This window comes from Brevibacillus nitrificans (assembly GCF_003710965.1).
Taxonomy (GTDB): Bacteria; Bacillota; Bacilli; order Brevibacillales; family Brevibacillaceae; genus Brevibacillus; species Brevibacillus centrosporus.
The window spans coordinates 56,989-114,659 of sequence record NZ_RHHU01000003.1 but is presented as its reverse complement, the minus strand read 5'-3'; the positions used below and the strand labels follow the sequence as shown (position 1 = coordinate 114,659).

Sequence of the window (57,671 nt, the reverse complement as noted above, 5' to 3'; positions counted from 1 at the left end):
TTTCAAATGCTTGTAAAATTCATTCGGTACTGCCATATCGATCAGCAGCACCTCAAAGGACTCCGCATCCAGAGGGTTTGCCTGATGGTAGGCTTCGATCATCCCCCGCATCCAGGTCGTATCCCAGACGCCCATATCATCCATCGTGCTCGTGATCAGCTTTCGCAAATCACGAAATGGCAAATCATACGACACGCCATCCAAGTCGATAACCCACAGACCGCCCGGACCATTCTGTCCGTTTGACCAACCGTAGTCCTGGTGAACCAATCCCCAGTACGGCTCACCCATTGACGCCATCCTTGGATATGCGGACGCCTTTAGCCTTTCCAGCGACTCAATCGCTTGCCGTTCGTACTGATCGACCACAGCCAGTATGGACGCGCTAGCCACGGTATCTCGATACGCTTTGGCCATTTCCCTCATCCAACCGATTTTCTTGGCGATCTTCTGATAGTAATTTGGCCACCGATACAAACGGGAGGAGTTTTTCGCGCCAAACGGAGGGACATACCCTTTCGAATGCCGATGAAATTCTCCTAATCCGTAGCACAGCTCCTGCGCACCTACCAGGTCTACTTTCGTCGCGGGCGTCAGCGCGATCCAATCCGTGACGATCCAAAGCTTGCCGCCCATTTCCACGAAAAGTTTTCCGTCCTTTGCCGGGATTAAAGCGGGGACCCTCGCACCCTGCTGAACAACGTACTCCTGCAAGCCTACACTAAACAAGCTGCGCTCGGGGGTGCGATGTAAAAGCTTTAAGCTGCGCGGTCCCTTATTGGTCTCTATGCGCCAGATGGCCCCACCTTTGTCTGGTTTTGAAGTGATCAGAGTTCTGGAACTGACGGTCATATCGTATTGTTTCATGACCAGCTCCGCTATCGCATCTATCTCCGGAGGCACTTGCATATCCCAGTCCACAGGAGTCGGTTCTGAACCTGACCGGGTATCCCACGGTACAATCAGATACTGTTCCATTCCATTCCCCCCGCAGTCCATTTGGAAATCCACACGAATTCTTAATAAACTATTCGCTCGTCTTTAAACCGGAAACGGACAAATATCCATGGAAGAAAGCCAATTAAGAAGACTCGTATCCCTGTGTTCGCGGGGGATCATCCTGCTCGCGGGATTCGCAAGCAAAAAAAGCCTTGTCCTGCAGAAACAGCGGGACAAGACTTCCATTTTAGGGTCAGCCTAGCATCAGAATTTCTTTTATATCTTCTTCTGTCAGCCTAGACAATGACTCTTGCCCAGGCTGGATCACTTCTTCAATCAGATTTTTCTTTTTCTGCTGAAGCTCGTACATTTTTTCTTCGACTGTATCTTCGGCTACCAACCGGATCACTTGAACGACGTTTTTTTGTCCGATACGATGGGCGCGGTCTGCGGCTTGCTCCTCGACAGCCGGATTCCACCACAGATCGTACAGGATCACTGTATCCGCCCCTGTCAGATTCAGCCCCGTTCCGCCAGCCTTGAGCGATAACAGGAAGAGGTTTCCCTCTCCTTCATTGAAACGGTTGCACAGCTCGACTCTCTCAGCAGCAGGTGTATTCCCATCCAGGTAGAAAAAAGGTACTCCCGCGTATCCGAGCTCTCGTCCAATCAAGCCAAGCATTTGGGTAAATTGCGAGAAGACGAGGACGCGCCTTCCTGCTTGGCGGCACTCCTCCAGAATATCCAGCAGCTGTTCAAACTTGGCCGAGCTTCCCTCGTAGTCTTCCACAAACAATGCGGGATGGCAGCACAGCTGTCGTAGCCTCGTCAAGCCTGCCAGAATCTTGATCTTGTTTTTGTCGAAGGTCTCTTTGTCCAGATGCTTCAACGTTTCTTCGCGCAGCTTTGCCAGGTAGGCAACGTACAGCTTTTTCTGCTCTGGGTGCAGCGCTGTGCTTTGCAGGGTCTCGATCTTTTCAGGCAGCTCCTGCAAAACATCTGTTTTCACACGGCGCAGCAGAAATGGCCGAATCCGTTTCGCGATCTGCTGTCTGGATAGCTCGTTGAAGCCTTTTCTAGCAGGGAACAGCCCGGGGAATACAGCGTCGCTGATCGACCACAATTCGTCCAAACCATTTTCGATTGGCGTACCCGTAAGTGCGAAACGATGACGTGCCTGGATTCCTTTCACAGCGTGCGCTGTCTGCGTTGTGTGGTTCTTGAATGCCTGTGCTTCATCCAGAATGAGCGTATGGAACGATTTCTCCGCATAGCTGGCAAAATCTCTGCGCAAAAGAGGATACGAGGTAATCACCACGTCTGCCTCCTCGTATGCACGCAGGATTTGATTGCGTTCGCTTTTGGTTCCGTCCGCAAGCACCACTCGGATTTCGGGGGCAAACTTCTTCAGCTCATTGCGCCAGTTGTAGATAAGCGATGCCGGCGAAACAATCAGCGCAGGCTGCTTCTGTTCTCTGATTTCCGAGAGTACGGACACGAGAAAGGCAATGCTTTGAACCGTTTTCCCTAACCCCATATCATCTGCCAAGATTCCCCCAAACTGATAGTGGGCAAGCGTCTTGAGCCATTGATACCCGTAAATCTGATAGTCGCGCAGGATTGCTTCCAGGCTGCTCGGCACCGGATAGTCCAGATTGTCGGGATTGCGCATGTTCTCCAAAAGTCTTCGGAATGCTTTTTCCATATGGATCGCTGACCTGTTTTTGCTGTCGGAATCCAGCAGCGTCAGACCGCGCACGACAGGCAGACGCAGCTGCATTTGCTGTATGTCCGCCCCCTTAATGCCCATTTCCTCCATAAATCCACGAATATCCTGATATTCGCTACTGGCAAGCGGCACAAGCGAACCACCCGGCAATCGGTAATACTTCCGCTTTTCTTCCAATGCATGCAGCAGTCCCCGTATCTCAGCCTCAGGGATTCCGGCGATATCAAACTTGCATTCCAGCCAATTTGTCCTCTCGTCTACGCCCACCCTGACCTTTGGTGGTGTAGAGCCTGCGTGGAGCCTGATTTTGACTGCTGAAGTCGCATACACTTTTAGCAGCTTTTCTAGCTGGGGAACCATTTGGTACAGGAAATCGAACTCGGCTTCCTCATCCTCCAGGTAGTAGCCCGATTCCGTTTTGGTAAAACCGCTTTGATCCATCAGCTCGATGATCTGTCGTTCCCGCTCCATATCCCGGACGACGATCAGATCCGACCCGCGGCTGCTTCCCGTCTCTTCCAAAGGATTCAGCACAATGTCTCCATACTGGAACTCCAGACCCGCCAGCAGCCGATCCCTGATCCGATCCAGGTACAGCTTGGCCTGTAGCTGAGTGCGGACCAATCGAGAGGAAACGGTAGGTGCGATCATGACGTTCCCCACTTTTTTCAGCTCGGGGACGACTTGCACCATGAAGGCCTCCATTTGCTCCTGGCCAATTTGGATCGTGCCCTTACGCGAGGTGATGAGCAGCTTTTTCAATTCAAACAGGCGATGGCACATGTCGCTTGAGAGGCTGTACAGCTTCCCCCCGGCAATGGCCAAGCCGTAGGAGTCCATGATGGTTACCTGCTCCAGCCCTTCTATCTCCATCTGGTAAAGAGCAGACTGCCCCTCGGCAAATGCAAAGCGCAGGGGAAGCCCCTCGGCAGCACTGACGATCCCCTCGTACGTTCCGTTATTCCAATCCAATACTGCCAGGGGAGCCATCATGAGTGCCTTTTGCAGCTTTTCCCACATCAAAGGAGGGACCAGCAGCACCCGCGTCTCCTGCTCACGAGAATACCCTGACGAGCGGTGCGACGTTTCCCGATACAGCTGTTCGTTCCGATAAATCTGGTTCAGCTGTTGGAGAACGGCCGCGTCTTCTTTTTGAAAGCAGTGCTGGCTGGGTTCATAGGTAAAATGCGAAGAGAACTCATACGGCATGCCCTGCTCGACACGGTCCAGGAACTCTTTTATTTTCTTTACGATGTATCTTCGTTTTACACCTACCCGAAGCTCGATGCCAAACATGTATTTTTGATAACCAAAGGGCACTACTCGGCAGACAAACTCGACCTCGAGCGGCTGCCTGACATCAAAGCGCATTCGGCTAGGCTTGATGGATGTGTCGGTGAACAAGCCGAGCACCTGCGAGGTTAACTGTTTTTCCACTGCCGAATAAGCTCCCGACTCCGCAGCGTCCGTTCGCCCGGATCGGTAATCGCTCGACTGCTCGATTACCGGCGTTCTGCCATCCAGCTGCATCTCCAGAATCTCCAGCAAAACGGCCGCAACGTGCTGGCAATCCAGATTGTACGAATCCAGAGAAGGGCACGTACAGCTTGCCTCAATCGTATCCTTTTCAAAGGCAACGGTTACCTTTTCCCCCCCATTTCCTTTTACGATTGCCTCGTAGCTTGGTTTTTCTGGGTGGTAGCCGGTAAAAGTCACCTTTCCTGTCCGGTGGTAGGCTTTTCCTTTTTCGTAGGAAAGATTGCCGCATTGAGACTGTATAAATCGATGGGTCAGCTGAAAGCTCATTGCCAAAATCCTCTCTTCCCCAGCGAATCGTTTCGCCATCTTTCTGTCGTACTCATGATACCAGATTGTCCTTGCCCAATGGAAAAAGAAAAAAGATGCGCCTCTTGACGCACCTCATTTCGACTCGGTTTGAGCTTGCAGCTCTTACTGATCCTCGTCTTCCGAACCATCCTCGTCGTCTTCTTCATCTTCGCCATCTTCAATAATAGGCTCGTTATCGCCAACAAAAGTCCATTTCCGTTTGGTACCATCTCTGTATTCGATCTTTACTTCCACTTCTTCAATCCCATCTTCTGCGCCGACTACTTCATCTTTCAAATACTTCAACCACTTCAGCCCCATGACTGACACCTCCTGGTTCTGGATGATTTCACATTTGACTCGTCAGCGAATTACACGTTGACTTAGATACTATATGAAGCAAGATCCCATCTTGTATGAGCAGTTGTCCCTCTTTTCTATCTGTTTTGCACCCATTTCCTCAGCGGATTGCCGTCTGTGGCCTTTACATAATTGATAGGAGAGTGGACAAACTTTCATGGAAGCCTGTCAATACGCTCGCCCAAGGAAGGATGTGGATCACGGTTATGGACATGCTGGATGCAACGCGACCAGAGCGAAGGAAGTGGATGACTCCATGGACCTTCATTTGCTTGAGCCTTCTGCTGATGATCATGCCCATTCAAACGGCTCTTGCCAGCTCGGATCATCCGTATCATTTTGGGTTCAAGAAGAGTAAAAACGGGCAGCTGCCATCGATCAACGAAGAAGGGTTTAAGGGAATTGTCGATCGTCACGGGGCTGTCTTTTTAGGAGATACGAGCAAAAAGGAATTGTATCTGACCTTCGACAACGGGTATGAGAATGGGTACACCGCCTCTATATTGGATACCCTCCTTGCTCGTAAGGTCCCTGCGATTTTCTTTGTGACCGGACACTACGTGAAGGACCAGCCGGACTTGCTAAAACGGATGGCTGCGGAAGGCCATCTCATCGGGAATCATTCGTGGAGCCATCCGGATATGACGACGATCCCGAACGCGAAAGTAAAGGAAGAGCTCACAAAAGTAAAAGATGCTGTTGCCCAAGTCGCAGGCCAAAAGGAGATGCGCTATCTGCGTCCCCCACGAGGCATTTTCAGTGATCGGACGCTGGCCGTCTCCAAAGAGCTCGGCTATACCAATGTATTCTGGTCCGTTGCCTATCGCGATTGGGACACCAAGGTGATTCGCGGCTGGAAATTCGCCTACGACAACGTAATGGCCCAGCTCCATCCCGGGGCGGTTATCCTTCTGCACTCGGTCTCCAAGGACAATGCCGATGCCTTGGGGGCAATCATCGATGAGGCACGAAAGCAAGGATATGAATTCAAATCCCTGGATCAACTTCCCCCTCGCTAAACAAAAGAAAAAACTCCCGCCAACCAGCACTCGGCTGATCGCGGGAGTTCTTGTTTTTTATCGGTCCTAGTCTCGGTCGAGCAAGGATGCGCCTGCGATTCCAGGGTGAGTCATTTCGAACGGATCGAGGATCAGATCCAGTTCTTCTTCGGTCAACACATTGTGCTGGAGGCACAGATCGCGGACGGATTTTCCTGTCAAAATCGCTTCACGCGCGATGCGGGCAGCCGTTTCATAGCCCAGATGCGGGTTAACTGCCGTGATGACGCCTACGCTTTTCTCTACGTATTCTTTCATCCGCTCGCGGTTTGCTTCGATACCAGACAGGCAGTGCTGCGTAAACACACGGAACGCATTGTCCATGATGCTGATCGATTGCAGCAGGTTGAACACCAATACCGGTTCCATGACGTTTAGCTCCAGCTGACCCGCTTCGGAAGCCAGGCAAATGGTATGGTCGTTCCCGATGACTTGGAATGCCACTTGGTTGATCACTTCAGCCATTACCGGATTGACTTTACCTGGCATGATCGAGGAACCAGGCTGACGTGCTGGCAAGGAAATTTCTCCGAGACCTGCACGTGGACCAGATGCCATCAGACGAAGATCGTTCGCCATTTTGGACATGTTCATCATGCACACTTTCAAGGCAGCCGAAACTTCTGTGTACGCATCCGTGTTTTGGGTTGCATCTACCAGATGCTCGGCACCCGTCAGCGGGAAGCCCGTGATTTCAGCCAGCTGCTTCACAACTGTCGTGATGTATTTTGGATCTGCATTCAGCCCTGTCCCTACTGCCGTTGCCCCCATATTCACTTCGTACAGGTGCTGACGGGATTGCTTGATGCGTTTCATATCGCGCTCAAGCACACGACGGTAGGCTTCGAATTCTTGTCCCAAACGGATCGGTACGGCATCCTGCAAATGCGTGCGGCCCATTTTGATGACGTCATCAAACTCCGTTGCTTTTTGACCAAAAACATCGTGCATTTCTTCCATTGTCACCAACAGCTTTTCCAACAGATCCAGCGTTGCGATGTGGATCGCGGTCGGGAATGCGTCATTGGTGGACTGGGACATATTTACATGAGTGTTCGGACTGAGATGGAAGTAATCTCCCTTTTTCTCTCCCAGAATTTCCAACCCTCTGTTTGCGATGACTTCATTGGCATTCATGTTGATGGAAGTTCCCGCACCACCCTGAATCGGGTCTACGATGAACTGGTCATGCCATTTTCCTTCGATGATTTCCTGCGCAGCTGCGACGATCGCATTTCCCAATTTCGGGTTCAAACGAGATACTTCCATGTTGGCAATCGCTGCTGCTTTTTTTACCATAGCCATCGCGTTGATCAAGGAAGAGTGCAGGCGGTAACCGGTAATCGGAAAGTTTTCCGTTGCACGCATAGTTTGTACACCATAATAGGCATGTACAGGGATTTCTTTTTCTCCGAGAAAATCTTTCTCGATTCGATGCGTTTGTTCAGCCATTCTTTTTCGACCAGCTTTCTGCGGATAGTGGATATTGCTTCCTCACCATTCTAACATAGAAATCCCGTTGTGGACGTTTTCCTTGGAACACTCACGCTTGTTTTCACGTCTTAGTATGTGAGAAGTCTCACTATAATCTCGACAGAAGAGAGGGATTTCATGAAAAAGGTTTGGATCCTCCTGTTGACCTTCTTTCTCCTGCAGGGGTGCACGGGTGAAGGACGGGGAGAACCTGCGACTCCGTCTGCTCCTGAAAAGCCGCCAGTGACCGTACCGTCTGAAACGCCTGCGCAGCCTGAGAATCCACCTGCACCAAAGGAAGAGGCGCCGAAAACAGAGCCGACACCTTCTGCTTATGCCAACGAGATATTCCAAGAAGTTACGGTCAAAAAAACCGGAACCGATACGTTTGAAGTCAAAGGGAAAGCCCGCGTCTTTGAGGGTGTCGTCAGCTATGTAGTCGAGGATGGACACAATGAGCTTACCGAAGGCTCTATTCAAACCTCTGCGGGGGCTCCGGAATGGGGAGCGTTTTCCCACACGATTCAGGTGAAAAAAGCAGAGCCGAACACAACTCTTACCCTGATCCTGTTTGAAACAAGCATGAAGGACGGAAGCCGGCGCATGGAGCTGATTCTTCCCCTCCCGGAAAAATAGAATCCGATAGCCAAAACCCCCTGACTCCTTCTCAGTAAGGGAACGTCAGGGGGTTGGTTTTATGCGCTTATCTTTTCATCGATCGCTTGCATGCTTTTCTTTTTGGCGATCTGGTTTGCGATCAACGTAATGATCAAGGAGCAAACAAGTCCACTTGCCATCGCTACGATAAAGCCCATCATGTTGTTGGAAAGTAATGGCGCCATCACGGACGGTACATACGCCGTCCCACGTACATCAAACACACCCACCATCATTCCGGCGATCCCGGAGGACACGATGGCTCCCGCGAAGACCAGCTTGTTCGAGAACATAAACGGATATGCCGCTTCGACGAATGTACCAAAGCCCATGTTAATCAGGAAGCCAGGGGTTGCGACGGTCGCCTCACTCTTGTCTCGCGGCAAAAGGATGTTGGCCAGTGTAATTCCAGCCGAAACCATGACCAATCCCACCATGTCTACTGCGCCCAGAAAGCTGTTCCCGGTCTTCTCCATTTCCAAAAGTACGATGGGGAGAATCGCAGCGTGGTACACTCCCCCGATGATGGCTGGCCAAATCAGCAAGCCTGCAATAAGCCCTGCCAGAATCGGGCTGTACGCGACAGCTCCCTCGATCAATACTTTGACCCACTCCCCTGCCTGCAGGGCGATAGGAGCCAGCAAGTAGTACACAATCAATCCTGCGATCAAACCGGATACGCCACCCGCGATAATATTGACCGTCGTGGTCGGAAATTTCCATTCTACGCATTTGCGGAACAGCACATTCACGAGAAGACCTGCGCCAATCCCGCCGATCATGCCACCGATAATGCCGCCATCCATCGACAGGATCCCTGCCAGTACACCGGCTACGACGGATACCTCCTCCATGTCCGACACTTGTTTGGCTGCTACCGCTGCAATGACGACAGGCAAAGCCTTGATCAATACATCGAAAACGCCGCTCAGCATGTCCAGCCCGGGTATTTTACTTACCGCCAAGACCAAAGCCAGCGCGATAAACCCTGGGAGAGATGACATCATGATCCCGCGTATGTTGATTCGTTTCCATGGGCTGGCCGAAATGCTTCCCGAGCCGGTATCACCGATCAACGGGCGATACGATATTCCCCAATGCTTGGAAAAAGCCGTAAGGAAGCTGATCGCACGCGTCCGGTTCGTCGTTCCTGTCGTGCCGGAAGTGAGGATTACCTGGGCTCCTTTTGCACTGATCAGTGCCATGGAGGTCCCACCCGTCCCCACGATCGGAATATGCTTCTCTACCGCAGCTTGAACGGTCAGCTGATTGGCTCCATTCGGATCCGCGCTCATGCTGATAAGCCCATCCAGTTGACCGCTGCGCAAGGCATCCGCGATAGATTCGTCTGACTCCCTCGCATACTGGTTGCATTCTTCCAATGTTCCGGTAAAGCGGACAACGGGCGTACTCGATAAAGCATCCCAGCTATAAACGGCTGCAGGTGTATCCTTGCCTGCTCCATCCATGGAAGACTGGGCTGCAATGAACTGTATAGCCGCTATCTCTACGCCAGCTGAGTCTGCCTGTATACGTATCTCGGACAGAAGCTTTTTCGGATCTGCTCCTCCCAAATTGTAAAGATTCCCTCCACTACTCCCAATAATTGCAATCCGTTTCATCTTGTTTTTAGTCCCCTCGTTTTCACTTTGGTAAAGCGTTGCTCTGGTAGATAATTATAGCTTTACTTTAGTGAAGCGAAAAGGGAATTTCAATACTTTCTGTCTTTTTATCGAGGGAACGAACCGAACTGGGAATGCATGGTATAATGAAGGGCATTGTTTTCTTGTTTATTGTCAGAAAAGTCATAACCCCCTTCGCAAAGGAAGAGGGCTATGGCAGGCAAGTCAGTTATATGGTGCGGGACGCTTTGGTGCCCGAAGTCATGTTGTTACTTTTGCTCGTCTTGTTCTTCTTTGAAGCATTCCATGCACAGAGCACCGTTGTTCTCGATTTCATACTCTGTCAAGCGAGCCTGGCAAGATTTGCATTGTTTTTCAGTTAATACCAAGTTCACAATTATATCCCCTCTCATTGATGTACGTTGGTCCATTTTTATTATAACCGATGCTTTATATGGTTTTGTGTTAAAATTTCGTGAATTCTTTCAATTAACTTTTTATTCCATTCGGAGGAAGCCATGACCTCATCTTTTCTTTCAGCCGAGATCACCACGGAGCCTTTTCAGTTATTTTCGGCCAGTCACGTGAGCTGTGTCCTACTCGTCTTCGCCGCTGCTGCTCTTCTTTATCAGCTCCGCCGCCGTATTCAGCCTCCAAGGATAGATGCTTTTTGCCGGCTCGCTCTCGCCAGCTTGCTCGTCTTAACCGAAATTGGGTTTCAGCTTTGGCTCGTTTGGACCCATACGTGGACGCGATCAGAAGCTCTTCCCTTGCAGCTGTGCAGCGTCATGCTGATTTTTTCCGTATTCATGCTTGTTTCCAACAGCTACCGCTTGTACGAGATCACGTTTTTTGCCGGCTTGATTGGCGCAGGTCAGGCGCTGATTACCCCGGAGCTTTTTTACCCATTTCCCCACTTTCGCTTCTTTCACTTTTTCCTCGCACACGCCTGCATTGTGCTCGCGTGCCTGTACATGACCTGGGTAAAGAACTACCGTCCTACGGTTTGGTCCATCGGGAAAAGCATGGTCATGCTGAATTCGCTGCTCTTGATTGCGCTTATCGTGAATCGGTTTACAGGTGGAAATTATTTGTTCGTCGCTCACAAGCCTTTTCAGCCAACGCTTATGGATTATCTCGGTCCTTATCCTTGGTATATCCTATCGCTTGAAGGAGTCGCACTCGGTTTGTTCTTCTTGCTGTATCTGCCATTTTGGATTCAAAAACGCCGGGCAGCGCGGCAGTCACTGGGTGCCTAGCATCGGAACCTTCCCTCATCTGGGCGAATATCATGCCCATATCCATCGATCTTTGGAGGGATCTGACTTGTATCCGATGTACCCGTATTACAGCTATAAGACTTCGTGCGAGGAGCAGCCTCTTTCATTTCCAGCCCAGCATCAGGACCGCCAGCCTGGAATGGAATATCTGATGGTGCCCCGACCCATTTTTGATAATCCTGCCTACATGGGGAGCGGGAAGCTAAAGAACAAAGTGGCCATCATCACCGGCGGAGACAGTGGGATCGGGCGTGCTGTGGCTGTTGCCTTTGCAAAAGAAGGTGCCGATCTTGCAATCGCCTATCTCGACGAACACATAGATGCGGAAGAGACAAAAAAGGTCGTGGAAGGTTACGGCAGCCGATGCCTGCTCTTGCCAGGAGATTTGCGCGAGGAGGCCTGGTGCCAGGAGGTCGTGCAAAGAACGGTCATCACGTATGGCAAAGTCGACATCCTCGTCCTCAGTCAGGGCGTGCAATTTCCTCAATCCTCCATTTTAGGGATCAGTAAGGAGCAGCTCGAGGATACGTTTCGCACCAACATTTATCCCCATTTTTTCCTGACCAAGGAGGCCCTTCCCTTTCTGCAGCCAGGCAGCTCGATCATCAGCACAGCATCTGTGACAGCCTATGCCGGTCAGCCACTACTGGTTGACTATTCTGCAACCAAAGGTGCCATTGTTTCCTTTACCCGCTCCCTCTCTCTACAAGTGGTGGGGCTCGGAATCCGCGTAAACGCAGTTGCACCCGGGACGGTCTGGACGCCCCTACAGGTTTCCAGTTATTCCGCCGAGTACATCACCACCTTGGGGACGAATGCCCCTATGCGCCGAGCAGGTCAGCCGTTTGAACTGGCTCCGACCTATGTGTATCTCGCCTCTGACGATTCCGGCTTTGTGACCGGCCAGGTCCTGCATGTGAATGGCGGAGTCATGACAGAAACTTAAAGGAGATTCCTGGTGCAGCTGTCCATCCAACCTCACCGAAGCGACTAGCCCCTTACCTACTATACGGTAAGGGGCATTGCTTGGTTTCATTCAAACTGCCACATGCCCCTTTATCCACTCCGTTACGGTTGTCAAGAACCGTCGTGACGCTGGTGACATTTGCTCCAAGGAAGGAACGGCCATTCCAAGCGTCCGAAAGTGCTCCCCCTGAAGTGGAATCGCCCGAATATTTGAGGGCAGCCGAAACAGAATCATCTCCGGGAGAATGCTGATGCCGAGGCCGTTTTGCACCATGGCGATAATGGCGTGGTCGTCGCCTAGCTCGTACTTTACTTGCGGCGTAAACGCATACTGTTTAAAAATACGTTGGATATCGTTGTCACAGCCTGGTTTCGGCATGATAAAGATCTCCTGCTGCAAATCGTATATGGAGAGAGTCTCTTGCCCGGCCAGCGGGTGGTCCTCGTGCAGGAGAACATACATGCGATCCCGATGCAAAGTGATCGTTTCCAGTCCTTCTAAAGTAGGAACCGAAACGAATCCAAAATCGATAGCCCCTGTCAGAGCCCAATGTTCGATGTCATCATAGTAGCCTTCATGGAGCTTGATTTCAATCTCCGGGTATTGATCCTGAAACTGCTTGAGGATTCCCGGCAGCCACTGCGTAGAGACACTGGTAAAGGTGCCTATGCGCACGGTTCCTACTTCGATGCCATTGATCGCGGAAACCTCCTGCATCATCTGCTCGTTCCATTTCAGGATTTCTCTCATGTATTTGAGCAGCCGCTCCCCGTTGCTCGTCAAGCTGACTCCTGCTCTTCCTCGCGTCAAAATCGAGAAGCCGTACTCCCTCTCCAGACTGGCGATTGCGTGGCTGATCGCAGACTGTGTCAGCCCTAGGACTTCCCCTGCTTTCGTCAGACTTCCCGACTCCATCACGGTGACGACGACTTCAAACTTGCCAAGGCTCATCTCGTGGCCCCCTTTCTATCAATTCTTCTCATGCAAACAATGATAAACATTCATTTTCTTTATTTATACGATACACGTATACTTGAATCCATACCATATCCGGTTCAGCCACAATCGCTGTCCGGGTTCTAGGGGGACGTTTCACCATGAAGCCTCAAGTAAAGGCTGATCTCGCCATGCTGCTCGTTACTCTTTTTTGGGGTTCCTCTTACTTGTTTATGCAAATGGGCCTGACCGACCTGCAGACGTTTAACCTGATTGGCCTGCGGTTTGGGATCGCCTTTGTGATCGCCGCACTGTTTTTTCATAAACGGCTGCGAAAAACGACCCGAAAAACCATTTTCCACGCCTTCATTATGGGGGCGATCCTGTTCGGTGTCTTTGCAACCGTAACCGAGGGAGTGAAAACGACGACCGCTTCGCAAGCAGGCTTCCTGGTCAGTCTCACGGTCATTCTCGTTCCGTTGCTCTCCATCTTGCTGAAGAACAGGCCAGAGACCCGTGTATTTTTCGGTGCGGGTATTGCCTTGATCGGGATCGGTCTTTTGACACTAACCAAGGAGCTGCACATCACCCAAGGAGATGCCTTGTGCATGGCGACCGCCGTTTTCTACGCGACACATATCATCCTTACAGGCAGATTGGCGCCCCAAACGGATGCGATCCTGCTTGGCATTTATCAGCTAGGGTTTGCTGGACTTTTTGGATTTCTTCTGTCTTACCTCGTGGAAACACCAAAGCTTCCTTCTACCCCGAAAGCTTGGCTCGCCGTTCTAGCCCTCAGCATCCTGTGCAGTGCCATCGGATTCGTCGTGCAGACCGTCGCGCAAAAATACACGTCCCCGACCCATACCGGACTGATTTTTTCGTTAGAACCCGTCTTCGCGGCTCTCTTCGCCTTCCTGATATCGGGTGAAACGCTCACGGTCAGAGGCTATATCGGCGCAGCCCTTGTGCTTATCAGCGTGCTTATTGCGGAATTCGACCTCAAGCGATGGCTGGCTGGCAAAAGAAGCACGCTGCCCAAGCAAGACCTCCCGCTGTAACGGGGGGTCTTTCCTTTCTTCCTCTTTCCTCCCGAATCCTCCTCTTCTCCCTCATAAACTTACAAACACAGGGCATACTTTTGATGGTTTCTACGCTCATTTCTCGCGCATGACGGAGGTAATTCCTTTGAGCCCATACGTTCTTCCCTTTCAAGCTATCGATAAAGATTCCCTCTCGCTCGTCGGTGGAAAAGGCGCCAACCTCGGTGAACTGACGAAAGCGGGCTTTCCTGTACCCGGAGGCTTTTGTATTACGACAGCAGCTTTTCAAACGCTGATGGAAACAAGCAATGACCTGCAATCGTATCTGGCTTCTCTCGATGAACTGGAGCCCGCTGATCTGGAGGGGGTCCGTAGAATTGGAAAAGAGCTTCGTCTACATATCGAATCCCTCGTCATCCCTGAAGAAATTTTGTCTGCTGTTTTGACGCAATGGACCAGTCTAGGAACCATGCATGCCTATGCCGTACGTTCCAGCGCGACCGCAGAAGACCTGCCTACCGCCTCCTTCGCGGGACAGCAGGAAACCTTCCTCAACGTAAAAGGTGAGCTTCAGCTTATCTCGGCCATTCGTGGCTGCTGGGCTTCTCTTTTTTCGGATCGCGCCATTGTTTATCGGATGAACAATGGGTTTGATCATCGCGAGGTTCTCTTGTCGATCGTCGTGCAGCAGATGGTTTTCCCTGATGTGTCAGGCATCATGTTTACCGCCGATCCAGTCAGTGGGCATCGCGATGTGATCACCATCGAGGCAAGCCTTGGCTTGGGAGAAGCTCTCGTCTCCGGCCTGGTATCTCCAGACCGTTATCAGCTGAAAGCTAACGAGATCATCGACAGGCATATTGCCGCGAAGAAAGTGGCGATTTACGGATTGGCTCAAGGCGGAACGGTCAAGTCCGACATCCCGTTTTCCGAACAAATGAAGCAAGCTTTGCCTGATGATCGCATAGGGGAGCTGGCGGATCTGGGCAGAAAAATTGAGAGTCACTACGGAACCGAACAAGACATCGAGTGGGCATTTGCCGAAGGAAAGCTCTATATTCTCCAAGCTCGGCCGATTACCTCTCTCTTTCCCATCCCCGATACGTCGGATAATCAGTTTCACGTCTTTCTGTCGTTTGGCCACCAGCAAATGATGACAGAAGCGATGTCTCCCATGGCGATCTCCCTCTGGAAACAGCTCATGCCTGCTGGAGAAGGCATTGGAGGGGGAAAGCGTCGCCGTACGTTTGTGGAGGCAGGGGGCCGGCTCTTTATCGATCCGACAGAGATGCTGCAGTATGATTTCGCGCAAAAGTTTTTCCCCAAGATGATGGGATCCATGGATGAACTGATGAGCATGGCGTTGTCAGACGTTTTAAAGCGCGATCATTTTCACAAGACCATTTCCATGGAGCCGATGAAGAAGCAGTTGTTTCAGGCTGCTGGCCCTCTCGTTACGATTCTGTTGAAAGACTTCATGAGAGAAGACAGCGAGCATGTATACAGCAATATTTTGGAGTTCATGCGCAAACGTTTACGCGGGACTCGCGAACAGCTAGCCTCCGTTCACGGTGCTGAAAAAATCAAGGCGCTTGAAGAGAATGCAAGTCATCTCATGATGGATCTGTTTGCCCATGATATTCATTACTTCGTTACAGGCATGCTGGCGTTTCAGCTGATTCAGCTGTTTTCTGCCTGGTGGCTGGATCCACCGGAAGATTTGCAGCCTCTGCAAAAGTCGCTGCCTCATAACGTTACCGCGGAAATGGGGCTGCGCTTAGGCGATTTGGCTGATGCTGCACGCCCTTATCCCAAGCTGATTGCGTATTTGCAGCAGGCCAAGAAGCAAGACTTTTACCAAGGTCTGGAGCAGGTCGAGGGTGGAGACGTCTTTCGCCAGGAGCTGGATAAATTTCTGGACAACTTCGGTGCCCGCTGCCCAGGAGAAATCGATCTGGCAAAACCGCGTTGGCGAGAAGATCCCTCCATGCTGCTGTCTTCCATCTTGGGACATTTGCGGACCGTCGAGCACGGCGAGCACCGTGAACGGTTTAAACAAGGAGCTGTCAAAGCCGAAGAAACCATCAAGCGTATTCTCGAACGCGTCAAGGAAACACCTGATGGCGACTTCAAGCACTCCTTTTTCAAGCGGCTGCTTACGCTGTATCGCAACATCGGCGGCTTGCGGGAAAATCACAAGTTTGTCATCGTCCTCCATTTTGATCTCTACAAAAAAGCCATACGGGAAGAAGCAAAAGGCCTCGTAGAGAAAGAGACGCTTGCGGATGAAAAGGATGTCTTTTTCTTGAGCCTAGGCGAGCTGAAAGAGGTGTTGGACCATACCTTTTCAGGTGATCTCCCTGCTTTGATTCAGTCGCGCAAGCAGGCCTATGAGCATTATCAAAAGCTCACCCCTCCCCGGGTCATGACGAGCGAGGGAGAAATCATCGTCGGCAAGAGGGATCTTTCCTCGTTCCCGGAAGGTGCCCTCGCCGGTACACCTGTTTCTCCGGGGGTCGTGGAGGGATACGCGAAAATCGTCTTGAAACCGGAAAGCGCGTCTCTGCAGCCGGGCGAAATCCTGATCGCTCCTTTCACAGACCCGGGCTGGACGCCGTTGTTCCATCAAGCAAAAGGTCTCGTGATGGAGGTCGGCGGAATGATGACACATGGTGCTGTCGTAGCCCGGGAATATGGAATCCCGGCGGTCGCGGGAATCGATGGGGCGACTCGGGAGATCAAGGATGGACAATGGATTCGTTTAGATGGAACGCAGGGCTACGTGCTTGTAACCGAAGAACCGAAACAGCAAGACCAAGGATTGCAACAACAGGTAACCCCAACACCCACACCATGACAAAAAGGAAAAAGAGCGGGTAACCGATGCCAAAGCGCTTGGCATTCTGTTACCCGCTTTCTCTTTCATGCTTCCTAGCTAAAATCGGTCATAGGCTTCGACTGGCCTGCTAAACTGCCCTCCCCGTCTATCGAGAGTAGCAAACCTGTCCCCCAATGACCGTCATTTCAATTTTGGTCTCCAAGAGCGCATCAGGGTCCATCGAGAACAGATCATGGGAGTACACCGTCATATCGGCAAACTTTCCGCGCGTCAGTGTACCTTTCAGGTGGTCTTCACCCGTGACCGTGGCGCTTCCGAGGGTAAACAGATGGATGGCTTCCTGCATGGTCAGCTTTTCATGCGGGAGATAGCCACCATGAGTATCTCCTGGCGCTTTTCGTGTGACAGCTGCATGAATACCAAGCAGCGGGTCGATTGGTTCTACCGGCGTGTCGGATCCAGCCGCGCAAATGATTCCTTTTTCCATCATCGTTTTCCAGATGTACGAATATTGCATGCGCTCCTCGCCTACCCGATCGATGACCCAAGGGAAGTCACCCGCCAAAAAGCGTGGCTGAATATCGGCAATGCGGTGAGGGAGTGCGAGACGATCCAGCAAATCCGGACGCAGGATTTGTGTATGGATGAGGCGATCCCGATAGGCGACAGGAGAGAATTGATCCAGACTGTCTAAAACCATTTCCAATGCCTTGTCTCCAATTGTATGGACAGCGATTGGCATTTCGAGCTCACGGGCTTGACGTACCAGCTCTGTCAAAGCCTCCTGCTCATGTACCGGATAGCCGCTAGTCGTTGCATCATCCGCATACGGTGCCGACAAATACGCGGTTCGACGCCCCAGTGCACCATCTGCAAAGATTTTGACAGCCCCAATATTCACATGATGATTCCCGTAGCCTGCCCGCATCTGCGTTTCCCGAAGCTCAGGGAGACTGGTGTAATAAACGAGCAGGTTGCAGCGCAGCGCAAGATTTTCCCCATTGATCAGCTCATCGTACAGACGATAGGTCTGAATGAGGCCCCCCAAATCCCGGCAGTCTTCCGTATGAGCACCTGTCAATCCATGCGCAAGCGCATAACTTACAGAACCGCGCAAAGCATTCTTCAAGGTTTCATAGCTCGGTTTTGGGATGTGCGGAGTAATCAGGTTGGACGCTGTCTCGAGCAGCATACCTGTCGGCTTCCCCGTAGCCGGATCATGCACGATCACGCCACCTGCCGGAACAGCCATGTCGGGATGGTAGTTGCTCAGCTCCAGCGCTTTGCTGTTCACGAGATTGGCATGTCCACAAATGCGCGACAAAAGAAGCGGACAGTGTGGCGCTACCAGATCCAGCTCCTCGATCGTAGGAATTCCCCCGCCACCGACGAACAGGTTTTCATCCCAGCCAAAGCCTTGTATCCATTCATTCGGAGCGGTTTGCTCCGCTTTTTGTTTAATCAGGAAGAGCATCTCATCCTTGGACGTCGCTTTGCTCAGATCGAGCTGTTGAAAGGTCAACCCCAGCCAGCCCAGATGAAGATGGCTATCGATCAGTCCCGGTGTTGCGGTTTTGCCCTGAAGATCGACAATCTGTACATCGCTTTGACCCCATTGGAGTGTCATATCCGCATGCGTGCCCAAATCATGCACAATCCCATCTTTGACGACAATCGCTTCTACGAACAGGTGCTGCGGATCCCCCGTATAAATGCGTCCATTGGTAAAAATTGTGGTGGCCATGTCATTGCTCCTTTGTTTTAGCTTTTCACCTTCTCCTTATTTGGGTAACGAGTTGCCCTTTTCCTTCCTGTTGTCAAAGATTTTTGTTTTTTCTGTTTCATGAAAACAACGGCAAGGAATGGAAAATGCCGGATTACCGTCTATTCCCTGTCTCAATCGGGCAGGTTATGAACGAAGACCATTCCACTTTCATCCGACGGGAGGGGCAGACAAATGCACCAAAAGACGAAATCCGGCTTCCCCGCCACCCTTCAAAAGCTGTGGCATTCGAATCAGGAGGAATCTTCTGCGCATGGGAACGGACAGCTCGACAACCAATCCAAGCTCCTGCTATTCGTCAACGTTCTCTTCATCACCGCAGGCGCTTTATCCGGGACGTTCGTCAACGTCTACTTATGGAAAGTGAAAAGCCAGTTCGCCCCCATCGCGTGGTTTACGTTTTGCACGCACCTAGCTGGAGCCCTTACCTTTTGGCTGGCTGGCGCTTGGGTGAAGCGTTTTAACAAAATGAATGCACTCCGGCTGGGGATGGCGATGTCCGCCCTCTTCTATCTGCTGGTGCTCGTCCTGGGAACGAACGTCGTATCGTATGCGGCCGCCCTGGGACTCGTCCAAGGCATGGCGGTCGGCTTTTTCTGGCTCGCTTTCAATGTCGTGTATTTTGAGATTACAGGACCAGACAATCGGGACCTTTTCAACGGCTGGGCTGGACTGCTCGCTTCTGGCGGCGGCATGATTGCTCCCTGGATCTCCGGCTATCTGATCTCGCGTATGACAAGCACCAAAGGATATGCGCTGATCTTTACCCTCTCGTTGATCCTGTTCGTCGTGGGCGTTATCATCAGCTTTTTCCTGAAAAAGCGGCAGTCCGAGGGAGATTACTCCTGGAGCTTTGCTTTTCACAGTCTGCGACAGGATGCCAACTGGCGCTGGGCTTTTGGCGCTTTGGCCGGTCAAGGACTGCGAGAAGGCGTTTTTGGCTTTATCATCGGTCTCATGGTCTACATCGCGACGAAGAGTGAAATGACGTTGGGCAATTACTGGCTGATTACCTCGGCAGTCGGTCTGGTCAGCTACTATGCAGTGGGCAAATGGTTCAAGCCGCGGAACCGCCAGTGGGTCATGCTTTGCGGAGCACTCGTGATGAGCGGCATCGTCACGCTGTTTTTCTGGCAGGTCAGCTACGTGACCCTGCTCATTTTTGGGGTAGCCGTGGGTTTGGCGTATCCGCTTTTTTCCGTTCCGATGATCTCCACGGTTTTTGATCTGATCGGCTCCAATGAAGAGAGCGCCAAGAACCGCGTGGAGTTTGTCGTGCTGAGGGAATTTGGATTGGATGCCGGACGTATGGTGGGGATTCTGGTCTTTCTCGTGGTGACGTCCTTTAGTACTTCACCCATTACGCTAAACTGGCTGGTTTTCATGATTGGCTTGGGTCCTTTGATTGCTTGGTATTGTATGAGGAAGGTATTTGCGCGGGTAAACGTGGATGCGAGTGGCGGGAAAAGGGATGGGAAGTGAAGGGAGTAGTGGGAGCAAAGAGCAGAGGTGGACACGTCGTGGCGTGTCCCTCTCTTTTGGCTGGTCCTCTGCGATTTTCTATTCCGTAGGCTTTATGCTGTTGTCATGTGATTTTCGTGCAAGCTGTATGACAAGGGAGATAATGGCAAAAAAAGGAGCTATAAGAGCTCTTCCGGGTTGTCGGCTTCAAGTATCGCTTCTAAGACGTATTACTAGCAGGGAGGCATATTGTGCTCCCCAAGATAGCTCTACGGCTTTGCTAACCATGGACCTATCGTAATGATTCAAACTCCAAATCAGAAGCAACGATAACTCCGTTACATACTTGCATGAAAAAGGTAATTTGTGGAGATGATACGGTATGTCCATTAAACTAAGCAATCGAGGGAACCAACCATGTTTCAGCGTTATAGGAAGAAAGTCAGGATCAGTCAGGCGAGACAAAGTCAATCGCCAGACAAGTCCTCACTGAATAAAGACCTACAACAGAATTTGAGACAGATACAGCAACAATTTGGGTTTACCGACGACCTGTTAATGCGGCAATTTGCTCTCGGAAACCGTCAGCAACTTAGAGCGGCCTTGGTGTTTTTGGATGGCTTGAGCGATCAAAAAATATTGGATCGAGACGTTATTGAACCCTTGATGAAAGCTGAATTAGAAGAACTGAACGATATTGCTGAGGACATCTTGTCCTCTGTACTGCATATTACCCTCGCAAAGCTCGAGCGTTCCTTTGATACTGTTCTTGATGAATTGTCGAAAGGAAAGGCCGTTTTACTCATACATACCATAGACACATGCATCGTTGTGGAAGCGAAAGCTGTGGAACAACGAAGTGTAGAAGAACCAGTAACCGAGGCAGTGGTTCGTGGCCCCCGTGAAGGATTCACGGAAAGTATCACCACTAATCTAGCATTGATTCGAAAGAGATGCACCAACGTGAATCTTCAGGTTGAAAACTATCGGTTTGGCACGCAAACAGGAACACGCGTATGCATGATATACATACGTCACATTGTTAAAGAAGAATTGTTGGTGGAAGTAAGAAAACGGTTATCCGTAATCAAAACGGACGCTATCTTAGATTCCGGCTACATCGAGCAGTGGATTGAAGATGAACCCTTTTCCATTTTTCCTACCGTCGCAAACAGTGAAAAACCGGATATTGTTTTGAGTAAACTGCTTGAGGGACGTATAGCTATATTGGTCGATGGCACTCCCGTAGCACTCTCGGTTCCTGCCACCTTTCAAGACTTTTTTCAGAATGCGGAAGATTATTATTCCCGTCCATTCTACGCTAGCTTAATTCGACTATTGCGTTATGCAGCCTTTTTTATCTCAGCCTTTCTCCCTTCACTCTATATTTCTTTTGAAAACTTCCAAAAGGAACTGATCCCTACTCCCTTATTGTTCAGCTTTGTTAATTCTAGAGAAGGTGTTCCCTTTCCCTTAGCTTTCGAATTGTTGGTCATGGTCGTAGTTTATGAGTGGCTTCGCGAAGCAGGTTTGCGTATGCCCCGCCCAATAGGACAAGCGGTCAGTATCGTCGGAGCTTTGGTTATGGGCGAGGCAGCAGTGAGTGCGGGTCTGATCGGCGCTCCGACTGTCATTATCATCGCATTATCTGCTATTACTTCATTCATTGTACCTTCACTTACGGATGTTGTTGTGATGTTTCGCTTTCTATCCATTTTTGCTTCCGCTCTGTTTGGCTTATATGGGAATTTCCTAATATTCTATGCCATCTGTGTCTATTTGGCAGATCTCCGCTCTTTTGGGATTCCTTACTTAGCTCCTTTGGCTCCAGTCTCATGGAAGGATTGGAAAGACTTCCTCATTCGCTTACCACTATGGATGATGCGAAAGCGACCAGATGCTTTGGAAACGGCAAGTGACAGGAGGATCCCCTCGAGAAGTTACCCTGCTTCAATCAATAAGAACAGGGAGAAATTATGAAAAAGTACTTATTACCGATCTACTTGCTCTCCATGGTCCTTAGCGGATGCTGGAATAACGTGGAGCTAAATGAAACCAGGTTTGTAACAGCACTTGGCATTGACATTGATGAGCAAGGCCGCTTTGTACTCACCGTTAACGTGTTGAAGCCTTCCGCAGGAACAAACAAGAAATCCGGCTCTACTTCAGGGAGTTTCAGTATTGTGCAGTCAACTGGCTATACGATGTTTGACGCAGTCAGAAACAGTATCCCCTACTCAGGTTATAAGTTGAGTTATCACCATATTCGCTATATTGCACTTGGTAGTGGAATAGGAAAAAAGGATCTGATCAATGTCCTAGATTTGTTCATGCGTGATCAGGAAGTTCGCAGGAGAACTTGGGTTTTATATGTAGATGGCCGCGCTGAATCCTTGTTGCGAGCTAAAGGAACTACTCATGACATACAACCCATTGAAATGGACAGAGAGATGGAAGCGGGAAGCTCCATCGGGAAGTACCCTGCCGTACAGCTTATCGATGTCATGCGTATGCTTGGGAATAAGGAGAAAGTTGGTTACCTCCCGATCAGCACGGTAATACATTCAAAAAAGGAAAGCCATGAAGCTGGTGCTGTTATCTTTAAAGACGGAAAGGTGATCACGTCCTTGGACGAATCGCAAACGAGAGGGCTTTTATGGGTAAAGGAACAGATAAAAAGTGGGATTGCAGTGGTACCTCTAGAGAAAGAAGGACAATATGCTTCCATTGAACTTCTTAGTTCGAAAGTGAAAATTAAGTCGAGGATTATATCTGATCAGGTTTACTTAGATGTGATAGTATCCCCTACTGGTAATATAGGCAGCTTAGACAGCCCTTTTCCCGTCGATAAGAAAACCTATCTGTTGCTGCAAAATCATACAGATCAAGTAATCAAGAGGGAGATAGAAGATGCTGTAAAAATCGGACAAAAATATAAAGCTGACATTTTTGGATTCAATGAATATGTTCATCGTAGCTCTCCTGAGCAATGGAAAAAATGGAAAGACAGATGGCCAGAGATATTTTCAAGAGCTAATGTCACTGTCTCTGTCGAAAGCCACCTCCTGATGAACGGTTTGTTACTTGATCAACTAGGAGAGAAGTGATTGGTGTGGGAACGAAAGTTATTTCTCGCTTACAGTGGGTATCCATCCAATGTATGAGTCTGCCCATTATTGGTCATGTTCTACTTATTCACCCCATTATTAAAGCGGGTGGCAAAGACGGATGGATTTCGGCTTTAGTCAGCATACCAGTTGGTCTCCTATTTGCAGGTACTATAAACTTACTGAAAAGTTACTCTATCGACACCACATTGATAAAAGCGGCATATGAAACAGCAGGTAAAGTTCTCGCCATTTTCCTTTCTGGCATTCTTATTGGTTACTTTCTATTTTTATCCGTTGCGACCTTACGAGGTTTTGAGGAATTCATGAAAGTTTCCTTTATGCCGGATACGCCTCTTTGGGCATTTGGAGCCAGCTTGATGTTGCTGGTCTGGTTCAGTTTGCATCGGAACATTGAAGCGACAGCGCGAGTCGCAGTTATTCTATTCTTACTTATCCTGATCACCGGCAGTATCGTCGGATTAAATCTGCATCAGGAAAAAGAGTACACCCGCATTCTACCTATCTTGGAGAATGGATGGGATCCTGTTGTGAATGCTACCGTATATTTCATTTCGATGTGGAGTGAACTAATCTTGATAAGTATGCTGCAAACAAAATGGTTGGGAGCTAGACATGATTTTAGCGGACACTCCTTCGTTGTTATCTTTAATGCGCTGCTAGCTGCCCTCATGGTGTTTGGCATCATTTCCGTTTTTGGACTACCTCTCTCAGAAACATTGGACTGGCCAGTGCAAAATGAAGTTCGCATGCTTAAATTTGGATTCATTGATCGTGGAGACATCTACGGCTTGTTTACGATGTCTGCCGGCTGCTACATTCGTGTCACTGTATTTCTGTTTGCCGTTTGCGAAATCTTTTCATTTTGGTCCTCGTCCTACAAGCTGGTTACACTTCCTGTTTGCTTATTGGTTTTGTTGTTATCCATCTACGCCTTTCATAATCATAGTCAATTCACCCAAATCATTACTTCTTTTTATCAATATGGGTATTTAATTATGGGCGTGCCATTACTAGCACTGGTCATTTTCATCATTACAAAAAGAAAAACACAGGTTAGGAATTAGTTCACCTTGCGTTCTATTTCGTTCTTACACAAACTAAATTTTCCCTACTAAATGGCAAACAAGATAGCGGATGTTTTCCTTTTGGATCTTTTGCATTTCATTTTCCTGCCGCAACCTCCCCCTCCTATTGGTATAATTATCTAGGAAATAAACACCACAGAGAAAATACCAAGGAGAAACCGTCATGCAGAAAAAAATGATTCTGTTCCTTCTCGCCGTCTTGTTTGCGATCGGCTCCTATTTCTTCGAGCAGAAGAGCCCGCAGACGCAGACGAGCAGCACTGAAGCGGACTACGTGCTGGAGTTCCCGAGCAGCAAATACCCGCAGACCGCCGAGCATATCCGTTCTGCCATCGCGAAAGGACATTCCGCCGTGTGTACCATCGACCGAAAAGGGGCAGATGAAAACAGGGAGCAATCCCTCAAAGGGGTTCCCACCAAACCTCGCTACGACCGAGATGAGTGGCCGATGGCGATGTGCCAGGAAGGTGGCAGTGGTGCAGATATTGCCTACATCTCTCCCTCCGACAATCGCGGTGCTGGCTCCTGGATTGCCAATCAGGTAGAGGACTACCCCGATGGGACTCGCGTAAAAATTGTCATCAAATAAAAAATCAAACCCGCCTCGGATTGATCCTTGGCGGGTTTGTCAAAAGCTATAGCAACATGTCTGTTCCTGTTCCTCACGTCGATCCACAGTGAGTCTCCTTTTAGGCTCCGGCATCCTCGATCCCCCGGAATATGACCTCTACTCCCTCTAGAATCATCGACTCCAGCGATTGTCCTTGTTCGTCGCGTGACCAAGCAATGTACGACTCCAGGTAGTACGACCAAAGCATCCGCGCTACAACGCGGGTGGGTATGTCCTGTCGCAGCTCACCGCCTCGTTTTCCTCGCTCCAGCGTCTGGTGAAAGAGCTCAATCATTGGCGACTCATCCTTGAGCATTTCCCCGGAGCACAGATATTCATTCAACGCGATGATCGCCAAAGCCCGATCCGTCTCAATCGATTGACAGAGGACGATCATCAAATACCGGATCTGCTCGCGGATCGCCAATTGCCCTACCTGCTCATCTACCGCTGCCAATTCGATTTTGTCCCTGCGCTGCTTGATCATTTCCTCGATCAGCTCGTACTTCTTGGGGAAATGTTTAAAAAAAGTCGCTTTAGCGACATCTGCTTTTGCGGCAATTTCTTCGACAGTTGTCGCCTGGTACCCTTTTTCTCGAAACAGATGGATGGCTGAGTCGAAAATGCTCTTTCGCGTCGCCAGTCTCTTTCGCTCTTGTCTCCCCACTACTTCCACTGATCGATCACTCGCTTTCCACCTCAATCCAGTTCGAACTGAAGTCTATTTTTGCCCTAAAGTCTCCTGATAGATTCTTCAGTCTTTTAGTATACGGGAAGTAGTCCCGATGCGCTACTAAAAAGGAAATATTCCGCCGATTCCAAGTGTCGCGCCAGCGTGCTTTTCCCGCACAAAAAAGCCCTCCTCCATGGAGAAGAGCTTGTGATGACGCTATTTTAATGACCCAAGTAAGCTTTTTTAATTCGATCCTGGGACCGTAAATTTTCTGCTGTATCGTGGAAACTGATTTCGCCATTTTCCAGGACATACCCCCGGTCTGCTACGGATAACGCCTTCGTTGCGTTCTGCTCGATCAGCAAAATTGTAATACCTTGCTGCTTGATCTTTTGAATGGTATCAAAAATGTCTTTGACGACAATCGGCGCAAGGCCCATAGAGGGTTCGTCCAGAATTAACAGCTTCGGCTTGGACATGATGGCGCGCCCGATAGCCAGCATTTGCTGTTCTCCGCCACTCATGGTTCCTGCCAATTGCGCCTTCCTCTCCAGCAAACGGGGGAAAAGCTGATAGATCGCTTCGATATCTTTCTGCAGTTCTAGCGGAGATGCTTTTCTCGTGTAAGCGCCCATCATGAGATTTTGCACGACCGTTAATTTCGGGAAGACCCTGCGCCCTTCTGGTACCATAACGATTCCTTCTCGCACGATTTGGTGAGTGGGAAGCCCGCTCATGTTTTTTCCTCGATAGTGTATCGTCCCCTTGGAAGGAATCGTTCCACAGATGGCGTTTACCGTGGTGGTTTTTCCTGCGCCATTGGAGCCTATCAAGGTAACGACCTCGCCTTCCTCCACCTGCAGGCTCAGTTTGCGGACGGCATGAATGCTTCCGTAGGAAACACTCAAATTTTCAATGTGCAGCAAGCAGGCCCACCTCCGCTTCCTCATCTTTTCCGATATAGGCTTCGATCACAGCCGGATTGGCGATAATCGCATCGGGCTTATCATCTGCTATCTTTTCTCCATGATCCAAAACCGCTATACGATCACACAGTCCGACCACCATTCCGACGTTATGCTCGATCAGAATGACCGTCGTCCCGTTTTTAGTACGAATCGCAGAAATAAGCTCCCCCATCTCCTCGATTTCGTGTGCGTTCATTCCCGCGATCGGCTCATCGAGGAGCAGCAGCTTCGGATTGGATACCAAAGCACGGGCGATCTCTACTCGGCGCTGGTTCCCATAGGACAAGCTCCCTGCCTGCTCCCCTTCATATCCCTTCAACCCGACCAGCTCGAGGATTTGCATGCTTTTCTCGGTGACCATCTCCTCTTCTTTTTTCGCTTGGGTAAGTCCCAATAGCGCTGACCAAAGTCCTGAACGCGTTTGCCCAAACATGCCCACCTTGACGTTTTCCAGCACGCTTTCTTCCTTTAACAGCCGAATGTTTTGAAAGGTCCGTGAGATACCCTGTTTGGCAATGCGGAACGGCTTCTGCGTATGAATCGGCTTTCCCTCAAAGAGAATGGCTCCTTCATTGGGCTTGTAAATTCCGGTTAATATATTGAAAAAGGTAGATTTCCCCGCACCATTGGGGCCAATCAGCCCGACGATTTCTCCCTTGTTCACTTCCAGACTGACACCTTGTACCGCTGTCAATCCCCCGAACCGCTTGGTTACCTTTTGTACGCTAAGCAACCCTCTCACCTTCCTTTTTCACGGATGCTCGACTGGAGGGAAACAACTGAACCTTTTTACCCAGATTTCCAAATATCCCTTTGGGGCGATAGCGCATCACAAAGATCATCAGCAGACCGTATATCATCATCTTGTAAACATCCAGGTTTTTCATGTCCATAAAATCAAACTCAAATATCCGAAAAATCTCAGGCACCAAGTACAGGAACGTGACACCAAAAAGCGTTCCGCGAATACTGCCCAGTCCTCCCAAAACGATCATGCTCAGAAGCGTTAATGAAATCGTCGTGCCAAACGAGTCTGCACTCACGAAGGAAACTTTATGTGCAAACAATGCCCCACCCGCTCCTGCGTACGCTCCCCCGATGGCAAACACCAGCACCTTGTAATAAAACGTGTTGATTCCCATCGCCTGGGCAACCGTCTCGTCTTCGCGAATGACCATCCATGCTCGCCCGATTCGCGATGCCACCATTTTTTTGACCCCGTATATTCCCAGGAGCATGACGAGAAACACCAGCAAAAGATAGCCCCCATTCGTAAGCTCCATGCCGAACAGCGAGGGCGCTGGAATCGAGCCAATCCCGTATGCTCCACCCGTGATTTCCGCATTTTTGAAAAAGGATTGCGCGATCAACCCAAGACCTAATGTCGTAATGGCAAGAAAGTCTTCCCGAATACGCAAGCTGGGCAAACCAAGCAGGGCACTGATCACAAACGTAATGACGATCGCCAGAAAAATGGAAAGCCAGACGTTCATGCCACCCTTCACGCTCAAGATCGCAGAGGTATAGGCACCGATCCCGTAAAAGGCAGCATGGCCCAGCGATACTTGTCCAGCGTATCCTGTAATCAGGTTGAGTCCCAATCCCAGTAAGATGTAGATAAACAAAAACACCACGATGTCGACGTAATACGGATTCAAGAATCCATCCACATGCATCCCCTACACTTTCTCGATGTTTTTCCCAAACAATCCGGAAGGTCTAACCATGAGAATGGCGATCAAAATGACAAAGGCAATCGCATCCTTGTCAATGACCATCCCTGACAAAAATCCGTCACTTAACGCCTCCACAATCCCTAAGATCAAGCCTCCTACCACCGTCCCAGGTATCGAGCCCAATCCGCCTAGCACGACCACGCAAAATGCTTTTAATCCGGGAATGGTACCCATCGTAGGAAAGATAGAGTTGTAGGTGAGCGCGACCAGCACACCGCCGACAGAAGCGAGCGCGGAGCCGAGCATAAAGGTTGCGGAGATAACCCGATTGACATTGACCCCCATAAGCGATGCTGCACGAATATCCTGAGCCGCTGCCTGAATGGCAACCCCCAGTTTGGTAAAGCGCAGAAAGGCGTACAAAAGAGCGAGTGCCAAGATTCCTGCGACGATGATATAGAGCTTGGTGTTGGGCAGCGAAACGGTATCCGTAAGCTGCAGCACCTTCACCTCGATGCCCGAAGCAGGGAACGGTCGCGTGTCGGATGTAAACAAAATTTGAAACAGATTTTCCAGAAAGATCGAGATCCCAATCCCGCTAATGAGAGTCGTGATCGGGTGGGTCCCCCGCAGCGGTCGATAGGCAAACCGTTCAATGGCCATCCCTGCCAGAGCTGAAATCGCCATCGCAAAGAGCAGAGCCACGAGGAAATGCATGTGCAAGTACATCATTCCGATCATCGCTGCAAAAGCGCCTACCATGTAGATCACGCCATGAGCAAAATGCAGCAGCTTGAGGATCCCGTAGATCATCGTCAAGCCCACTGCTATCAAAATGTAAATAAACCCGAGTGCAACGCCGTTGAGTAATTGCTGGGCAAGCATAATGGTCATCACTCCTTTTCCCCAAGTTGATGCGAGGAGGAAAGCTCCTCCCCGCTGCTACCCGTCATTTATTTCGCCGTAACAAAGTCAAATTTTCCGTCTTTGACCTTCACAAAGATCACAGGCTTGACGACTTCGTGGTCCTGGGCAAAGGAGATCTTACCCGATGTCCCCTCGAGGTCCTTGGTTTGACTGATGGCGTCCGCCAGCTTTTCTCGATCGACACCCGCTTTTTTCAGCGCATCAATAATCACTAGCGCGGCATCATAGCTTTGCGAAGCAACCATTCCCGGCTCATCTTTGCGTGACGCTGACCAATCCGCTACAAAGTCCTTTACAACCTGGCGAGTGTCCTTCAAATAGAATGATGTGGTCAAAATGGTGCCTTCTGCGTTTCTAGCGGCCAACTCTGGATACTTGGGCGTATCCAAGCCATCTACGCCAATGAGCGGGATAGACAAGCCAACTTCCTTGACCTGATTGGCGATCGCCGCCGCTTCATTGTAGTAGCCCACGATATAGAGCGCATCTGGCTTGCTCATCTTCACGGAGGTCAACAGGGAGCTGTAGTCCTTGTCCCCAAATTTAAATGCGCTCTCGTACACCACTTTTCCTTGAAGCTCTTCCAGCTTGCTCTTGAACGCTCCAAAGATGGACGTGCCGTAGTCGGCTTCGACGTACAGGACGGCGATGTTTTTCAGCTTCAGATCGTTGACGACGTAGTCTGCCATTGCTTCCCCTTGAACTGGGCCTGTGTAAATGACGCGATTGATGTACTTGCCGCCTTTTGTGACATCGGGGTGAGTCGCAATGGAGACGACCATCGGCACTTTGGCTTCCTGTACCTTCGCCGCCACTGTTTTCGAGGAGCCGCTGTACGCACCATCGATAATGGCGGTTACCTGGTCCTTGTTGATCAGCTTTTGCACAGCTTTCATCGCTTCCTCCGGCTTGCCCTGATCATCCTCCGCGACCAGCTTGAGCTTCTTGCCGTCCAAGCCACCTGCAGCGTTGAATTTGTCGATGGCCAGCTGAGCGCCATTCAGGCTGTTCGTCCCATCCGTTGCTGCATACCCCGTGAGGGGTCCATACCAACCGATTTTGATCGTATCTCCCGCGCCGCCACTACTTGCCGAGCCTGCGGACTGGTTGCCACATCCTGCCATCATCAGTGCCAATCCCAAGAAGCCTGTCGCGAACAACTTGCCTTTTTTCATCTAAGCGCCCCCTTTTATGCTTGCTATTTGGATACGGCCCCCTGATCCTTATGGGCTTGGTACCAGCTGCGAATCAGGCTGACCGTATAAATGCCGGTATTGATGAGGTTTTCAACACTGATGTGCTCGCGGAAAGTGTGAATGTTCCGAAATCCGTTTCCGAGCGTGATGCACGTCAAGCCATTCTCATTCAATACATTGGTGTCTGCCCCACCCAAAGTACGGGTCAAATAATAAGAAATGTTCATGTTCTGCGCCGCTTGTACGGCATTTTGGCCCAGCGCTGTATCCTCTTTGACATGGAAGCCCAGATACTTTTTCTCAAAGCGTACATTTGCATGGCCCCCATGCTCGCGCGCGACTGCTTCCGCCGTTTCCTTCATCTCGTTTAATTGATCGTACAGCCCTTGCTCAGTGAAGCTGCGAACTTCCCCCACCAGCTCGACCTGACCCGGGATGATCGAGGACAGCTCTCCCCCCTGAATCATTCCGATATTGGCAAGCGTGTCTTCGCTGATCTTGCCGAGCTTCAGCTGCTTCAAAACAACGGCTGCGATGAGAAAGGCGTTGATCCCCTCTTCCGGGTTCAAACCGATGTGAGAGGACTTGCCGTTTAGTTCCACGTAAATCTTGCTGCTGTAAGGGCCTTGCAAAATGATCTGTCCCACATCACCGCTGCTGTCAAATACGTAACCTTCTTTACTTTTGATCAAGGAATAGTCCATATGCCGGGAGCCTGTCAGTCCTCGCTGCTCATTAACAGTCAGGATCAGCTCGATTGGACCGCAGGGCATGCCCGCTTCCTGTATGGATTGAATCGCTTCCAGATAGGAGGCGAGTGCCGCACGATCGTCTGCTCCGAGAATGGTCGTACCATCTGAGTAAATGATGCCATCTCTGATTTCCGGCTTTAGTCCCTCTGTCGGCAGTACGGTATCCATATGGGTGGAGAGAAACAGCGGACGCACAGTTGGGTCCGTTCCCTCCCAATAAGCCACCAGGTTTCCACATTCCCCATCAAACTGCTTGTGCGCCTCGTCAAACTGGATCGAGAAGCCCATTGCTTCCAAACGCGGCACGAGGTAATCCGCTATGCGCTGCTCCTGCCCGCTCGGACCGTTCAGCTTTGCCAGCTCCAAAAAGTCATGCAGCAAACGTTCCTCATTTATGAGCGAGCTCTTTTTCTCACCGATCGTCATGGTCATTCATCCTCTCCGTTTTCCGTTGTGTCGCGTTTCTCTAGTGCCAAGCCAGCTGGGCAGGCGTTCGGGTCTGATTCACTACCACTTTCCCACGCTTGATCACTTGCTCCACGACATTGGTGCCCAGCCAGTAAATGACATTTTCGTACATCGGGGTATCCCAGATTTGCAGATCTGCCAGTTTGCCAGCTTCGATGGAACCTCGATCATGAGCCAATCCTAGCGCTTTTGCACTCCCGATTGTTGCCGCTCGAATCGATTCTGCTGGTGACATGGCGTACTGACGGCAGGCGAGCATCATCACGAACTGCATGGATTCCGTCCAGCAAGCCGGGCAGAGATCGGTCGCCAAGGCCACGGTCATCCCGGAATCGATCATCGCTCGCGCATCAAATGGCTTTTTGTGTTTGACCGCAAAATCCAGCGCAGGCATAATGACCCCGGGGACATCTGCCTCTGCCAGTTTTCGCATCATCGCAGGCGGCGTGTAATTCAAATGGTCCGCGGAGATCACTTTCATATCTGCCGCGAGATCGGATCCGTAAATGTACGAGTAAGCGTCCGTATGAATTTTCGGGAGCAGACCCGCCTTGAGACCGGCTTCCAAAATACGAGCCGATTCCTTCGCATCAAAATGACTGTCCTCGCACCAGACATCGCAGAACGTTGCCAGCTTGCGTTCGCTGACCAGCGGGATCATTTCGTCTATGACAAGATCCATGTACGCTTCCTTTGCCATGTCTTTCGGCCAGCCATGCGCCCCCAGAAATGTACTGATCACATCCAGCTCGAGCTCCTGATCCAAAAGGGCGTTGACATCCAGCATACGCAGTTCATCGAGTGTATTGAAGCCGTAGCCCGTCTTGATTTCCACCGTTGTCGTGCCAGCCAGAAGCATCCGATTCAGTCTGCTTTGCGCCGATTCAAACAGCTCCTCCAGACTCGCTTGCCTGGTCATATCCACTGACACCTGTACACCCGTCTGAATACCCAGCTGCTTCAATTTCTCCGGGTCACTGACGGTCATTTTTGCAGCGTATTCCCGCACACGCGATCCGCCAAAAACGGCGTGCGTATGACTATCCACAAATCCGGGGGCCACGACCTTATTCGTCGCATCGATGACCAGCGCTTGGTTCGCATCGACTTGGGAGAGGACGGTTTCCCGATCTCCGACAGCCGCAATCTTTTCCCCCACGATTGCGATCCAGCCATCCGTGATCAAACCGATTGAATCCGCTTGATCCCCTTGGCAGGTCACGATTTGGGCAGCGTTCGCTATGATCAAATCCGCTTTCTGCTTTTGAATGTGTGATTGTTCAAGCACTTGTTCTCCTCACTCCTTTCGCCCTTCCGTCAGCGTCTGACTTTCATGGGCTCTATGCTTTTCCTTGTACGGTTTGCCAGCCCAGCAGCTGCTCTGCTTGAAGATGGCAGTTTTGCATGAGGAGGGAACGGATGCGGCTCGATGAGATGATCTCCCCCGACGAGCAGCGAATCGAGTCTAGCACCTTGACCGAAAAGGACTCTCGCAAAGTCCCGATGTCTCCTCCTCGCTTGCTGCCAAAACGAAAGTCGGGGCCCACCCAAATTTCTACAGGGTTCAGGTCCTGCAGCTCCGTTAGAAACGCGCTCTCATCGCGTGTCGAGTACGCTGCATCAAACGAAGCCACAATCGCATGCTCAACAGACAGCTGCTCCAGCCTGCAGAGCTTTTCTTCGACGGTAGTCAGCTGCAACGCTTGTTGAAAGAACACGCGCGGCGGTGGATCAAAAGTATAGACAACCAGAGGGACCCCCAATGCCAACGCCCGTTTTCTCGCTTCGCAGACCAAGGCCTGATGCCCTCGATGTACCCCATCCAAAGCACCGATTGTCAATACCGATGCATGGAGCTTGCACGTCCCGGCAGCATGTACTCTCATGTAGACCACTCCTTTTTCCTTCCTCACGCTTTCTGCCGCTTACCGGATTTGTCTTTCCGCTTTCCTCGCTTTTTACTTCTGCAAGGCGAAATCCGCTTTTGTGTCAGTCTCCAGATGAGCGGCTTTTGTAACCATGTCGCGTACCGGATTCAAATCAAAATGGTTGAAGGCTGCCATGTACTGTGCAAACGGCGGTGCTTGCGCAAATAGCTCAAACGTGATTTGGTGACCACCGTATGCGGAATTCAGCAGGTCGCGGGCAAAATAGAGCAGCTTCGTGCGCTTCTCTGGCGTCCAGCCTCCGTCCAGCGTGTAATACTTGTCGATGTATTCCTTGATTTGCGGATCGGCAATCGTCGCTGAGTCAGGCGTCACGGCGAGCTGTCCGCCAACCAGCTCTCGGCACAGATGCGCCATTTTCGGGAAGTTGGTCAACGCGTACAGACGACCTGTATACAGCAAGGACTGGTTCGGCATCATCAATCCGCCCGCGCTCTTTTGTGCATCTGCCACTGCCGCCGTCAGATGGGCGTTAATCGTCTCCCGATAGCAAATCAGCTGCGAGATTTTTTCCTGCACGGCCGGAAGCTTGGTCAAGCCAGTCTGTTCCACGTTGAGCAGGGCGGTACCGAGCAGGAAGTCCGCACGGCGCTGCAGGCGCAAGACGTAATTGAAGGCAGAATAACGGTGAACGGTTTTTCGAATGTATTGGGCGGACTCCAGATTTCCGTGGAACAGCACGTTTTCCCAAGGAATCAGAACATCATCAAACACGAGCAGCGTATCGATCTCGTCAAAGCGCGTCGACAGCGGATAATCGACCGGGTTCTTTCCTGTGGACAGCGGTGTTCGGCAAATATGCTTGAGTCCGGGAGCTCCCATGTCTGCGATAAAACCGCATGCGTACGGAGTCATGCTCTGATCCGTCCAGTTGGAGATCGTTGGCTTGACAAACGCTTGATGGGCGTAAGCAGCTGCCGTTTCAAACTTGGCTCCACGAACGACGATCCCTTTGTCATTTTCCTCCACGACATGCAGCAAGGTCCCCGCAGCTTTCCCTTCAAACAGCTTGCTTCGATCCCCTTTTGGATCCGTGTTGGCCGATACGTGGAACAAATCCAAACGAGCGATACGGTCCACGTGATTTTTGATGTTCTCGGCATACGTCGGATCGATCTCGTTCAGACGGTCCTGGGCATCGTAGAGCGACCACATTTCCCCAATCGTTTCATCGCCGACCCGATAGACGACTCCCCCGAGATCATCGAGCACGGTATCGACATAGGTGCGAATGGCAGTCAAATCCTCTTTTGTTTTTGGAAGCTTGAATGCCCGGCAGATCGTTTCTCCATCTTCGAGCTTGGTCGTGCAAGCCTCCGCATAACGCGCTTCATGATTCATGTCGTACATGCGCGCTTTCGTCTCGATAATCGGTTGGAAAGCTGGATGCTCCGCAATGTTTTTTACTCGTTCCCCGTTGATGTAAACCTCGCGCCCATCATTCAATGACTCTTTGTACTCTTTGCCTGTCATCAATGCCATCGTGTTTCCTCCTCTTTTTATCCATCCGTCATCGAAATATTTGCTTTATTTTCCTGCTTCAACAAATTGGCCGAACTTCCCTCGGTAGTAGGCCAAAGGCGCTTTCTCGTAAGCCTGCGCTCTACGAACCTCTGCTAGAAAAACGCTGTGGGTTCCCCCGGTGACCTCTTCTACCACGTCACATTCAAAATGCGCGAGAACGTCTTCGATCAAAGGAACTCCCAGCTCCCCGTAGGCGAAGTCCGTGCCTTGAAACTTATCCGTGTGGGGTTGTGCAAACTTGCGTGCCAGTTCCCCCTGATTTTCCTGCAGGATATTGACTCCAAAAGTTTTCGCCTTCGATATGGCATGACACGTTCCCGTATTTTTGTTCACACACACAAGTACCATTGGCGGCTCAAGCGATACGGATGAAAATGCGCTGGCGGTAATGCCCCAGTTGGTTTCATCCTGCCTTGTCGTAATGATCGTGACGCCGCTCGTAAAATGTCCGACGACGTGCCGGAAAGTGTCCCGATCCAGATTCATGTCAGTGTGATTTGTACTCATCTGCCTTTTCCCCTTTCAAATCCATGCTGTTCTTCTGTCATTCGTGGTGTAAGCAATCTCCCCCATTCCAAGGCAACCCTCTGTTTGTGATTCGCCAAATGTAAAAAGCAAAGAACGTGCCAATAGCTCCTCCTTCTTTTTTCTGATGGGGAAAAAAGCGGCGAAACGATGCCCAAATCCGATGACCCTCGATCGGTGCGAGCATTGTCGCATCAAGGGTTTTCTTGTCTTTTTCCATTTCCCGAAAATCTTTTCCCTTTTCCTTTGAGGCTTGCTATGCTCCCTTCCCAGGCGTTTGCATTTCCTGAGAATCTCGTGTACATTCAATTTGCCATTATTTAAAATAGTAAAAATTATTTGCACCTTTAACGTCGCCCTATGCATCCCTAAACATTATCTACACACCAGGAGGTATGAGATGATTGCAGCATCGCTGGGTCAGTTGTTAAAGAGTTTTGCCGAACACGTTATCATTACCGATGCCATTGCCAATGCCCTTTGGTTTGATGAATCTGCAGCCGCGCTTTTCCCTCTCCAAGTGGGAGAAAACGCCTTTGATGCACTAGCTCCCTCCTTTGCAAACAAGGCAGAACCGCTCCCCGCTTCCATCGAAAAGGATGGCAAAGAATATTTGCTGCAAAGACATCTCTTTGCGCAAAACGAGCAAACGCTCCAGATTCTTTTGCTCAATAGCGCAACGGATGTCCTCGCTTCGCTAAAGCTCAAACTCGTTTGCTACGAGGAAATTATCCAATCCATGAATGAAGGGATCGTCCTGAGCGATGCAGAGGGCAAGGTGCTGATGTACAACAAAGCGCAGGAAAAATTGGAGGGAATGAAGCAGGAGGAGATGGTCGGGAAGTATTTGTGGGATGCCTATAAATACTACGATCCGAAGCTATCCGAGCATCAGCGGGTGCTCGAGACTCGCAAGCCAATCATCAGTCGGTATGGCGTTCACTCTTGCATCGCCAATATCACCAAACCCGTCAAATACAGCTCGTATCCAATCATCAAGGACAATCAGGCGCTCGCCGTCTTTTCAATCAGTATCAACGACTTTCACTTGAAGCATTTGCTCGATGAGACCATCGAGGTCAAGCGCAATATCATCATCCCCAGCACGTTGGAAAAAAGAGTTCTTCACAACGGAACCACCTACACCTTTGACAACATCAAAGGAAAAAGCCCGGCTCTCAAGAAGATCATCCGGGAAGCTCAGAATATCGCTACCCACCAGACTGACGTACTGATTGTCGGGGAGACCGGTACGGGTAAAGAATTATTTGCGCAAAGCATCCACAACTACAGCAAACGGGCGAGCAGCCCTTTCGTCGCGATCAACTGTGCAGCCATTCCGGAAAATTTGCTGGAGAGCACCTTGTTTGGAACGGTCAAAGGTGCTTTTACAGGGGCGACCAATCAGATGGGCTTGTTCGAGCATGCACAAGACGGCACTCTCTTTTTGGACGAGATCAATTCCATGCCACTCGTTCTTCAATCCAAGCTCATCCGCGTTCTCGAGGAACGGGAAATCCGCAGACTCGGGACCAATGCCGTCACGCCGATTCATTGCAAAATCATTAGTGCTTCCAACGAGGATCCAAAAAAACTGATCGAAAATCAAAAGCTGCGCTCCGACCTCTATTACCGGATCGCCCGGACCAGCCTATTAATCCCTCCTTTGCGTGAGCGTGTCGAGGATACGGAAGTCCTGATTGATTACTTTATCCTCACCGCCAGCCGAAAATTGAACAAGCAGATCAAGAGTCTGACTCGGGAGCTGCAGCAAATCTTGCTTCACTATCGGTGGCCCGGAAATATCCGCGAGCTCGCCCACGTGATCGACAATCTGGTCATTAACGCGAATCCAGACGATGAGCTTCTCGATACCGAGCACCTTCCGATGTATTTAAAGGACTTTTTCCAAAGCCCGCAGAACCAGGAAATCTATCAACAGACAAAAAGTACACGCCCGATCAAATCGGCGATCAATCCCGCGCAAAAGCGCTTGATTCAGCAAACCTTGGAAAGCGTTGACTGGAGCGTGACCAAGGCCGCAAAAATACTAGGAACCACTCGTCAAAACCTGCAATACCACATCCGCAAGCTCGGCATCAAAAACCACGCTCAAGCGGATTGACGAGACTGCTGAGAGGCTTCCTCCTGAATGGCGTTCTTTCCAACTGGTTACCTTATCTACGAAACGAGCCAAAAGAACCCAGAAAAACCCCATCAGGAACGGAGGAACATCGATGGATCTGAAAGGAAAAAATGCACTGGTCACGGGTGCAGGCAAAGGAATTGGACGAGCCATTGCTCTCGCACTCGCAAAGGCAGGCGTTCGCGTGGGTCTCGTCTCCCGCTCTTCTGGTGATCTGGAGCAGCTTGCCTCGACGATCTCCTCTCAATACGACACGCGGGCCATTTACGCGACAGCGGACATATCGAAGCGAGACGAAGCTGAGGCCGCGTACAATCAGATCAAGCATGATCTGGGGCCGCTGGATATTTTGATTAACAACGCTGGAATTGCAAGCTTCGGCACCGTGACAGAAATGCCGCCAGACGAGTGGGAGCGCATGATTCAGGTCAATCTGTTCGGAACCTACCATATGACCTACTACGCCTTGCCTGACATGATTTCGCAAAATCACGGCGCCATCATCAACATCGCTTCTACCGCAGGCGAACGCGGTTTTGCTACCGGCTCTGCTTATTGTGCATCCAAATTTGCGGTACTTGGCTTTACCGAGTCCGTCCTGCAAGAGGTTCGGAAGCACAACATTCGGGTGACCGCCCTGACTCCTAGTACCGTGAACACCGAGCTTGCTGTCAATGCCGGCTTGAAGATCGGCGAGGAGCATCGCATGCTGCAGCCAGAGGATGTGGCCGAGCTTACACTTGCTGCGCTGCAACTGCCGGATCGTGTGTTTGTCAAAACGGCTGGCATCTGGACGACAAATCCTCAATGACTTTTTTGGCGCGCTCTCCGATTTTTCGGCAGCGCGTCGTCTTATTTCTTCTGCGTACACTTTCCAAAGCTGTTTCGATTGACGGAATACAGGGGTTTCTTTAAGATAGTCCATATGTTGACCATTTGAAAAGGAGACGGCTTTCACGTGGATGGAAAAGTAAGCATCATTCTGCATGTCCTGCGTCTGGCTGCCCAAATTAACCGCATGGGACTAAGACTCGTTGAAGGAACCGGACTTTCGAGCGTGCAGCAATGGCAGCTGCTGGGCATCATCGCTCGCAATGAAGGCATCACCTTGGGCAAGCTAAGCCATGAGATCCTGGTCACCAAACAAAACATGACGGGTCTTATTGAGCGTATGCAAAATGGCGGTTGGGTCTCGACCTGGAGTGACCCATCTGATAAGCGGATTACCCGCGTGCAGATCACCGAAAAAGGCAGAGAAGTATTCGCCATGATGCAGCCCCGTGCGGATGCAAGCAATACCGAGACGTTTCAGGACTTTCACGAAGAGGAGCTGGAGATGATGAACGAGTTGCTCGAGCGGCTTTCCCGATCTCTTCGTCTTCAGCTAGAAGGAAAGGAGTAACAAAGCATGACTGCCTATCAGCGCAAAATTACGATCGCCCTCATGATCGCTACGTTTCTCTCGGCGATTGAGGTGACTATCGTCAGTACAGCCATGCCCACAATCGTCAATAAATTGGGTGGGCTGGAGCTCATCAGCTGGGTATACGCTGTCTACCTGCTGACCTCTGCCGTAACCACTCCCATATTCGGAAAAATCGCCGACTTGTTCGGACGGAAAAAAGTTTTCCTGTTCGGATGCTCCCTCTTTTTGATCGGGTCGATGCTTTGCGGTCTCTCCCAGAGCATGGAACAGCTCATCCTGTTCCGCGCGATTCAAGGAATTGGGGCTGGCGCCGTCGTTCCTATCACCTTTACAATCATCGGCGATATTTTTACATTCGAGGAACGCGCGCGGGTCCAAGGACTTTTTGCCTCCATTTGGGGAGTTGCAGGAATCTTCGGTCCGCTCGTCGGTGGTTTCTTTGTTGACTATGTCAGCTGGCACTGGATCTTTTACATCAATATCCCTTTTGGTCTTCTATCGATTTGGCTGATCTCGAAAAACCTGCATGAGAAGCTGGAAAAACGCGCACGCAAGATCGACTACGGCGGCGCCATTACGTTCACGATCGGTACGACGGCCTTGCTCTATGCTCTGTTGACTGGCGGCAACGAATACGATTGGAATTCGCCCACGATGTACCTTCTTTTGATCGTGACGGTTGTGTTTCTGGTTTCGTTTTTTGCCATTCAGAGGCGACACCCCGAGCCGATGATTCCGATCAAGCTGTTTCATATTCGGGAAGTGTCCCTTCCCAATCTCATTTCGTTTCTCGCCAGTGCGATCCTCATCGGTGTCACGGCCTACTTGCCTTTGTGGATCCAAGGGGTTCTGAAAGAAGGCGCCATCTTTTCCGGGATGATCCTGATGCCTATGTCGATTGGCTGGCCGATTGGCGCTACGGTTGGCAGCCGTTTGCTCGTACGATACGGTGCCAAGCCTATTTCGCTTCTCGGCATCTTCCTAATTGTCATCGGGACCTTCTGCTTGACGCTGATTACGATGGCGACTCCTCCTTGGATGATTCTCGGAATGGTCTTCATCCTCGGACTTGGTTTTGGTTTCTCCATCACCATTTTCACCATTGTTGTCCAATCTGCTGTCGACTGGAGCCTGCGCGGAGTGGCTACCTCGTCCAACTCGTTTTTGCGGACATTGGGGCAAACCTTGGGCGTAGCCGTGCTGGGAACGTTTTTAAACCACCAGATTGGAAGCCATGCTGACAGCAACGCCCAAGTTCCTCCCGAGATTCTCGCGGCGGGTATCCACCTGAACTTTATCATCGTTGCCGTCTTGGCAGTCGTCTGCCTCGCTATTACTTTCTGGCTTCCCAAAAAGAGGCCGCAGCCAGAACCTGCCGAGTCGTAGTTACTTGCTAGAGAAAGAGGGAATTTGAATTGCATCAATACCTTGCACACATCGGGTCGTTCCCCATTCGATCCTACAGCCTGATTTTTGTCCTGGCGATTGCCTTGGGTGTAGGCGTGACCCTTACTTTGGCAAAGCTTCAAAAGAAAGAGGAGCTTGGCAATCATCTCATGAACCTGCTCGTCCCCATGATGGTTGGCGCGATTATTGGCTCGCGGTTTTGGGCTGTCTTTTTCTTCGACTGGGAATTCTACTCGAAGCATCCGGAAGAAATTATCGCCATCTGGCATGGCGGCCTATCGATCCAAGGCGGCATCGTCGGTGCAATCCTGGTCGGCATCTGGTATGTTCGCAAGCATAAGCTGTCCTTTTGGGAGCTGGCGGATTTATGTGCGCCAGGGCTGATCCTGGGCCAAAGCATCGGCCGCGATGCCAACCTGATGAACGGTGATGCCTTTGGAGACCCCACTGGCGGCAATTTTGGCATTCTCTATCCAGAAGGGACAAATGCTCGGGCAACCTTTGGCGATCAGCCCTTATGGCCCGCGGAAGTATGGGAAGGCCAGATGGACATCATCATTTTTGCCCTGCTGCTGATCCTCATGCGCAAGCAGCTCAAGCGCGGCTATCTCTTTCTCGCCTACAACATTTTGTACAACCTCGGGCGCTTCCTGCTAGAGCTCTTGCGCGGGGACTCGCCTCGCTACCTGTTTCATTGGACAGCCGCCCAGTGGACGTCTGTTTCTGTGATTCTTCTTTCCTTGGCGGCTGGAGTCTACTTGCATTTCCGTTCGCCACAACTGAAAGATAGTGCTTCGTAACCAGATGAAAAAAAGCCGGCTAGCCTCGTATGAATCAGGCTACCGGCTTTTGATTTTCTCCTCTTCCTTTACACGCAGATGGAAGATAAGCTCTTCCCCATGCGTCCCCGCGTACCTGTAGCCTTTGTCTTCAAAGCCAGCTTTTTGGTACAAGCTGATCGCAGGTGTGTTGGTGTGGTGGACGGTTAAAAGGATTTCCGTTTTTCCAGGGTACTCCTGCTTCGCAATCTCCGGTAGAGCCCGCAATGCTTCGTAAGCATACCCTCTTTTTTGATGGCGAGCATCGATCGAGAATGACTTGAATAGTAGGGAGCTCCACTCGTCGGTGTAGATATTCGCGGACCTACTTCCATTCAGCACAAAGCATCCGACCAAATGATCACTTGCATAGATCACATAAGGCTTTTGACTTGGATCGGCGCGGAAGGCTTGGATGACCTCGATCGGAGTGGAGGTATAGATCGCCTGTTCTGGTGGCAGTTGATAGCGGCAAAGGAAAGGATAATCGTCTGTCTCGCGAAACCCTCTGATAATCATTGGCGGTCCTCCTGGTTCTCTCGAATGGTTCTTACTCAGAGCCATGGTTTTTCCAAAAAACCTTACCATACTTTTATTCCGATCACTCCGTTATTGATCAATTACTAGCCAAACTATATACGGGTCGCTTTCTCCTGCAATGCTCGAATCGTTGTTGTGCTGGATTTCCCAGATTCTTTGCAAGCAGCTCCAGCTTTTGCCCGGAACGTCCAAATGCAATCGTCTCGATGCCTTGCCGAATGAGCTCCTCCGTGATGGCTGCTCCCGTCCCCCCTGTTGCCCCTACTACCATTGCCCGTTTCATGGTCATCATCTCCATTTTTCTTTTTGTAATTGATTAATCACTAACTAAATCCGAGCACAATCTATAGTTAGTGATTAGTCAATAACTTTTTTTGCATGGCTTGGTTCGCCACCTTACACCTCCATGATTTCCGGCATATTCAATGCCAGCCCGATATTGCATAGCATTCCTCTCGCCAAAAAGAGCGTCGTCCGCTCTTTGGCATCGGTCATCCCCGCTTTTTCAAATGCTTCCAGAACAATACGTCGTACCTCGCGAAATCCGTTGCGCATCGCTTCCTGGATGGCCTCCTCCTGAATGGTTTGTGCCTGCATTTGAAGCAGCGTCTCATTTTTATGCTGCTCTAAAATTTTCTCGTAGGCCCGGATCAAATCGGATTCCAGCTGCTCGGATGAGGAGACGGCCACGACCTGGCGGAAGGCTTCCGTGATTCTCGTCCACGATACTTCCAGTGCGCTCAGCAGCAGAGCCTCCTTGGTTTTAAAGAAACGAAAAACATACGGCTGGGAAATGCTGGCGCGCTCCGCGACGTGAGCGGTTGTTGCTCGGTAATACCCGTTTTCTGCAAACACTTCGATCGCCGCCGAAATGATCTCCGTCCTGCGGTTGACTGAGGTCGCCTCATTTTTGGCCATGACCCTCACTCCTTTTCTGCGTGTGTATTGAGTGATTCATCAATTCCATTTGAGTGTAACGTATCTTCCTTCGTATTGTAAATGTGAAACAGACAAAGCCCGTCACAATAATAGGCTGAAAGACAACGCAAGTGCTGACAATCCTCTTTTCAATGCTCGAACCCTCCTCTCCCTAAAAAAGAAGCAACGCGCTTGGACGCATTGCTTCTCTCTACTCTGTGTTTGTTCACTCTGCGTCCCCCTTAGGAGAGCTTTCCTCGGCCGCACTCGTTTCGAGATCTTCTGTTTCCCTGTCTTCCTTTTCGCTGCTTTCTTGCTCGTTCTTCTCTGATGCATGAAGCCACATGAATAGCGTTCCCGTCTGCAGCGCTTCGGATGGCCTGAACTGATTGATATAGGGATCGGGCGGGAAAGGGTGGATAGGGGCAATCGGGTGCAGATTTGCTGTGCTCTGGTTGGTTGGGCGCAGCCCTCGTACTTTTGAGTCCTTTTGAAGCTGTCGCGGATGAAAAGGCATGGGATAGACCCACGGATAGCCGTACCGTGGGTCATAGTAGGTATGCGGCCATCGGTTCACAAGTCGTCATCCTCTTTCTGTGCTTTGCTCGCACGATTTTCTTCCTCTAGCATAAACAGCGCCTCGCGAAATCGTTGGGAATGCACAATTTCTCTTCCGCGCAAATATTTCAACACCTGACTCACGTCTGGATCGTCGGTGAGATTGATCAGCCACTGATAGGTCGCCCGTGCCTTCTCCTCGGCTGCGATATTATCCGCTAGGTCCGCGATCGGGTCTCCTTTGGTCTGGATGTAAGCAGCTGTCCATGGCACACCATTCGCATCCGCATAGAAAAGGGCCTTGTCGTGATCGGCGTAGTGGGCGCCCAAGCCTGCTTCTCTCATCTGCATCGGAGTCGCGTCCTTCACCAGCTTGTAAACAAGGGTAGCGATCACTTCCATATGCCCGAGCTCTTCCGTTCCAATATCGGTCAACAACGCCTTGATGCGCTTATTCGGCATCGTATAGCGCTGGTTCAAATAACGCAATGCGGAAGACAGCTCTCCGTCAGGCCCGCCGTACTGTGTCAAGAGGAATTTGGCCATCTGCAGATCCGGCTTGCTTACTCGTACTGGAATTTCCAATGTCTTTTCATAGATCCACATACCACTGGTCACCTTTCCTCAATACTCAATTTCCCAAGGCCACGGAGTCTTGTGCCACGTCCAGCGATCCGGCGTCGAGGAATGACCGTACTGCATCACCGGCCCTCGCTCCTTTTCATACGCTTGCTTCAGCTGCACAAGCTGCACGGTTAGTTCTTTGTACTGCTTGACGGCACGCTGATCATCCGGGTTCATATCCAAATACAGCTGCAGCTCCACAAGCGCAAACTGGATTTCCTGCAATCTTCTCAGCGTACTGCCGTATTCCATAGCAGGCTCTCCTCCTGTCGCTCTTTCCCTCTTGTTACCACCGTATGCACGTAGGCAGATGACGGTCCCTCCCCGTGCACGGGTGACTGTGACTTCCTATTAGATCCGCCAAGCCTTTTGGCGACACCTTAACAAAAAAACCTTTCCGTTCGGGATCGTTCCCGACAGGAAAGGCTGCTCTGCTTCTCTTTTTTTCGTTATTGCTGGGTCGCTGCTTTTTCTCTGCTCTTGGTAACAATGTGGTGACCAAGCGGCAACCCCCGTTGTTCCAGCTCAGCGGCGGTCACAATATGGAGCGTCTCACTTTTACAAGGCATTGGCATCAAACCGCCTAATGGACTCATCACTCTTCCGATCGTATCTGTCTCGATGAGCACGTACAGGCCTTTTTCCTCCAGCTGTTGAATAAATTCACCCCAACGCTTGGAAGTAATCTGATCCGCATGCTTGGTGAACATGACACCCATTTCCTGTGCTAACATTTCCAGTCCCCTTTGTTCGATCCCTCAGATATCTGCTTTACAAGATATCCTTACAATACAGGGAAACCTCCTGTTCTGGCAAAATCCAAAGTGGCCAAAAAATCGCGAAAAACGGTTGTTTTCGACCGCTTTTCGTTTCAGGAATCGCGCCTCGCCACTGCGCACGCCATTAGATCATTCAGACTCGTTTTTTTGCCGCTTGCGTTTTTGCAAATGGCCTAAGTTTGTCAATTTCTTGAATGATTCTGCTCAAAAACTGGCAGCCAGCTCTACCTGGAGCAGCCGGGCAAACGGAATCCAGTGAATGTCGCTTTCTGCCCGCAGCTTGATGCGCCGTTTTTCCTGATCAATGTGTGCGACGTGAGCCGACAAGCGGCGAGGCTGCTGCCCGTCATAGTAGGTCACCGTAAGCGGACTTCCCATCTGAAAAGCCTGCCATACCAGCTCGCTCAGCTCCCCCAGCTGTTCCTGATCCAGCTGCGGCGGCACGTAGCGGCGCTCCTCTTCTTTGATTCGCGCATACCACCCCCGATGCTCAGGCAGCACGAACCGGCTGGATGCAAACAGATTCTCTTTTTTGGATACACGCGTCTCCCTCATGGCGTCTTCTCTCCTCGTTGATAGTGGGCAATCCATTGGCCGACGAGCTCCTGACATTCCGCCCGCAGGATTTCGATCGAATAGATCGCCTCCCGCAAATATCCGCGCTGCCGGTAGTGCACCACGTAGACATGCCCCTGTCTTTGGTAGCTGACCACCACACAGCCTTGCTGCCGCAGCAGACGGCGCAGCTGATGATGCTGCCGCTCGGCCCAGCGGGAAATCTCTGGAAACAGCCAGTCATACACAGCCTGGTAGGACAGCTTCAGCGGCACGACCCGGACCTTCCCCAAATCTACCATGACAACACGAAACAGGATGCCAAACAGAATGTACAAGCGCATCATCTCCTGCTCACCCTCTGGTACTCCCGCCTGCTGCTCGGTCACTTGTAGTGCCCCCCGATCTTGCGGGCACGCTCTTTGGCCTGGCCAGCCCCCAAGATAGACACCGCCCGCAGGATCGCATCCTGACCGTAGCGGGTGCGAATGTCATCCATCGCATGGGCGAGCGAACGGCGCTTGTGATTATCCGTAAACAGATTGAGCTGTAGAACGTTGTCTGGCACCAGCTTGCTCAGCGTCACACCGATGCTGCGCACGGGAGTCTTTTGCCAATGCCGGTCAAAGAGACAGCATGCCGCCTCATACAGCGTCATCACGTCGTTGGTCTGCTCCTCCAGCTTCATCTGCCTGCCAAACCCGTTCAGCGCATCGAGATCGGCGCCGCGGCAGCCGACAGACAGCACAGACCCCATCAGCTCTTTGCTCCGCGCCCGTCGGCACACCTCCTCGCACAGCTCCAGCAGCACGACCTTGATCTCCGCTCCCGTATGATAGTCCCGTGGCAGCGTCATATGATGGCCGATCCCTTTTTGCGTATCGTACGTATTCAGGGAGACAGGCGAGTCATCCAGACCTCTGGCGGTTCGCCACAGCACCTCGCCATTCACCCCGAAACGACGCATGAGCACGTTCGGAGCCATGTCCGCCAGCTGCCCGATCTGGTAAACCCCCATCCGATGAAAATGCCGCTTCATCCGCGAGCCTACGCCGAACAGCTTTTCAATCGGCAGCTTCCAAAGCGTGTCTGCCAGCTCCTCGCGCTTGAGCCAAAAAACACCCTTCTCCTGCTTCTTGGCGAAGTTGTCACAAGCCATTTTCGCCAGCACTTTATTCTCACTGATTCCCACACGGCAGTTAATCCCGGTCTCCATCCACACACGCTGCCGGATTTGCGCAGCCATCTGCAGCGCATCGCCAAACAAGTGCACGCTCCCGGTCACATCGAGAAATTGTTCGTCAATGGAATACGGCTCTACCTTATCTGTAAAGGACTCGAAAATCTGGGTAATCTGCATCGAGATGCGGATGTACATTTCCATCCGCGGGCGAACAACGACGAGGCTGCGGCACTTTTGCTGCGCCTGCCACAAAGCTTCTGCCGTGACGACGCCGTACGATTTGGCAATCGGGCATGCTGCCAGAACCACCCCGCTTCGCCGCTCCGGATCTCCCGCGACTACGATCGGCTGGTTTCGCAGCTGCGGATTGGCCGCCTTCTCGATGCTGGCATAAAAGCTCTGCATATCGACCAAAAAAACGATGCGTTTGTTCGCATTGGCCATATCGCCATCTCCTTAAATAAGAACAAATGTTCGTTACTCCCTCGTTCTTAGTATAGCAAACAAACGTTCGCTTTTATACCTCTTCGCCACAAGAAATTTTCTGGTAATTTTTTCTGGACACAGAGGGGAAAAGTGGCACCTGGGCGAATCCTGTTCCTGTATGCAAATAGCGCAGCGATTCTCTACGAAAGAAGGAGTTCTCCATGAAAGCTTCTCCCCTGCTTTCTGAAGTTGGCGCAGTATTTGTTCCGGTGCAGCACATAGAGGAAGCTCGCGACTGGTATTGCCGCATTCTCGGAATTGACGCCGATCAGGACATCTTGTTCGGGCATCTGTACTGCATCCCACTGCAAAAGGGCGTCACCCTGATTTTAGACAGCAAGATTTTCCCGAAAAAAACGCCTAGCAATGCTCCTCTGTTTCACTTCAACACTCAGGATATCGAAGCGGCTTACCAACATATGCAGGAGCTTGACGTAGAACTGGTAAGCGGCATCGAAAACGGGCACTGGTTTACCTTTCGCGACCCGGATCGCAACGTGCTGATGGTCTGCAAATGCTAAATGGCCCCATCCAGATCTTGCGCATTTGATCGCGGAAAAACAGAAACAGACCAACCTGCCGGATCCGTCATCCCCGCCGGGTTGGCCCAACCTCATGATTCGATTGCACGAAATACGCATCGCCATCGCAGAAAAAGCAAAGGCTGCGCAAATACCTCAAAGCAGCGGACCGCTAATTGGCCAGATCCCGCTCGCTATGCACGAGCAGCCACTTCCCGTCCTGACTTGCCCCTATCACACCAAACCCAATAGACAGCCCTTCCAAAATGACGCGCTCCTGCCGCAGGTCCGCATCAAAGATATGCAGCGATTGAGTTGCTGGGCCGCCCGCTTTCCCCTCCTGCCAATTTACATACGCCAAAAGATGCGTGCCGGGCACCCAGACCCCCGAACGATCCAATTCCCCTACTTTCTCCTTCCCTTGGTACAGTCCGCCATTAAAGTACATCTGGTATTTTCCGTCATCCGACTGATCGTAGCCCGCCCACGAGTCCTCGGCAACAGGAGGATTCCAAGGGATGACCTTCTCGGTTTTCCAGTCATAGCGCTGCCGGATTTCACGCAGGCTGTCTGCGCTCTTTCGTATGATAAAAGTCGCATACCTTCCATCGTCCATAAACGTGACTGGCAGCGTCATGCCGTCCGCCTCGCTCGTCGGAATCGTGCCTTTCACAGCACCGGGCAGACGCGTCTGCGCACCCGTTTCTAGGTTGACCAGCACGAGATCCAGATCCTGTTTTTGCTGCGCGGGGCCTGTCGCCAATAAAACATACTGACGATTATGGCTGAAGCTCGCTCCATGCACGAATCCATTTACTTTGATAGGAACCGCCCACTCGCTTTCTGGTACGGACACACCCTTTTGCGGCTGGGCGAAGAAAAATCCGCGCCGATCTGCCACAAAGGTCCCTTCCCCTCGATAGTTCACGGTCAGCTCAAAGGGGTAGCGGGTCAGTGATTTTTTGTCCAGGTCATAGATCGCATACAAAGGAATATGATGCGCGTCGCACTCGCAGTATTGCTTGTAGCGGTACATTAGTACATATCGCCGTTCGTTGTCTAAGATGGTCGAAACCATATAAGGAGCAGGAAAGCCAGAGACCTTTTTTAGCTGCTCCCCATCCAGCGAGACCTGCCAAATCTGACTTGGGACGACAGCTACCGCTCGAAAATCGAGATTGCCTGCAACCACTCTTCCTTTTTGCGTTTTGGCACCTGCTGCATTCAGCCAGTACTCAGGGCTGGCTTGATTCAAATCTGGCTGCCGGTCCAAAGTCACCAGCAAGCGCAGCTGCCGGTCATGAACCCAGTGAAACGCAAGTGACGGCTCCACATAGTGAATCTGGGAGGTGTCTTTGGCGTGCTGGCGAACAGCGGCTTCTACACTGGCGCGATCCATCGGTTCACGGAAAAAGAAGCTGTACGACTGCGGTGTATTCCCGACAACCGTACGGATAGGAGAATGAAGCTGCGGCTCCTCGTCCAGCTGTATACGCACATCCTCTTTCAGCTCATCGTAGTTGAAATCGATTTCCTCTGGGAGCCACTCGGCAGGAGCAGCAGGCTGGGAAGGAGGAGGTACGGCATTTGCTGGCGGCGGCTCATGTGGCACCGAGGGTGATTCGATTCCTCCGGGTCCCGTGCTCACAGGTCCAGGGCTGCATGCAGCAGCAGACAAAACAACGGCCAAAAACAACCATCCCCAAGGTATGAAGCGAAGCAAACGCATGAAAGAACCGCCCCTCTATGGATTCGTATCGTTTTCCTTAATATGGATATTGACGCTGCGAAGGCTGGAATCGTTTCAAACGATCAAAGTAAATTTTGTCCGTTCTCCCCCGCTGTTCGCATACCAAAAAGAGCCTCCCCTGTTCTCACAGAGAAGACTCTCCACCAATACTTGCTTTTGCCTTTAGTCGAACACGATTCCGTCCAGTACACCCTCGCGCTTTAAGTACTCCCGCAGCCAATGGTACTGGGCGTCATGCCAAAACGACCTCTCCGCTACCAGTCTGGCGGTTTCCTGTCTGGCGACCTCCAGTGCTTTGTAATCACTCAAGAGATCCGCCACTTTAAACTCAGGAACGCCGCTCTGCTTGGTCCCGAAAAAATCACCCGGCCCGCGCAGCTCCAAGTCTCGCTGCGACAGCTCAAACCCGTCTGTTGTCTCACACATGACGCGCATCCGCTCTTTTCCGATCTCCGACTTGGGATCAGCAATCAGCACGCAGTAGGACTGCTCCGAGCCACGGCCGACACGCCCCCGCAGCTGGTGCAGCTGTGCGAGACCAAAGCGCTCGGCATCGTAAATGATCATGTAGGTAGCATTCGGCACATTTACCCCTACCTCAACGACCGTTGTGGAGACGAGCACCGCATGCTCTCCAGCGAGAAAAGCCTGCATCACCGCATCCTTTTCCTTGGCAGGCAAGCGCCCGTGCATCAAGCCTACGCCAAACTCAGGAAACACATGCGTCAGCTGCGCGTGAACATCAATCGCATTTTGCACGTCCAGCTTTTCCGACTCTTCGATCAACGGACAAATGACGTAGGCTTGTCTTCCTTTGCGCAGCTCGTCACGCATTTGCTCCAGAACGGCGGGGAACTGATCGTGCTTTTTCCACGTCGTCTCAATCGGCTTGCGGCCAGCAGGCATCTGGTCGATCGTAGAGACATCCATATCGCCAAATGCGGTGATCGCCAGCGTCCGTGGAATCGGTGTCGCCGTCATGAACAGGACATCGGGAGTCAGGCCCTTGTTGCGCAAGATTCGCCGCTGCTCAACCCCAAAGCGATGCTGCTCATCCGTAATGACCAAGCCCAGTCGTGAAAAAAACACATCCTCCTGAATCAAGGCGTGTGTACCCACGATGACATCGATGAGACCCATCTGCAGAGAGCCGATGACTTCACGTCTGCGCTTGGCAGTCAGCGAACCGGAGAGCAGAGCCACCTCGATCCCGTATGGCGAAAGTAAAGCCGTGAGGGACTGAACGTGCTGCTCCGCCAAAATTTCCGTCGGCACCATCAGCGCCCCCTGGAAACCTGCCTTGACAGCCGCGATCAGCGCGATGGCAGCTACGACCGTCTTTCCGGAACCTACGTCCCCTTGCAGCAAACGATTCATCGCATGAGGAGAGCGCATGTCATCCAAAATTTCTTTGACGACCCGTTTTTGCGCATCTGTCAGCGGGAAGGGCAGAGAAGAAATGAACTGCCGAACCTCCTCCATCGGAATCGTGAGCGCCATGCCTTCGGTTTGCTGGCGATTCACCCGGCGCAGCGCCTGGATTTTTAACTGAAATAAAAAAAGCTCCTCGAACATGATTCGCCGCCGTGCTTGGCGTCCATTTTCGGCATCGGCAGGAAAGTGAATCGAATGAATGGCATCGACCCGCGGCATCAGCCGATAGCGCTCGACGATGTAGGGCGGCAGAATTTCCGGTATCTCCTGACCGTACTCTCGCAAAGCCTGCTGGATCGTTTTCCGCAGCAGGTTATGCGTGACATCCCCGCCAAGCGGATATACGGGAGCCAGCTCTCCACGCTTGGCAGCGCGGTCGGAATCCGCCTCCGTCATCTCATTCACCGTGACCTGCAGCTTGTGCTTGTCCCATTTTCCCGTGATGAGAATTTCTTTGCCCGGCGACAGCCTGCTTTTCACAAACGTCTGGTTGAACCAAACAGCCGTGACCACCACCCGGTCCATGACTACCTTGACGGAAATGCGTGATTTGCCCTTGCCATAAAAACGAACAGAGGGTTCGCCGTATACCGTACCTGCCAGCGTGACCCTCTCTCCGTCTTTGACCTCTGTCAAATCGCGAACACGGTAGTCTTCATAACGGGTCGGGAAGTACTCCAGCAGATCGCCTACGCTGTGAATCCCCAAACCGCCAAAAGCTTTTGCCCGCTCTTCCCCTACCCCGTGAAGCTGGGAGACGGGAGCTTGATAAGACGTCGTCATTACTTCTCCATCCGTACGCCAAAAATCTTCGCTTCGATTTGGCGCCCTGTCTGAGTTGCGGCCAGTCCGCCCTGGGCCGTCTCTTTCAGTGTTGTCGGCATTGCGCAACCGATCCGGTACATCGCTTCGATGACTTCATCTGTCGGGATGACGCTCTTGATGCCCGCCATCGCCATGTCTGCCGCTACCGTAGCGATCGCAGCCCCCATCGCATTGCGCTTGACACAAGGTACTTCCACCAGTCCAGCCACGGGGTCACAGACCAGACCAAGCATGTTTTTCAAAGCAATCGCTACCGCTTGTGCCGACTCCTCCGGCGTGCCGCCCGCGATCTCGACGATAGCCGCAGCTGCCATCGCGGTCGCCGAACCGACTTCTGCCTGGCAGCCTCCAGCCGCACCGGAAATAAACGCGTTGTTCGCGATACAATAACCGATTGCGCCAGCAGTAAACAAGTAGTTCACCATCTCATCCCGTGTCGGTTGGAGCTTGTCTGATACCGCAAACAGGGTACCTGGAACAATGCCGCAAGCCCCAGCGGTAGGAGTCGCGACGATGGTACCCATAGCCGCATTGACTTCGTTGACCGCTACGGACATCGAAACCGCATTCAAAAGTGTAGGTCCCGATAAGAAGGTTTTGTTCTTCATATATTCTTGCAGCTTTTTGGCATCGCCGCCTGTCAGCCCGCTATGCGAGCGAATATCCTCTGTCAGGCCGCGACGAACTGCTTTTTCCATAACGTCCAGATTGGCGTACATATCCTGCATGATGGCTTCCCGACTGCGTTGGGATACTTCCATCTCTGCCTCGATCATCACTTCCGAGATTTTCTTTCCTTGTGATTCCGCCAATTCAACCAGCTCAGCCACATTCCGAAACATCTTGTTTGATCACTCCTCTATTCCCTGCTGTCTTGTGCCCATGATCATCATCTGCGCTAGTTCAACGAAAGCAAGGAAACGTCAAATACGTAAGGAATCTGCCGGATTTCCTCCAGCACCTCTGCGGAAACAGGAGCATCCGTCTCGATTGCCATTAAAGCACGCGCCCCGCGATCGTGACGAGAAACCTCCATCAGCCCTACATTGATCTTGTGCTGCGTCAGGATTTTGGCGACAGCCGCAATCATCCCGAAGCGGTCTTCATGCAAAACCAGCATCGTCGGGCTGTCAAAGCCCAGCTGCAGCGTAAAGCCGTTAATCTCCAGCACTTCAATTTTCCCCCCACCGATCGAAACGCCGACAACCTCGATTGACTCCTGGTCGTCTGACAACTTGATTCGAGCGGTGTTGGGATGCTCCGTCAAGACTTCCGACGTGGTCAAATCCACTTCCATCCCTGCTTTTTCAGCAATCAGAAGCGAATTTTTCAAGCGCAAGTCTGATGTGTCAAAATCGAGAATCCCTGCAACCGTTGCCACGTCAGAGCCATGCCCTTGATACGTCTTTGCAAACGAGCCGTAGAAGGTGATCTTTGCACGCTTAGGCTCTTTGCCAAACAGCTTACGCGCCACCCTGCCGATGCGCGCCGCACCTGCTGTATGGGAACTCGACGGTCCTACCATAATGGGACCGATAATATCAAATACGCTTTTGTACTTCAACCGCCTTCTCCTCCTGATATCACAAGGGGTTCAACAAGATTCACTCTCATTGTATCCTACCGATTCCCAAAGCGCTACAGGTTTCACGAGCAGGCTACAGTCCGCCGTTTAGGGCAGAAAGAGAGCGCAGACACTAGCACTTTTTTTCAAAATGGTATTCCATTTCTCCAGCCATCGCTGCCGGTGTATCCCCCGTTATGTGAAAGTCATGCGCATGGATCCATTGGAATTCCCCAAAGTCTGCCTGCTTGTAAAACTCGAAACGCGGAAAGCCATCGTGCGAGCCTTTCACTTCGATGCTGCCGTCCACTTGCACCTTCACTTGCAGCCAATAGTCTACGCAGCGGGTTCTTGGCACTGGCTTTCATCACGAAGGTTACCTCTGACTGTCCCCACCGTTCGTCCTCGACGACGATCCCTTCCGTAGAAGCTTTCCCTTCTTTGTACTGCCCATTACCATTTGCGTCCGTCATTTTGAGGACCGTTACGCCAGTGCCCGCAAAGACGGACAATCTCCGTTTGGTAAAATCGACGGTGAGCTCCTGCTCGACGCGAGAGCGCCCCGTGTTGCCCGCATACGGCGTAAAGTCGTGAGCATCGCCAGCATACTCGTAGATAAACCCCGTATCGGGATCCGAAATGGGAGGTAGCCAGTGCAAGCGCCCAATAAACACGCTTGCTCGTATTTTGACCAGCTCAGCCATGCTATCCCTTCCTTTGGTGTAGCTGAAATTAGGGGCAAGTCATGCCGAGAAGAAAACCTCTAGTCAGGCAAAAAAGACACCCCCGAAACAATCGAGAATGTCTTTTTCCCATCACGCTTTTACCATGACGATCCCTAGCAGGCCAGGCCCGGTATGAGTCCCGATCACAGGTCCGATCTCTTCCAAATGAGAGGCGGTCACTTGAAACTCTTGCTTGATCCGCTCCAATATGTCAGCTGCCTGATCCGGTACGGAGCTATGCAGGACGGCAACCTTCACCGGTTTTCCCTGCGAGTACTCCTGCAATGCTTCCAGCACGCGGTTCAGCGCCTTTTTGGTACCTCTCACTTTGTCGAAAGCCGTTACGTAGCCCACAGGGTCCAACGTCAAGATTGGCTTGATGTTTAAAAGCGAGCCAATCACGGCTGCCGCACGACCGATCCGCCCACCCTTTTGCAAAAACTCCAGCGTATCCACGATAAAATAGACCTGTACTTCATCCAGATAGCGGTCGATCATATCGAGAATCTGCTGCTTGCTCTTGCCTTCCTGTGCTGCCTTGGCTGCATCGACACAGATCATGCCGTGCACGTAGGAAGCTTTGCGGGAATCGATGACGGTAATATCGATGCTCTCTTCCAGCATCGATTTGGCGATCATCGCGGACTGATACGTCCCGGACAAGGCAGCGGACAGCATGATGGCAATAATTTGCACATCCTTGCCGTACTTCTCGTAAATCGCCTTGTACGCTTCTGCAAACTCCAGAGGAGAGGGCTGAGAGGTGGTCGGCAAAACGCTCGACTGGCTCAGTTTTTCAAAAAAAGCAGTGGAGGAGATCGTGACACCGTCCTGATAGGTTTCCGGTCCGAACATCACTTTCAACGGTACAGCCACAATCCCCAACGATTCCCGAACAGACGCATCAATATCCGAAGCACTGTCAGTAAGAATTACGATTGGCATTCACGAGAGCCCCTCTCCCAATTACTCCACAGAAAAGATAAACGGATACAATGGTTGTCCGCCATCCTGGATTTCCACTTCCACATCCGGATAGGCATCTGCCAATCCTGCCTCTAACGCTTCTGCCATCTCTTGCGTCGCTCCTTCTCCCAGGAACAGCGTGACGATTTCTGCATCCTCGTCCACTAAATCCAGCAGGAGAGTCTGTGCGCTTTGCAACAAATCCGGTCCAGCCGTGACGATTTCTTTTTCCGCAATCCCGATATAGTCGCCTTCTTTGATCTCGACATCGCCCATGCGCGTATCGCGGACGGCATGCGTGACCATTCCCGTTTTCACAGAAGCAATCGCTTTGTTCATGGCAATCGTATTCGCTTCGATGCCTGCTTCCCTGTTGAAGGCGACCAGTGCCGCCATGCCTTGAGGAATGCTCTTGCTCGGAACCACGGATGCCGGCGTCTCGGAAAGCTCTGCCGCTTGCTGGGCTGCCATGACGATATTGCTGTTGTTTGGCAGGATAATGATTTCATTGGCATGCAGACCCGAAATAGCCTTCATGAAATCCTCCGTGCTCGGATTCATCGTCTGTCCGCCTTCCACGACAACATGTACACCCATGCTGCGCAAAATCTTGGCGATCCCCTCACCGGCTGCAACTGCGATCAGGCCATAGGGAATCGCTTCCAATTCTCGCGTGGCAACGGCTGCTGCCGGAGCCTTGCCCTCTTCTGCTTTGAGAATGTTGGCGTGCTGCTCGCGCATGTTCTCAATTTTTAGTCGATGCAGACTTCCAAATTGCTGCGCGTATTGCAGGACATTGCCCGGATGCTCTGCGTGAATGTGCACCTTGACGACCTCATCGTCGGACACAACCAGGAGGGAATCCCCCATCTTGTCCAGCTGACTGCGGAACAGTCCTTCCGAGAACGGTTTTTTATTTGGCTCGGTGCTGTTGGCGATGTGCACCATAAACTCTGTACAGTAGCCGTAAACGATGTCTTCCGTTTTCATATGAATCTGCGCGTGCTGTGCGTCTACCAGCTTGTTCAGCTCAGCGTCGCTCATGACAGGCTGAGAGCTTTTCTGCACATCCTCGGCAGCTTCTCCGCGCAGCACACGCAAAAATCCTTCGTAAATAAACAACAAGCCTTGTCCACCTGAATCGACGACGCCCACCTCTTTTAGCACAGGCAGCATCTCAGGTGTGCGCAGCAGTGTTGTCTGCGCCTGCTCATACGTTTTTTCCATGACCACGACCAGATCGTCAGACGTGCGTGCTGCACGTACAGCCATCTCTGCTGCCTCGCGAGCAACAGTAAGAATGGTCCCTTCGACCGGTTTCATGACTGCTTGATAGGCTGAGTCCACTCCGGATTTTAGTGCCTCCGCAAATTGGCGAGTGTTCACGACCTCTTTCCCGTTCACAGCTTTGCTAAAGCCACGGAACAATTGGGATAAAATGACTCCAGAGTTGCCACGAGCTCCCATCAACAAGCCTTTGGCAAGTGCAGAAGCCGCTTCTGTGATGAGAGGAGATTCCTTGCGGGACAATTCCTCCACACCTGAGGTAAGCGTCAAATTCATATTCGTCCCAGTATCTCCATCCGGTACGGGAAAGACGTTCAATCCATCCACCACTTTGACGTTTTCAGACAAAAGGTTTGCCCCCAGGTAAACCATCCGGCTAAAAAGGACGCCATCAAGACGCGTATGTACCAACTGTTGTTCCTCCTTAATTATGTATCCCTGTCAGTGCGTACACCCTGCACGAAAATATTTACCGCAGTGACATCGATTCCTACCGTTTGCTCCAAGGTATAGCGAACACGGCGTTGTACATTGCCGGCTACCTCGGAAATTTTAACGCCATAGCTGACGATGATATGCATGTCCAAAGTTACTTCGCTGTTCTGGTTGTGAACGACAACCCCTTTGCTCAGGTTATCTCGTCCCAGAAGCTCGGCAATACCGTCCTTCAGCGCTTTTCGTGGCGACATCCCCACGAGCCCGAAAACTTCCATAGCGGCGCCTCCAGCAATCCGAGCGATCACTTCTTCCGTAACATCTATTTTTCCCATAGATGTGCTCATTTCCACTGTCATGCAAGGACTCCTCCTCTTTTCAACAGCTTGATCGCTTTGGTAAGCGTAAACATGCTTCATATAATTTTACACTAACATATAGAAGAAATGAAGCGTTTTGTCGAATCGAGAGGGAAAGAAGGAAGGAAGGGCTTTTCCTCATGTCAAGTATTGCAATTGACAGGGCTCGTGTGCTACTATGGTTGAGTATTTGTGTTCCCTCTCGAGGGAATTCCGTTTAGATGCAACAAGGAGGTGGATCGTAATGGCACGTCGTTGCTTTGTAACAGGTAAATCTGCTAAAGCAGGAAACGCTCGCTCCCACTCCATGCGCGCAACTCGCCGCACTTGGGGTGTTAACGTACAAAAAGTGCGCATTCTGGTAAATGGTAAACCAAAGCGCGTTTATGTAAGTACTCGAGCACTGAAATCCGGACTCGTAACTCGCGTGTAGTCTTCTACTACGCGAAAAAAAGCACCCTTGAGGTGCTTTTTTGCATTTCACAGGCGTTTATTCCCACGGGAGGCCGTGGTCCCTCAGGAGGCCGAGGCCACGCCGTCATTTTTTCTTGTTGAATGCCTCTATGATGCCGCGAACCATGCCACCCAGGAACTTCGGCAACTTGATGGTGTAAAACCGCATGCTACCCCTCCTCACCGAAATTACTTCACGTGATACAAATACCAGCCCGCCCCCACGAGAGCCAACGACAACAGGCTATACCAAACCCACGGAGGTGCGATGTACAGGAAAATGGTGATACCCCCGACAGCCAACGCTACCCCGAGAACACGTCGCAAGGCGCCCCCCTGTCGCAGGCGATAGGAGCGCAATCCCATTTATACTGCACCTCCTTCAGGTGTTCTCCCAAACGTGCATATTACATCATATTCTGCTGTCGGATAAACATGTATCCTGCCTTCTGAAAAA

The 57,671-nt window shown here is 51.2% G+C and carries 55 protein-coding genes and 3 pseudogenes (1 of these 58 running past the window's edge); 18 read left to right on the top strand and 40 right to left on the bottom strand.

The annotated features are described in order from the left end of the window. The 3 genes from EDM59_RS02450 to EDM59_RS02440 all read right to left on the bottom strand — a co-directional run. Nucleotides 1-978, bottom strand: partial view of a CotS family spore coat protein gene (locus EDM59_RS02450; protein WP_122922191.1) — the 5' portion only. Its footprint begins 951 nt before the window's first position; 978 of the gene's 1,929 nt are visible here — the first part of the coding sequence; the start codon lies at nt 976-978; its stop codon lies beyond the left edge, outside the window. A gap of 214 nt (nt 979-1,192) precedes the next feature. Next, nucleotides 1,193-4,474, bottom strand: a complete 3,282-nt coding sequence (locus EDM59_RS02445; RefSeq protein ID WP_122922190.1) for a DEAD/DEAH box helicase — start codon at nt 4,472-4,474, stop codon at nt 1,193-1,195. Between the two features lie 144 nt (nt 4,475-4,618). Next, nucleotides 4,619-4,816: a DNA primase gene (locus EDM59_RS02440; protein ID WP_122922189.1), complete on the bottom strand. Its 198-nt coding sequence runs from the start codon at nt 4,814-4,816 to the stop codon at nt 4,619-4,621. Between the two features lie 326 nt (nt 4,817-5,142). On the opposite strand from EDM59_RS02440, the gene pdaA reads away from it, so the two are divergent. Continuing rightward, entirely contained in the window at nt 5,143-5,874 is a 732-nt protein-coding gene (pdaA, locus tag EDM59_RS02435; RefSeq protein WP_425455941.1) for a delta-lactam-biosynthetic de-N-acetylase, read from the top strand. Nucleotides 5,875-5,940: 66 nt separating this feature from the next. On the opposite strand, the gene aspA is transcribed toward pdaA, so the two are convergent. Then, nucleotides 5,941-7,365, bottom strand: a complete 1,425-nt coding sequence (aspA, locus tag EDM59_RS02430; RefSeq protein WP_092266564.1) for an aspartate ammonia-lyase — start codon at nt 7,363-7,365, stop codon at nt 5,941-5,943. A 159-nt stretch (nt 7,366-7,524) separates the two neighbouring features. Here aspA and EDM59_RS02425 point away from each other — a divergent pair, with 159 nt between their 5' ends. Further along, nucleotides 7,525-8,022, top strand: a complete 498-nt coding sequence (locus tag EDM59_RS02425) for a Gmad2 immunoglobulin-like domain-containing protein (protein ID WP_122922188.1) — start codon at nt 7,525-7,527, stop codon at nt 8,020-8,022. 59 nt (nt 8,023-8,081) lie between these two features. On the opposite strand, the gene EDM59_RS02420 is transcribed toward EDM59_RS02425, so the two are convergent. Then, entirely contained in the window at nt 8,082-9,665 is a 1,584-nt protein-coding gene (locus tag EDM59_RS02420) for a PTS sugar transporter (RefSeq protein ID WP_122922187.1), read from the bottom strand. Nucleotides 9,666-9,934: 269 nt separating this feature from the next. Next, nucleotides 9,935-10,060: a hypothetical protein gene (locus EDM59_RS31565; RefSeq protein ID WP_258957551.1), complete on the bottom strand. Its 126-nt coding sequence runs from the start codon at nt 10,058-10,060 to the stop codon at nt 9,935-9,937. Nucleotides 10,061-10,183: 123 nt separating this feature from the next. Here EDM59_RS31565 and EDM59_RS02415 point away from each other — a divergent pair, with 123 nt between their 5' ends. After that, nucleotides 10,184-10,924 carry a YwaF family protein gene (locus EDM59_RS02415; RefSeq protein WP_122922186.1) on the top strand — a complete coding sequence of 247 codons (741 nt, stop codon included), beginning with the start codon at nt 10,184-10,186 and terminating at the stop codon, nt 10,922-10,924. A 67-nt stretch (nt 10,925-10,991) separates the two neighbouring features. After that, on the top strand, nt 10,992-11,891 hold the full coding sequence (locus EDM59_RS02410) for an SDR family oxidoreductase (protein WP_122922185.1): 900 nt from the start codon (nt 10,992-10,994) through the stop codon (nt 11,889-11,891). Nucleotides 11,892-11,981: 90 nt separating this feature from the next. Here EDM59_RS02410 and EDM59_RS02405 read toward each other — a convergent pair whose 3' ends face one another. Next, entirely contained in the window at nt 11,982-12,863 is an 882-nt protein-coding gene (locus EDM59_RS02405; protein WP_122922184.1) for a LysR family transcriptional regulator, read from the bottom strand. Between the two features lie 146 nt (nt 12,864-13,009). Between EDM59_RS02405 and EDM59_RS02400 the strand changes: the two genes are divergently transcribed. Further along, a complete protein-coding gene (locus EDM59_RS02400) occupies nt 13,010-13,909 on the top strand; it encodes a DMT family transporter (RefSeq protein WP_122922183.1) in 900 nt (299 codons plus the stop codon). A 127-nt stretch (nt 13,910-14,036) separates the two neighbouring features. Then, the gene (locus tag EDM59_RS02395) at nt 14,037-16,748 is read left to right on the top strand and encodes a phosphoenolpyruvate synthase (protein WP_122922182.1); all 2,712 of its coding nucleotides are present in this window, start codon (nt 14,037-14,039) and stop codon (nt 16,746-16,748) included. 127 nt (nt 16,749-16,875) lie between these two features. On the opposite strand, the gene EDM59_RS02390 is transcribed toward EDM59_RS02395, so the two are convergent. Beyond that, entirely contained in the window at nt 16,876-18,474 is a 1,599-nt protein-coding gene (locus EDM59_RS02390; protein WP_122922181.1) for an amidohydrolase, read from the bottom strand. Between the two features lie 213 nt (nt 18,475-18,687). On the opposite strand from EDM59_RS02390, the gene EDM59_RS02385 reads away from it, so the two are divergent. The 5 genes from EDM59_RS02385 (at nt 18,688) to EDM59_RS02365 (ending at nt 24,779) form a co-directional block, all read left to right on the top strand. Next, on the top strand, nt 18,688-19,995 hold the full coding sequence (locus EDM59_RS02385; RefSeq protein WP_122922180.1) for an MFS transporter: 1,308 nt from the start codon (nt 18,688-18,690) through the stop codon (nt 19,993-19,995). Between the two features lie 396 nt (nt 19,996-20,391). Continuing rightward, nucleotides 20,392-21,954, top strand: coding sequence for a spore germination protein (locus tag EDM59_RS02380; RefSeq protein ID WP_122922179.1), 1,563 nt, complete (start codon nt 20,392-20,394; stop codon nt 21,952-21,954). Continuing rightward, nucleotides 21,951-23,081 (top strand): Ger(x)C family spore germination protein, encoded by a 1,131-nt coding sequence (locus EDM59_RS02375; RefSeq protein WP_122922178.1) that lies wholly within the window; start codon nt 21,951-21,953, stop codon nt 23,079-23,081. Before EDM59_RS02380 ends, EDM59_RS02375 begins: the two co-directional genes overlap by 4 nt. Before the next feature lie 5 nt (nt 23,082-23,086). Beyond that, nucleotides 23,087-24,169: a GerAB/ArcD/ProY family transporter gene (locus EDM59_RS02370; RefSeq protein WP_122923348.1), complete on the top strand. Its 1,083-nt coding sequence runs from the start codon at nt 23,087-23,089 to the stop codon at nt 24,167-24,169. A gap of 184 nt (nt 24,170-24,353) precedes the next feature. Then, the gene (locus EDM59_RS02365) at nt 24,354-24,779 is read left to right on the top strand and encodes a NucA/NucB deoxyribonuclease domain-containing protein (protein ID WP_122922177.1); all 426 of its coding nucleotides are present in this window, start codon (nt 24,354-24,356) and stop codon (nt 24,777-24,779) included. A gap of 100 nt (nt 24,780-24,879) precedes the next feature. Here EDM59_RS02365 and EDM59_RS02360 read toward each other — a convergent pair whose 3' ends face one another. The 12 genes and pseudogenes from EDM59_RS02360 to EDM59_RS02310 form a co-directional block, all read right to left on the bottom strand. After that, nucleotides 24,880-25,476, bottom strand: coding sequence for a TetR/AcrR family transcriptional regulator (locus EDM59_RS02360; RefSeq protein ID WP_183192779.1), 597 nt, complete (start codon nt 25,474-25,476; stop codon nt 24,880-24,882). Between the two features lie 218 nt (nt 25,477-25,694). Beyond that, the gene (locus EDM59_RS02355) at nt 25,695-26,399 is read right to left on the bottom strand and encodes an ABC transporter ATP-binding protein (RefSeq protein WP_122922175.1); all 705 of its coding nucleotides are present in this window, start codon (nt 26,397-26,399) and stop codon (nt 25,695-25,697) included. After that, entirely contained in the window at nt 26,386-26,541 is a 156-nt protein-coding gene (locus EDM59_RS31715; protein WP_425455940.1) for an ABC transporter ATP-binding protein C-terminal domain-containing protein, read from the bottom strand. The genes EDM59_RS02355 and EDM59_RS31715 overlap by 14 nt, the downstream gene beginning before the upstream one ends. A 101-nt stretch (nt 26,542-26,642) precedes the next feature. Next, nucleotides 26,643-27,105 (bottom strand): annotated as a pseudogene (locus EDM59_RS31710) (ABC transporter ATP-binding protein); the annotation flags it as partial. 61 nt (nt 27,106-27,166) lie between these two features. Next, entirely contained in the window at nt 27,167-28,117 is a 951-nt protein-coding gene (locus EDM59_RS02345) for a branched-chain amino acid ABC transporter permease (protein WP_122922173.1), read from the bottom strand. A gap of 3 nt (nt 28,118-28,120) precedes the next feature. Then, entirely contained in the window at nt 28,121-29,011 is an 891-nt protein-coding gene (locus EDM59_RS02340; RefSeq protein WP_246010954.1) for a branched-chain amino acid ABC transporter permease, read from the bottom strand. A gap of 59 nt (nt 29,012-29,070) precedes the next feature. Further along, entirely contained in the window at nt 29,071-30,219 is a 1,149-nt protein-coding gene (locus EDM59_RS02335) for an ABC transporter substrate-binding protein (protein ID WP_122922171.1), read from the bottom strand. 23 nt (nt 30,220-30,242) lie between these two features. Then, nucleotides 30,243-31,418, bottom strand: coding sequence for a M20/M25/M40 family metallo-hydrolase (locus tag EDM59_RS02330; protein WP_122923347.1), 1,176 nt, complete (start codon nt 31,416-31,418; stop codon nt 30,243-30,245). Between the two features lie 40 nt (nt 31,419-31,458). Beyond that, nucleotides 31,459-32,748 (bottom strand): imidazolonepropionase, encoded by a 1,290-nt coding sequence (gene hutI / locus EDM59_RS02325; RefSeq protein WP_246010875.1) that lies wholly within the window; start codon nt 32,746-32,748, stop codon nt 31,459-31,461. A gap of 52 nt (nt 32,749-32,800) precedes the next feature. After that, the gene (locus EDM59_RS02320) at nt 32,801-33,346 is read right to left on the bottom strand and encodes an FAD synthetase (protein WP_122922170.1); all 546 of its coding nucleotides are present in this window, start codon (nt 33,344-33,346) and stop codon (nt 32,801-32,803) included. A 72-nt stretch (nt 33,347-33,418) separates the two neighbouring features. Further along, nucleotides 33,419-34,888, bottom strand: a complete 1,470-nt coding sequence (locus EDM59_RS02315; protein WP_122922169.1) for a 4-hydroxyphenylacetate 3-hydroxylase family protein — start codon at nt 34,886-34,888, stop codon at nt 33,419-33,421. A gap of 45 nt (nt 34,889-34,933) precedes the next feature. Next, nucleotides 34,934-35,437, bottom strand: a complete 504-nt coding sequence (locus tag EDM59_RS02310) for a flavin reductase family protein (protein ID WP_122922168.1) — start codon at nt 35,435-35,437, stop codon at nt 34,934-34,936. Between the two features lie 418 nt (nt 35,438-35,855). Here EDM59_RS02310 and EDM59_RS02300 point away from each other — a divergent pair, with 418 nt between their 5' ends. From EDM59_RS02300 to lgt, 5 genes are all read left to right on the top strand, one after another. Beyond that, entirely contained in the window at nt 35,856-37,580 is a 1,725-nt protein-coding gene (locus EDM59_RS02300; RefSeq protein ID WP_122922166.1) for a sigma-54 interaction domain-containing protein, read from the top strand. Nucleotides 37,581-37,692: 112 nt separating this feature from the next. After that, the gene (locus EDM59_RS02295) at nt 37,693-38,412 is read left to right on the top strand and encodes a 3-ketoacyl-ACP reductase (protein WP_122922165.1); all 720 of its coding nucleotides are present in this window, start codon (nt 37,693-37,695) and stop codon (nt 38,410-38,412) included. Nucleotides 38,413-38,559: 147 nt separating this feature from the next. After that, nucleotides 38,560-39,003, top strand: coding sequence for a MarR family winged helix-turn-helix transcriptional regulator (locus EDM59_RS02290; protein ID WP_122922164.1), 444 nt, complete (start codon nt 38,560-38,562; stop codon nt 39,001-39,003). A 6-nt stretch (nt 39,004-39,009) separates the two neighbouring features. Continuing rightward, the gene (locus tag EDM59_RS02285) at nt 39,010-40,413 is read left to right on the top strand and encodes an MDR family MFS transporter (RefSeq protein ID WP_122922163.1); all 1,404 of its coding nucleotides are present in this window, start codon (nt 39,010-39,012) and stop codon (nt 40,411-40,413) included. Nucleotides 40,414-40,442: 29 nt separating this feature from the next. Then, entirely contained in the window at nt 40,443-41,234 is a 792-nt protein-coding gene (lgt, locus tag EDM59_RS02280) for a prolipoprotein diacylglyceryl transferase (RefSeq protein ID WP_122922162.1), read from the top strand. A 39-nt stretch (nt 41,235-41,273) separates the two neighbouring features. On the opposite strand, the gene EDM59_RS02275 is transcribed toward lgt, so the two are convergent. From EDM59_RS02275 to dinB, 10 genes and pseudogenes are all read right to left on the bottom strand, one after another. Next, a complete protein-coding gene (locus EDM59_RS02275) occupies nt 41,274-41,771 on the bottom strand; it encodes a GNAT family N-acetyltransferase (RefSeq protein WP_122922161.1) in 498 nt (165 codons plus the stop codon). 160 nt (nt 41,772-41,931) lie between these two features. Continuing rightward, nucleotides 41,932-42,075: pseudogene (locus tag EDM59_RS02270) on the bottom strand (SDR family NAD(P)-dependent oxidoreductase); the annotation flags it as partial. A gap of 113 nt (nt 42,076-42,188) precedes the next feature. Next, the gene (locus EDM59_RS02265; protein ID WP_122922159.1) at nt 42,189-42,710 is read right to left on the bottom strand and encodes a TetR/AcrR family transcriptional regulator; all 522 of its coding nucleotides are present in this window, start codon (nt 42,708-42,710) and stop codon (nt 42,189-42,191) included. Nucleotides 42,711-42,936: 226 nt separating this feature from the next. Then, entirely contained in the window at nt 42,937-43,287 is a 351-nt protein-coding gene (locus EDM59_RS02260; RefSeq protein ID WP_122922158.1) for a hypothetical protein, read from the bottom strand. After that, on the bottom strand, nt 43,284-43,874 hold the full coding sequence (locus EDM59_RS02255) for a manganese catalase family protein (RefSeq protein WP_092267893.1): 591 nt from the start codon (nt 43,872-43,874) through the stop codon (nt 43,284-43,286). The genes EDM59_RS02260 and EDM59_RS02255 overlap by 4 nt, the downstream gene beginning before the upstream one ends. Nucleotides 43,875-43,892: 18 nt before the next feature. Further along, a complete protein-coding gene (locus tag EDM59_RS02250) occupies nt 43,893-44,144 on the bottom strand; it encodes a spore coat protein CotJB (RefSeq protein WP_122922157.1) in 252 nt (83 codons plus the stop codon). A 197-nt stretch (nt 44,145-44,341) separates the two neighbouring features. After that, nucleotides 44,342-44,626: a hypothetical protein gene (locus EDM59_RS02245; protein WP_092267891.1), complete on the bottom strand. Its 285-nt coding sequence runs from the start codon at nt 44,624-44,626 to the stop codon at nt 44,342-44,344. Between the two features lie 249 nt (nt 44,627-44,875). After that, nucleotides 44,876-45,226 carry a YolD-like family protein gene (locus EDM59_RS02240; protein WP_122922156.1) on the bottom strand — a complete coding sequence of 117 codons (351 nt, stop codon included), beginning with the start codon at nt 45,224-45,226 and terminating at the stop codon, nt 44,876-44,878. Then, a complete protein-coding gene (locus EDM59_RS02235) occupies nt 45,223-45,615 on the bottom strand; it encodes a YhjD family protein (RefSeq protein ID WP_307723905.1) in 393 nt (130 codons plus the stop codon). Before EDM59_RS02235 ends, EDM59_RS02240 begins: the two co-directional genes overlap by 4 nt. Further along, entirely contained in the window at nt 45,612-46,853 is a 1,242-nt protein-coding gene (gene dinB, locus EDM59_RS02230) for a DNA polymerase IV (RefSeq protein ID WP_122922155.1), read from the bottom strand. The genes EDM59_RS02235 and dinB overlap by 4 nt, the downstream gene beginning before the upstream one ends. Nucleotides 46,854-47,056: 203 nt before the next feature. On the opposite strand from dinB, the gene EDM59_RS02225 reads away from it, so the two are divergent. Further along, nucleotides 47,057-47,416: a VOC family protein gene (locus tag EDM59_RS02225; RefSeq protein ID WP_122922154.1), complete on the top strand. Its 360-nt coding sequence runs from the start codon at nt 47,057-47,059 to the stop codon at nt 47,414-47,416. Nucleotides 47,417-47,588: 172 nt separating this feature from the next. On the opposite strand, the gene EDM59_RS02220 is transcribed toward EDM59_RS02225, so the two are convergent. From EDM59_RS02220 to EDM59_RS02185, 8 genes and pseudogenes are all read right to left on the bottom strand, one after another. Continuing rightward, nucleotides 47,589-49,145: a hypothetical protein gene (locus EDM59_RS02220; protein WP_122922153.1), complete on the bottom strand. Its 1,557-nt coding sequence runs from the start codon at nt 49,143-49,145 to the stop codon at nt 47,589-47,591. A 183-nt stretch (nt 49,146-49,328) separates the two neighbouring features. Continuing rightward, a complete protein-coding gene (recG, locus tag EDM59_RS02215) occupies nt 49,329-51,383 on the bottom strand; it encodes an ATP-dependent DNA helicase RecG (RefSeq protein WP_122922152.1) in 2,055 nt (684 codons plus the stop codon). Then, nucleotides 51,383-52,267 carry an L-serine ammonia-lyase, iron-sulfur-dependent, subunit alpha gene (gene sdaAA, locus EDM59_RS02210; RefSeq protein WP_122922151.1) on the bottom strand — a complete coding sequence of 295 codons (885 nt, stop codon included), beginning with the start codon at nt 52,265-52,267 and terminating at the stop codon, nt 51,383-51,385. The genes recG and sdaAA overlap by 1 nt, the downstream gene beginning before the upstream one ends. A gap of 56 nt (nt 52,268-52,323) precedes the next feature. Continuing rightward, the gene (gene sdaAB, locus EDM59_RS02205) at nt 52,324-52,989 is read right to left on the bottom strand and encodes an L-serine ammonia-lyase, iron-sulfur-dependent subunit beta (protein WP_122922150.1); all 666 of its coding nucleotides are present in this window, start codon (nt 52,987-52,989) and stop codon (nt 52,324-52,326) included. A gap of 133 nt (nt 52,990-53,122) precedes the next feature. Next, nucleotides 53,123-53,693, bottom strand: a pseudogene (locus EDM59_RS02200) (DUF3238 domain-containing protein). A 111-nt stretch (nt 53,694-53,804) separates the two neighbouring features. After that, complete coding sequence (locus EDM59_RS02195) at nt 53,805-54,659, bottom strand: DegV family protein (RefSeq protein WP_122922149.1); 855 nt, start codon at nt 54,657-54,659, stop codon at nt 53,805-53,807. Between the two features lie 21 nt (nt 54,660-54,680). Beyond that, on the bottom strand, nt 54,681-56,378 hold the full coding sequence (locus EDM59_RS02190) for a DAK2 domain-containing protein (RefSeq protein WP_122922148.1): 1,698 nt from the start codon (nt 56,376-56,378) through the stop codon (nt 54,681-54,683). Nucleotides 56,379-56,395: 17 nt separating this feature from the next. Further along, nucleotides 56,396-56,761, bottom strand: a complete 366-nt coding sequence (locus EDM59_RS02185; RefSeq protein WP_092267880.1) for an Asp23/Gls24 family envelope stress response protein — start codon at nt 56,759-56,761, stop codon at nt 56,396-56,398. A 244-nt stretch (nt 56,762-57,005) separates the two neighbouring features. Here EDM59_RS02185 and rpmB point away from each other — a divergent pair, with 244 nt between their 5' ends. Continuing rightward, on the top strand, nt 57,006-57,194 hold the full coding sequence (gene rpmB / locus EDM59_RS02180; RefSeq protein WP_005831020.1) for a 50S ribosomal protein L28: 189 nt from the start codon (nt 57,006-57,008) through the stop codon (nt 57,192-57,194). Between the two features lie 105 nt (nt 57,195-57,299). On the opposite strand, the gene spoVM is transcribed toward rpmB, so the two are convergent. Together spoVM and EDM59_RS30900 are read right to left on the bottom strand one after the other, a co-directional pair. Next, nucleotides 57,300-57,383, bottom strand: coding sequence for a stage V sporulation protein SpoVM (gene spoVM / locus EDM59_RS02175; protein WP_055746831.1), 84 nt, complete (start codon nt 57,381-57,383; stop codon nt 57,300-57,302). Between the two features lie 20 nt (nt 57,384-57,403). Next, the gene (locus tag EDM59_RS30900; protein ID WP_170184276.1) at nt 57,404-57,580 is read right to left on the bottom strand and encodes a hypothetical protein; all 177 of its coding nucleotides are present in this window, start codon (nt 57,578-57,580) and stop codon (nt 57,404-57,406) included. Nucleotides 57,581-57,671: the final 91 nt, after the last annotated feature.

Coding starts and splice junctions, on each gene's coding strand:
- EDM59_RS02445 (WP_122922190.1), bottom strand. CDS start 4,474: ATGAGCTTTCAGCTGACCCATCGATTTATACAGTCTCAATGCGGCAAT.
- EDM59_RS02440 (WP_122922189.1), bottom strand. CDS start 4,816: ATGGGGCTGAAGTGGTTGAAGTATTTGAAAGATGAAGTAGTCGGCGCA.
- pdaA (WP_425455941.1), top strand. CDS start 5,143: ATGATCATGCCCATTCAAACGGCTCTTGCCAGCTCGGATCATCCGTAT.
- aspA (WP_092266564.1), bottom strand. CDS start 7,365: ATGGCTGAACAAACGCATCGAATCGAGAAAGATTTTCTCGGAGAAAAA.
- EDM59_RS02425 (WP_122922188.1), top strand. CDS start 7,525: ATGAAAAAGGTTTGGATCCTCCTGTTGACCTTCTTTCTCCTGCAGGGG.
- EDM59_RS02420 (WP_122922187.1), bottom strand. CDS start 9,665: ATGAAACGGATTGCAATTATTGGGAGTAGTGGAGGGAATCTTTACAAT.
- EDM59_RS02415 (WP_122922186.1), top strand. CDS start 10,184: ATGACCTCATCTTTTCTTTCAGCCGAGATCACCACGGAGCCTTTTCAG.
- EDM59_RS02405 (WP_122922184.1), bottom strand. CDS start 12,863: ATGAGCCTTGGCAAGTTTGAAGTCGTCGTCACCGTGATGGAGTCGGGA.
- EDM59_RS02400 (WP_122922183.1), top strand. CDS start 13,010: ATGAAGCCTCAAGTAAAGGCTGATCTCGCCATGCTGCTCGTTACTCTT.
- EDM59_RS02390 (WP_122922181.1), bottom strand. CDS start 18,474: ATGGCCACCACAATTTTTACCAATGGACGCATTTATACGGGGGATCCG.
- EDM59_RS02385 (WP_122922180.1), top strand. CDS start 18,688: ATGCACCAAAAGACGAAATCCGGCTTCCCCGCCACCCTTCAAAAGCTG.
- EDM59_RS02380 (WP_122922179.1), top strand. CDS start 20,392: ATGTTTCAGCGTTATAGGAAGAAAGTCAGGATCAGTCAGGCGAGACAA.
- EDM59_RS02375 (WP_122922178.1), top strand. CDS start 21,951: ATGAAAAAGTACTTATTACCGATCTACTTGCTCTCCATGGTCCTTAGC.
- EDM59_RS02365 (WP_122922177.1), top strand. CDS start 24,354: ATGCAGAAAAAAATGATTCTGTTCCTTCTCGCCGTCTTGTTTGCGATC.
- EDM59_RS31715 (WP_425455940.1), bottom strand. CDS start 26,541: ATGGTGGTCGGACTGTGTGATCGTATAGCGGTTTTGGATCATGGAGAA.
- EDM59_RS02345 (WP_122922173.1), bottom strand. CDS start 28,117: ATGCATGTGGATGGATTCTTGAATCCGTATTACGTCGACATCGTGGTG.
- EDM59_RS02340 (WP_246010954.1), bottom strand. CDS start 29,011: ATGACCATTATGCTTGCCCAGCAATTACTCAACGGCGTTGCACTCGGG.
- EDM59_RS02335 (WP_122922171.1), bottom strand. CDS start 30,219: ATGAAAAAAGGCAAGTTGTTCGCGACAGGCTTCTTGGGATTGGCACTG.
- EDM59_RS02330 (WP_122923347.1), bottom strand. CDS start 31,418: ATGACGATCGGTGAGAAAAAGAGCTCGCTCATAAATGAGGAACGTTTG.
- EDM59_RS02320 (WP_122922170.1), bottom strand. CDS start 33,346: ATGAGAGTACATGCTGCCGGGACGTGCAAGCTCCATGCATCGGTATTG.
- EDM59_RS02315 (WP_122922169.1), bottom strand. CDS start 34,888: ATGGCATTGATGACAGGCAAAGAGTACAAAGAGTCATTGAATGATGGG.
- EDM59_RS02310 (WP_122922168.1), bottom strand. CDS start 35,437: ATGAGTACAAATCACACTGACATGAATCTGGATCGGGACACTTTCCGG.
- EDM59_RS02300 (WP_122922166.1), top strand. CDS start 35,856: ATGATTGCAGCATCGCTGGGTCAGTTGTTAAAGAGTTTTGCCGAACAC.
- EDM59_RS02295 (WP_122922165.1), top strand. CDS start 37,693: ATGGATCTGAAAGGAAAAAATGCACTGGTCACGGGTGCAGGCAAAGGA.
- EDM59_RS02285 (WP_122922163.1), top strand. CDS start 39,010: ATGACTGCCTATCAGCGCAAAATTACGATCGCCCTCATGATCGCTACG.
- EDM59_RS02275 (WP_122922161.1), bottom strand. CDS start 41,771: ATGATTATCAGAGGGTTTCGCGAGACAGACGATTATCCTTTCCTTTGC.
- EDM59_RS02265 (WP_122922159.1), bottom strand. CDS start 42,710: ATGGCCAAAAATGAGGCGACCTCAGTCAACCGCAGGACGGAGATCATT.
- EDM59_RS02255 (WP_092267893.1), bottom strand. CDS start 43,874: ATGTGGATCTATGAAAAGACATTGGAAATTCCAGTACGAGTAAGCAAG.
- EDM59_RS02250 (WP_122922157.1), bottom strand. CDS start 44,144: ATGGAATACGGCAGTACGCTGAGAAGATTGCAGGAAATCCAGTTTGCG.
- EDM59_RS02245 (WP_092267891.1), bottom strand. CDS start 44,626: ATGTTAGCACAGGAAATGGGTGTCATGTTCACCAAGCATGCGGATCAG.
- EDM59_RS02240 (WP_122922156.1), bottom strand. CDS start 45,226: ATGAGGGAGACGCGTGTATCCAAAAAAGAGAATCTGTTTGCATCCAGC.
- dinB (WP_122922155.1), bottom strand. CDS start 46,853: ATGGCCAATGCGAACAAACGCATCGTTTTTTTGGTCGATATGCAGAGC.
- EDM59_RS02225 (WP_122922154.1), top strand. CDS start 47,057: ATGAAAGCTTCTCCCCTGCTTTCTGAAGTTGGCGCAGTATTTGTTCCG.
- EDM59_RS02220 (WP_122922153.1), bottom strand. CDS start 49,145: ATGCGTTTGCTTCGCTTCATACCTTGGGGATGGTTGTTTTTGGCCGTT.
- recG (WP_122922152.1), bottom strand. CDS start 51,383: ATGACGACGTCTTATCAAGCTCCCGTCTCCCAGCTTCACGGGGTAGGG.
- sdaAA (WP_122922151.1), bottom strand. CDS start 52,267: ATGTTTCGGAATGTGGCTGAGCTGGTTGAATTGGCGGAATCACAAGGA.
- EDM59_RS02195 (WP_122922149.1), bottom strand. CDS start 54,659: ATGCCAATCGTAATTCTTACTGACAGTGCTTCGGATATTGATGCGTCT.
- EDM59_RS02185 (WP_092267880.1), bottom strand. CDS start 56,761: ATGACAGTGGAAATGAGCACATCTATGGGAAAAATAGATGTTACGGAA.
- rpmB (WP_005831020.1), top strand. CDS start 57,006: ATGGCACGTCGTTGCTTTGTAACAGGTAAATCTGCTAAAGCAGGAAAC.
- spoVM (WP_055746831.1), bottom strand. CDS start 57,383: ATGCGGTTTTACACCATCAAGTTGCCGAAGTTCCTGGGTGGCATGGTT.
- EDM59_RS30900 (WP_170184276.1), bottom strand. CDS start 57,580: ATGGGATTGCGCTCCTATCGCCTGCGACAGGGGGGCGCCTTGCGACGT.